At 67.7% G+C, this 57,030-nt stretch carries 52 protein-coding genes, 1 tRNA gene and 1 pseudogene (1 of these 54 only partly in view); 23 read left to right on the top strand and 31 right to left on the bottom strand.

Going from position 1 to position 57,030, the window contains the following annotated elements:
* From argC to AU187_RS09160, 4 genes are all read right to left on the bottom strand, one after another.
* Nucleotides 1-58, bottom strand: the beginning of a protein-coding gene (gene argC, locus AU187_RS09175; protein ID WP_059099346.1) for an N-acetyl-gamma-glutamyl-phosphate reductase. The gene continues 977 nt to the left of window position 1, outside the view; only the first 58 of its 1,035 coding nucleotides appear in the window; the start codon lies at nt 56-58; its stop codon lies beyond the left edge, outside the window.
* A gap of 124 nt (nt 59-182) precedes the next feature.
* Nucleotides 183-2,681: a phenylalanine--tRNA ligase subunit beta gene (pheT, locus tag AU187_RS09170; RefSeq protein ID WP_059099347.1), complete on the bottom strand. Its 2,499-nt coding sequence runs from the start codon at nt 2,679-2,681 to the stop codon at nt 183-185.
* Complete coding sequence (gene pheS, locus AU187_RS09165) at nt 2,681-3,724, bottom strand: phenylalanine--tRNA ligase subunit alpha (protein WP_059099348.1); 1,044 nt, start codon at nt 3,722-3,724, stop codon at nt 2,681-2,683. Before pheS ends, pheT begins: the two co-directional genes overlap by 1 nt.
* A 27-nt stretch (nt 3,725-3,751) precedes the next feature.
* Nucleotides 3,752-4,666: an adenylate/guanylate cyclase domain-containing protein gene (locus AU187_RS09160; RefSeq protein WP_059099349.1), complete on the bottom strand. Its 915-nt coding sequence runs from the start codon at nt 4,664-4,666 to the stop codon at nt 3,752-3,754.
* A 248-nt stretch (nt 4,667-4,914) separates the two neighbouring features.
* Between AU187_RS09160 and AU187_RS09155 the strand changes: the two genes are divergently transcribed.
* Together AU187_RS09155 and AU187_RS09150 are read left to right on the top strand one after the other, a co-directional pair.
* The gene (locus tag AU187_RS09155; RefSeq protein ID WP_059099350.1) at nt 4,915-5,961 is read left to right on the top strand and encodes an oxygenase MpaB family protein; all 1,047 of its coding nucleotides are present in this window, start codon (nt 4,915-4,917) and stop codon (nt 5,959-5,961) included.
* 5 nt (nt 5,962-5,966) lie between these two features.
* Nucleotides 5,967-7,193 (top strand): acyl-CoA dehydrogenase family protein, encoded by a 1,227-nt coding sequence (locus AU187_RS09150; RefSeq protein ID WP_059166654.1) that lies wholly within the window; start codon nt 5,967-5,969, stop codon nt 7,191-7,193.
* On the opposite strand, the gene AU187_RS09145 is transcribed toward AU187_RS09150, so the two are convergent.
* From AU187_RS09145 to infC, 4 genes are all read right to left on the bottom strand, one after another.
* Nucleotides 7,190-7,966, bottom strand: a complete 777-nt coding sequence (locus AU187_RS09145; RefSeq protein ID WP_172800200.1) for a TrmH family RNA methyltransferase — start codon at nt 7,964-7,966, stop codon at nt 7,190-7,192. The two genes, AU187_RS09150 and AU187_RS09145, sit on opposite strands and share 4 nt — an antisense overlap.
* Entirely contained in the window at nt 7,963-8,352 is a 390-nt protein-coding gene (gene rplT, locus AU187_RS09140) for a 50S ribosomal protein L20 (RefSeq protein ID WP_059099353.1), read from the bottom strand. The genes AU187_RS09145 and rplT overlap by 4 nt, the downstream gene beginning before the upstream one ends.
* Nucleotides 8,353-8,415: 63 nt before the next feature.
* On the bottom strand, nt 8,416-8,610 hold the full coding sequence (rpmI, locus tag AU187_RS09135) for a 50S ribosomal protein L35 (protein ID WP_059099354.1): 195 nt from the start codon (nt 8,608-8,610) through the stop codon (nt 8,416-8,418).
* A gap of 20 nt (nt 8,611-8,630) precedes the next feature.
* On the bottom strand, nt 8,631-9,218 hold the full coding sequence (gene infC / locus AU187_RS09130; RefSeq protein WP_082683722.1) for a translation initiation factor IF-3: 588 nt from the start codon (nt 9,216-9,218) through the stop codon (nt 8,631-8,633).
* A 228-nt stretch (nt 9,219-9,446) separates the two neighbouring features.
* On the opposite strand from infC, the gene AU187_RS09125 reads away from it, so the two are divergent.
* From AU187_RS09125 to AU187_RS09115, 3 genes are read left to right on the top strand one after another with little or no spacing between them, the layout of a single operon-like run.
* Complete coding sequence (locus AU187_RS09125; RefSeq protein ID WP_059099356.1) at nt 9,447-9,809, top strand: DUF1844 domain-containing protein; 363 nt, start codon at nt 9,447-9,449, stop codon at nt 9,807-9,809.
* 43 nt (nt 9,810-9,852) lie between these two features.
* The gene (lysX, locus tag AU187_RS09120; protein ID WP_059099357.1) at nt 9,853-13,161 is read left to right on the top strand and encodes a bifunctional lysylphosphatidylglycerol synthetase/lysine--tRNA ligase LysX; all 3,309 of its coding nucleotides are present in this window, start codon (nt 9,853-9,855) and stop codon (nt 13,159-13,161) included.
* Nucleotides 13,162-13,178: 17 nt separating this feature from the next.
* Nucleotides 13,179-13,490 carry a hypothetical protein gene (locus tag AU187_RS09115; RefSeq protein WP_059099358.1) on the top strand — a complete coding sequence of 104 codons (312 nt, stop codon included), beginning with the start codon at nt 13,179-13,181 and terminating at the stop codon, nt 13,488-13,490.
* Here the strand turns inward: AU187_RS09115 and AU187_RS09110 are convergent.
* Both AU187_RS09110 and AU187_RS09105 read right to left on the bottom strand, forming a co-directional pair.
* A complete protein-coding gene (locus AU187_RS09110) occupies nt 13,484-14,563 on the bottom strand; it encodes a hypothetical protein (protein WP_059099359.1) in 1,080 nt (359 codons plus the stop codon). The two genes, AU187_RS09115 and AU187_RS09110, sit on opposite strands and share 7 nt — an antisense overlap.
* Complete coding sequence (locus AU187_RS09105; RefSeq protein WP_059099393.1) at nt 14,560-15,858, bottom strand: hypothetical protein; 1,299 nt, start codon at nt 15,856-15,858, stop codon at nt 14,560-14,562. Before AU187_RS09105 ends, AU187_RS09110 begins: the two co-directional genes overlap by 4 nt.
* An 83-nt stretch (nt 15,859-15,941) precedes the next feature.
* On the opposite strand from AU187_RS09105, the gene AU187_RS09100 reads away from it, so the two are divergent.
* Nucleotides 15,942-16,352, top strand: a complete 411-nt coding sequence (locus AU187_RS09100) for a hypothetical protein (protein WP_197413437.1) — start codon at nt 15,942-15,944, stop codon at nt 16,350-16,352.
* Here the strand turns inward: AU187_RS09100 and AU187_RS09095 are convergent, their stop codons facing one another.
* The 3 genes from AU187_RS09095 to AU187_RS09085 form a co-directional block, all read right to left on the bottom strand.
* The gene (locus AU187_RS09095) at nt 16,353-17,561 is read right to left on the bottom strand and encodes a CHAT domain-containing protein (protein ID WP_059166653.1); all 1,209 of its coding nucleotides are present in this window, start codon (nt 17,559-17,561) and stop codon (nt 16,353-16,355) included. It abuts the gene before it with no gap.
* Complete coding sequence (locus AU187_RS09090) at nt 17,543-19,117, bottom strand: NACHT domain-containing protein (RefSeq protein ID WP_059099394.1); 1,575 nt, start codon at nt 19,115-19,117, stop codon at nt 17,543-17,545. The genes AU187_RS09095 and AU187_RS09090 overlap by 19 nt, the downstream gene beginning before the upstream one ends.
* A gap of 62 nt (nt 19,118-19,179) precedes the next feature.
* A complete protein-coding gene (locus tag AU187_RS09085; RefSeq protein ID WP_059099361.1) occupies nt 19,180-19,662 on the bottom strand; it encodes a lipoprotein LpqH in 483 nt (160 codons plus the stop codon).
* Between the two features lie 118 nt (nt 19,663-19,780).
* Here AU187_RS09085 and AU187_RS09080 point away from each other — a divergent pair, with 118 nt between their 5' ends.
* Nucleotides 19,781-20,962: a winged helix DNA-binding domain-containing protein gene (locus AU187_RS09080; protein ID WP_059099362.1), complete on the top strand. Its 1,182-nt coding sequence runs from the start codon at nt 19,781-19,783 to the stop codon at nt 20,960-20,962.
* A gap of 58 nt (nt 20,963-21,020) precedes the next feature.
* Nucleotides 21,021-21,881, top strand: coding sequence for a GNAT family N-acetyltransferase (locus tag AU187_RS09075; protein ID WP_059099395.1), 861 nt, complete (start codon nt 21,021-21,023; stop codon nt 21,879-21,881).
* A 9-nt stretch (nt 21,882-21,890) separates the two neighbouring features.
* Here AU187_RS09075 and uvrA read toward each other — a convergent pair whose 3' ends face one another.
* Nucleotides 21,891-24,794 (bottom strand): excinuclease ABC subunit UvrA, encoded by a 2,904-nt coding sequence (gene uvrA, locus AU187_RS09070; protein WP_059099363.1) that lies wholly within the window; start codon nt 24,792-24,794, stop codon nt 21,891-21,893.
* Between the two features lie 86 nt (nt 24,795-24,880).
* Between uvrA and AU187_RS09065 the strand changes: the two genes are divergently transcribed.
* The 4 genes and pseudogenes from AU187_RS09065 to lnt all read left to right on the top strand — a co-directional run.
* Nucleotides 24,881-25,552 (top strand): MBL fold metallo-hydrolase, encoded by a 672-nt coding sequence (locus AU187_RS09065; RefSeq protein ID WP_059099396.1) that lies wholly within the window; start codon nt 24,881-24,883, stop codon nt 25,550-25,552.
* A 36-nt stretch (nt 25,553-25,588) separates the two neighbouring features.
* Entirely contained in the window at nt 25,589-25,942 is a 354-nt protein-coding gene (locus tag AU187_RS09060) for a DoxX family protein (protein ID WP_059099364.1), read from the top strand.
* A gap of 62 nt (nt 25,943-26,004) precedes the next feature.
* Nucleotides 26,005-26,886, top strand: coding sequence for a fructose bisphosphate aldolase (locus AU187_RS09055; protein ID WP_059099365.1), 882 nt, complete (start codon nt 26,005-26,007; stop codon nt 26,884-26,886).
* A 14-nt stretch (nt 26,887-26,900) separates the two neighbouring features.
* Nucleotides 26,901-28,343, top strand: a pseudogene (lnt, locus tag AU187_RS09050) (apolipoprotein N-acyltransferase); the annotation flags it as partial.
* Here the strand turns inward: lnt and AU187_RS25905 are convergent.
* A complete protein-coding gene (locus AU187_RS25905; protein ID WP_059156942.1) occupies nt 28,309-28,749 on the bottom strand; it encodes a universal stress protein in 441 nt (146 codons plus the stop codon). The pseudogene lnt and the gene AU187_RS25905 overlap by 35 nt on opposite strands.
* Before the next feature lie 351 nt (nt 28,750-29,100).
* On the opposite strand from AU187_RS25905, the gene AU187_RS09040 reads away from it, so the two are divergent.
* Together AU187_RS09040 and AU187_RS09035 are read left to right on the top strand one after the other, a co-directional pair.
* The gene (locus AU187_RS09040; protein WP_231740307.1) at nt 29,101-30,645 is read left to right on the top strand and encodes a glycosyltransferase family 39 protein; all 1,545 of its coding nucleotides are present in this window, start codon (nt 29,101-29,103) and stop codon (nt 30,643-30,645) included.
* Nucleotides 30,646-30,680: 35 nt separating this feature from the next.
* The gene (locus AU187_RS09035; protein WP_059099366.1) at nt 30,681-31,352 is read left to right on the top strand and encodes a UdgX family uracil-DNA binding protein; all 672 of its coding nucleotides are present in this window, start codon (nt 30,681-30,683) and stop codon (nt 31,350-31,352) included.
* Nucleotides 31,353-31,362: 10 nt separating this feature from the next.
* Here AU187_RS09035 and AU187_RS09030 read toward each other — a convergent pair whose 3' ends face one another.
* The 3 genes from AU187_RS09030 to uvrB form a co-directional block, all read right to left on the bottom strand.
* Nucleotides 31,363-31,638 (bottom strand): hypothetical protein, encoded by a 276-nt coding sequence (locus AU187_RS09030; protein ID WP_059099367.1) that lies wholly within the window; start codon nt 31,636-31,638, stop codon nt 31,363-31,365.
* Nucleotides 31,639-31,714: 76 nt separating this feature from the next.
* Nucleotides 31,715-33,142 carry an MFS transporter gene (locus AU187_RS09025; RefSeq protein WP_059099368.1) on the bottom strand — a complete coding sequence of 476 codons (1,428 nt, stop codon included), beginning with the start codon at nt 33,140-33,142 and terminating at the stop codon, nt 31,715-31,717.
* A gap of 48 nt (nt 33,143-33,190) precedes the next feature.
* Complete coding sequence (uvrB, locus tag AU187_RS09020; protein ID WP_059099369.1) at nt 33,191-35,341, bottom strand: excinuclease ABC subunit UvrB; 2,151 nt, start codon at nt 35,339-35,341, stop codon at nt 33,191-33,193.
* Nucleotides 35,342-35,497: 156 nt separating this feature from the next.
* Between uvrB and AU187_RS09015 the strand changes: the two genes are divergently transcribed.
* Together AU187_RS09015 and AU187_RS09010 are read left to right on the top strand one after the other, a co-directional pair.
* Nucleotides 35,498-35,932 (top strand): ribonuclease FAU-1 family protein, encoded by a 435-nt coding sequence (locus AU187_RS09015; protein WP_059099370.1) that lies wholly within the window; start codon nt 35,498-35,500, stop codon nt 35,930-35,932.
* 2 nt (nt 35,933-35,934) lie between these two features.
* On the top strand, nt 35,935-36,498 hold the full coding sequence (locus AU187_RS09010; protein ID WP_502687745.1) for a hypothetical protein: 564 nt from the start codon (nt 35,935-35,937) through the stop codon (nt 36,496-36,498).
* A gap of 13 nt (nt 36,499-36,511) precedes the next feature.
* Here AU187_RS09010 and coaE read toward each other — a convergent pair whose 3' ends face one another.
* Nucleotides 36,512-37,735 (bottom strand): dephospho-CoA kinase, encoded by a 1,224-nt coding sequence (gene coaE / locus AU187_RS09005; RefSeq protein WP_059099371.1) that lies wholly within the window; start codon nt 37,733-37,735, stop codon nt 36,512-36,514.
* A 29-nt stretch (nt 37,736-37,764) separates the two neighbouring features.
* On the bottom strand, nt 37,765-39,210 hold the full coding sequence (rpsA, locus tag AU187_RS09000) for a 30S ribosomal protein S1 (RefSeq protein WP_059099372.1): 1,446 nt from the start codon (nt 39,208-39,210) through the stop codon (nt 37,765-37,767).
* A 171-nt stretch (nt 39,211-39,381) separates the two neighbouring features.
* Here rpsA and AU187_RS08995 point away from each other — a divergent pair, with 171 nt between their 5' ends.
* Nucleotides 39,382-40,545, top strand: coding sequence for a PrsW family intramembrane metalloprotease (locus AU187_RS08995; protein ID WP_059099373.1), 1,164 nt, complete (start codon nt 39,382-39,384; stop codon nt 40,543-40,545).
* Nucleotide 40,546: 1 nt separating this feature from the next.
* Here AU187_RS08995 and polA read toward each other — a convergent pair whose 3' ends face one another.
* The gene (polA, locus tag AU187_RS08990) at nt 40,547-43,207 is read right to left on the bottom strand and encodes a DNA polymerase I (protein ID WP_082683731.1); all 2,661 of its coding nucleotides are present in this window, start codon (nt 43,205-43,207) and stop codon (nt 40,547-40,549) included.
* A gap of 189 nt (nt 43,208-43,396) precedes the next feature.
* On the opposite strand from polA, the gene AU187_RS08985 reads away from it, so the two are divergent.
* Genes AU187_RS08985 through AU187_RS08975 form a run of 3 tightly spaced genes read left to right on the top strand, consistent with a single transcriptional unit; the run spans nt 43,397 to nt 45,715 of the window.
* Nucleotides 43,397-43,834 carry a Zn-ribbon domain-containing OB-fold protein gene (locus AU187_RS08985; RefSeq protein WP_059099375.1) on the top strand — a complete coding sequence of 146 codons (438 nt, stop codon included), beginning with the start codon at nt 43,397-43,399 and terminating at the stop codon, nt 43,832-43,834.
* Entirely contained in the window at nt 43,831-45,039 is a 1,209-nt protein-coding gene (locus AU187_RS08980) for a lipid-transfer protein (RefSeq protein WP_059099399.1), read from the top strand. The genes AU187_RS08985 and AU187_RS08980 overlap by 4 nt, the downstream gene beginning before the upstream one ends.
* A complete protein-coding gene (locus AU187_RS08975) occupies nt 45,029-45,715 on the top strand; it encodes a YwaF family protein (RefSeq protein ID WP_059099400.1) in 687 nt (228 codons plus the stop codon). Before AU187_RS08980 ends, AU187_RS08975 begins: the two co-directional genes overlap by 11 nt.
* A 1-nt stretch (nt 45,716) precedes the next feature.
* Here the strand turns inward: AU187_RS08975 and AU187_RS08970 are convergent, their stop codons facing one another.
* From AU187_RS08970 to AU187_RS08945, 6 genes are all read right to left on the bottom strand, one after another.
* Nucleotides 45,717-46,472 (bottom strand): ABC transporter ATP-binding protein, encoded by a 756-nt coding sequence (locus tag AU187_RS08970; protein WP_059099376.1) that lies wholly within the window; start codon nt 46,470-46,472, stop codon nt 45,717-45,719.
* The gene (locus tag AU187_RS08965) at nt 46,456-47,283 is read right to left on the bottom strand and encodes an ABC transporter ATP-binding protein (protein WP_059099377.1); all 828 of its coding nucleotides are present in this window, start codon (nt 47,281-47,283) and stop codon (nt 46,456-46,458) included. Before AU187_RS08965 ends, AU187_RS08970 begins: the two co-directional genes overlap by 17 nt.
* On the bottom strand, nt 47,280-48,449 hold the full coding sequence (locus AU187_RS08960; protein ID WP_059099378.1) for a branched-chain amino acid ABC transporter permease: 1,170 nt from the start codon (nt 48,447-48,449) through the stop codon (nt 47,280-47,282). The genes AU187_RS08965 and AU187_RS08960 overlap by 4 nt, the downstream gene beginning before the upstream one ends.
* Entirely contained in the window at nt 48,446-49,483 is a 1,038-nt protein-coding gene (locus AU187_RS08955) for a branched-chain amino acid ABC transporter permease (protein ID WP_059163911.1), read from the bottom strand. The genes AU187_RS08960 and AU187_RS08955 overlap by 4 nt, the downstream gene beginning before the upstream one ends.
* Before the next feature lie 21 nt (nt 49,484-49,504).
* Nucleotides 49,505-50,731: a branched-chain amino acid ABC transporter substrate-binding protein gene (locus tag AU187_RS08950; RefSeq protein WP_059099380.1), complete on the bottom strand. Its 1,227-nt coding sequence runs from the start codon at nt 50,729-50,731 to the stop codon at nt 49,505-49,507.
* Nucleotides 50,732-50,886: 155 nt separating this feature from the next.
* Nucleotides 50,887-51,519, bottom strand: coding sequence for an ANTAR domain-containing response regulator (locus tag AU187_RS08945; RefSeq protein WP_059099381.1), 633 nt, complete (start codon nt 51,517-51,519; stop codon nt 50,887-50,889).
* Between the two features lie 95 nt (nt 51,520-51,614).
* Here AU187_RS08945 and AU187_RS08940 point away from each other — a divergent pair.
* Together AU187_RS08940 and AU187_RS08935 are read left to right on the top strand one after the other, a co-directional pair.
* Nucleotides 51,615-51,691, top strand: a tRNA-Leu gene (locus AU187_RS08940).
* Between the two features lie 28 nt (nt 51,692-51,719).
* Nucleotides 51,720-53,024 carry an adenylate/guanylate cyclase domain-containing protein gene (locus AU187_RS08935; protein WP_059099382.1) on the top strand — a complete coding sequence of 435 codons (1,305 nt, stop codon included), beginning with the start codon at nt 51,720-51,722 and terminating at the stop codon, nt 53,022-53,024.
* Here AU187_RS08935 and AU187_RS08930 read toward each other — a convergent pair.
* Both AU187_RS08930 and AU187_RS08925 read right to left on the bottom strand, forming a co-directional pair.
* Complete coding sequence (locus tag AU187_RS08930) at nt 52,996-53,448, bottom strand: SRPBCC family protein (protein WP_059099383.1); 453 nt, start codon at nt 53,446-53,448, stop codon at nt 52,996-52,998. The two genes, AU187_RS08935 and AU187_RS08930, sit on opposite strands and share 29 nt — an antisense overlap.
* Nucleotides 53,445-54,275 (bottom strand): alpha/beta fold hydrolase, encoded by an 831-nt coding sequence (locus AU187_RS08925; RefSeq protein ID WP_059099384.1) that lies wholly within the window; start codon nt 54,273-54,275, stop codon nt 53,445-53,447. The genes AU187_RS08930 and AU187_RS08925 overlap by 4 nt, the downstream gene beginning before the upstream one ends.
* A gap of 29 nt (nt 54,276-54,304) precedes the next feature.
* Between AU187_RS08925 and AU187_RS08920 the strand changes: the two genes are divergently transcribed.
* A complete protein-coding gene (locus tag AU187_RS08920; protein WP_059099385.1) occupies nt 54,305-54,931 on the top strand; it encodes a TetR/AcrR family transcriptional regulator in 627 nt (208 codons plus the stop codon).
* Here AU187_RS08920 and AU187_RS08915 read toward each other — a convergent pair.
* Nucleotides 54,928-55,416: a Dps family protein gene (locus AU187_RS08915; RefSeq protein ID WP_059099386.1), complete on the bottom strand. Its 489-nt coding sequence runs from the start codon at nt 55,414-55,416 to the stop codon at nt 54,928-54,930. The genes AU187_RS08920 and AU187_RS08915 overlap by 4 nt on opposite strands.
* Before the next feature lie 38 nt (nt 55,417-55,454).
* A partial coding sequence (locus tag AU187_RS08910) for a DUF2339 domain-containing protein (protein ID WP_059166652.1) occupies nt 55,455-57,030 on the bottom strand: 1,576 nt, incomplete at its 5' end.

Genomic DNA, 57,030 nt, shown 5'->3' with positions numbered 1-57,030 from the left:
GTCGAAGAATCTCGCCGCCGGCATACCCGCTGGCGCCGGCCACCGCCACTGAAACCATACAGGCGATTCTGCATGGTTATGCAACCTATTGCAAGTTCATTAGAATAGGCCCGCCGAGCAGACGTAAACTGCGCCCGCACGGCCGTGAAGAGGGGCACTTTGCGCCTGCTCGCGGGAAGAGGTTATCGGCGCTGCTCGGCGCCGACCCGGTCCGCCGCGGCCTCCACGGCCGCTTCGCGGGCGGCGCTGGCCTCATCTTCGGTGAGCGTGCGATCCGTGGCACGGAACCGCAGCGCGAACGTGAGCGACTTGCGGCCCTCGCCGATTTGCGGGCCGGTATAGACGTCGAACAACCGCACGTCCTCGAGCAGCGGTCCCGCGCCCGCGCGGACGGCGTCGACCACGCTGGCCGCCGCGACGTCCTCCTCGACGACGAGGCTGATGTCCTGGAACACGGCGGGAAACGGCGACACCGACGGGGCGGGCAGCCTCTCGACGATCGGAACGGCGTCCAGATCCAGTTCGACGGCGCAGGTCCGCTTCGGCAGCCCCGAGCGCTCGACGACCGCGGGGTGCATTTCACCGGCGTGCCCGACGATGATCCCGGTCTCCGGCTCGCCCAGCACCACCTCGGCGCAGCGACCCGGGTGCCACGGCAGGTGCTGCGCCGGCCGCAGGCGCAGATCGACACCGGCGGCGCGGGCGATGATCTGAACCGCCTCGAAGGCATCACTGGCGTCCACCTGACGGCCGGGCCCCCAGGGTCCGGCGGGCTCACGCTGCCCCGCCAGCACGACCCCGACGTGCTGAGGCTGTCTGGGCAGCGACGCGTCGAGCATCGCGATCTCGTCGTCGCTGGGCCGCCGGTCGGTCGGGATCCGGTCGACGGCGCGGTTCTCCGGCGTGGGCTCGACGACCTGCTGGATCGCGTACAGCGCCACGTCATGAGTACCGCGAGACACGTTGCGGTTCAGGGCTTCCAACAGCCCGGGTAGAAGCGTGGTGGCCAGTTGCGGCCGGTCGGACTCCAGCGGGTTGAGCACATCGGTCGTCGCCCTACGCGGATCGTCGGCCGGCAGGTTCCAGTCGTCGAAAACGCCCACGGGCAGGAACGGCGTGGGCAGGATCTCCACATAGCCGTTGAGTCCCAACGATTTCCCGATCGCGCGGCGGCGCTTCTGCAGCGGAGTCAGGCCGCGTCCGGCCGGCGCCTTCGGCAATACCGAGGGGATGACCTCCAGGTCTTCCAGGCGCAGCACCTCTTCGACGAGGTCGGCGGGCTGACGCAGGTCGGGCCGCCAACTCGGTGGGGTCGCGGCCAGTTGTCCATTGGTGACAGTGACGTGTGCGCCGATCTGGGTGAGCCGCCGTTCGGCGGTGCCCGCGGGGTAACCGACGCCGGCGGTACGGTCGGGCAGGTCGATCGCCATGCTCACCGACGGGAGTGACCAGTCTTCCCGCGGCGGCTCGCCGCGCCAGTCCGTCAATGTGGGCTCGACTGTGCCACCGGCGATTTCGGCCAGCAGCGCCGCGCAGCGGTCCAGCGCGGGGACCGAGATCGCCGGGTCGACGGCGCGTTCGTATCGCCGACCCGCCTCGCTGTAGAGGTGCAGCCGCCGTTGGGTGCGCGACACCGCGGCCGGGTCCCAGACCGCGGCCTCGAGCAACACATCGGTGGTGCTGTCCCGCACCTCGGTGGTGCCTGCACCCATCACGCCGCCGATCGCGGCGGTGGCGAAGTCGTCGACGATCAGCACATCGGCGGGGTCGAGACGGCGTTCGACGTCGTCGAGGGTGACCACCGTCTCCCCCGCTTCGGCGAACCGCACCCGGAAGCCGCCCGAGACAAGCGCGCGGTCGTGGGCGTGCATCGGGTGGCCGAGTTCGAGCATCACGTAGTTGGTGACGTCCACCGCGGGCGAAATGGCCCGGATGCCGGACAGCAGCAGCCGTCGTTGCAGCCACCACGGCGACACCGCGGCCGGATCGACACCGGTCACGGGTCGCAGCCCGAAGCGCAGCACGCCGGTGCCCGGTTCGACGGCGAGCGGCAGCGCCTCCCCCTCGGCCGGCAGGGGCGCGACGTCGGCGGGGTCGACGAAGTCGAGATCGTAGGCGGCGGCGATCTCGCGGGCCATGCCGCGCACCGACAGGCAGTAGCCGCGGTCCGGTGTGATCGCCAGGTGGAACACGACGTCGTCGAGACCGAGCAGGTCGGCGGCCGGTGTGCCCGGTTCGGCGGTACCCGGCGGCAGCACCAGGATGCCGGAATGGTCGGTGCCCAAATTCATCTCGGCCGTCGAGCAGATCATGCCGTCCGAGGTCCGGCCGTAGGTCTTGCGGCTGGCGATCCTGAAGTCGCCCGGGAGCACCGCGCCGGGCAGCGCCACCACGACCAGATCGCCGACGACGAAATTGGTTGCGCCGCAGACAATGTCGCGCAGTTCCGCCTCACCGACATCCACCTTGACCGCGCGGATCGGCTTCTTGAACTCGGTCAGCTCCTCGATCTCGGCGACCCGGCCGACGGTCAGCGGACCGGTGATCGGCCCGACCGGGATGACCTCCTCGACCTCGTGGCCGATGCGGATCAACGTCTGCTCGAGTTCGTCGGGCGCCACGTCCCAATCCGGAGCACCGGCCCGAACGACCTCACGCAGCCAGCTGTACGGCAGCCGCATCAGGCGCCGACCCCGAACGGCAACGAGAACCGGACGTCGCCTTCGACCATGTCCCGCATGTCCGGAATGCCGTTGCGGAACTGAAGCGTGCGCTCCAAGCCCATGCCGAACGCGAAACCGGAGTACACGTCCGGATCGATTCCGCAGGCGCGCAACACGTTCGGATGGACCATGCCGCAGCCGCCCCATTCCACCCAGCCGGGACCGCCCTTCTTGTTCTCGAACCAGATGTCGACCTCGGCCGACGGCTCGGTGAACGGGAAGAAGTGCGGCCGGAACCGGGTGCGGCCCTGCGGGCCGAACTCCGAGCGGGCGAACGCGTCCAGCGTGCCGCGCAGGTGCGCCATCGTCAGACCTTTGTCCACCGCCAAGCCCTCGACCTGGTGGAACACCGGCGTGTGCGTGGCGTCGAGTTCGTCGGTCCGGAACGTGCGTCCGATCGAGATGATGTACACCGGCGGTTCGCGCTCCAGCAGCGTGCGGATCTGCACCGGTGAGGTATGCGTGCGCAGCACCTGCCGCGAGCCCTCAGGGGCGATGTGGAACGTGTCCTGCTCGCTGCGCGCGGGGTGGTCGGGCGCGAAGTTCAGCGCATCGAAGTTGAACTGTTCGGTCTCGACCTCCGGACCTTCGGCCAGTTCCCACCCCATCGCGATGAACGTGTCGGCGATGCGCTCGGCGAGGATCGTGATCGGGTGGCGGGCGCCGATCGGTTGGCGCGTCGACGGCAGGGTCACGTCGATGCGCTCGGCCACCAGCACCGCGGCGTCTCGCTCTGCCCGCAGCGTCGCCAACCGCTCGTCGTAGGCGCGCTGCGCCTCCGCGCGGGCGACGTTCACCCGCTTGCCCGCATCGGCCCGGTCCGCCTTGGCCAGCGCGCCGAGCGACTGGCGCGCCAAGGCGATCGGCGACCGGTCACCGAGATGCTCGGTCTTCGCCCGTGCGAGCGCATCCAGATCGTTCGCCAACTCGAACGCATGCCGAGCCGCGCTGACGGCCTTGGTCAGCGCTTCTTCGGACAGGTCTACGGGCTGGTCAGCCACCCGGCGATCATAGCGATGCTTCGAACGCTATTCCCCTGCGGTGTCTTCGGACTCGTCGCCGCCCGCTGGCGTCTGACGGCGGGTTTTCAGTCGGTACATGACGAAGTCGGCGGGCACACCGTCCTGCTTGGGTCCGAACACCTGCTTGCGGAGGCGTTTGGCGACCACGCCGAGTGAGTCGAACTCCTCGGCGGGAATGCGCTTGAGGGTGTCCTGCGAGACCACCAGCTCACCTCGGGTGGCGCGTTCCATGACCCGTGCCGCGATGTTGACGTCGACGCCCAGCCAGTCCGATCCGATCCGTTGCGGATGACCGGTGTGCACGCCGACCCGCATCCGCGGGGTGTAGCCGTCGACGTCGACGGCCTTCACCGCCTCGCGCGCGGCGAGCACGGCGCGCACCGCCGTCGCCGGGTCGGAGAAGACCGCCATCAGCCCGTCGCCCATGCGCTTGACGATGTGTCCACCGGCTTCGAGCAGCGGGGGCTCCACGGCCTGAGAGACTCGGCGCAGTAGCCGCAGCGTGGCCTCGTCGCCGGCGTTCAGCGACCACGTCGAGAACCCGACGAGATCGGTGAAGACCAACGTCGCCTCGCGGTTGGCGGGCTTACCGGACACGCGCTCGGTGAGGGCCTGCCACACCTGCAGCGCGCCGAGGCTCACCTCACGCGACGCGGCATCCCGCTCCAAGATCCGGTCGGCGGCCCTGGCCGCCGCGCTGGGACCGCCGACGCCGGACACCGACAAGGGGTCGCCGAACTCGGGATCACCGGGAAGGGCTCGTCGCGCGCGGCGCAAAAGCGCGATGACAGACGGGCTGTGGTTGGTGTCCTTCAGCCACGCCATCGGTGCCAGCGACCGTCCCGACCGCTGGGCGCGATCCGGTCCCTGTTCGATTTCGCCGACGCCGCCGGATCGTTCATCGAACGACTCGACTTCCACAGGGCGAGCCTACGCGGACGCCGAGTCGCGAAGTCACATCCGGGCCGGCCACGCCGGCCGACTCCTCGTGCGCTGTGCACCTATGCGCGGGTTCCGAACGGAAGTTGCTGGTTACGACGCTGTGGCTGGTCGATGGAGCGTCGATAACACTGCGGCGCCACACCCTCCCAGATCGTAGACAACATACGTTGTCAACATTATCGTGGTCATCGTCCGGTGGACACCAAAAGCCAGACAGCGAGGATCCGATGACGGTCGAATCGACATCCAGTGAGGCAGGCGATCCGGGTTCCGATTGCCCCTATCCCCTCGGTCCGGACTCGCTGACGTGGAAGTACTTCGGGGATCTACGCACCGGCCTGCTCGGCGTCTGGATCGGCGCGGTCCAGAACATGTACCCGCAGTTGGGCGCGGGTGTGGAGGACCACTCGATCCTGCTGCGCGAGCCGCTGCAGCGCGTCGCCCGCTCGGTGTACCCGATCATGGGCGTGGTCTACGACGGCGAGCGTGCCATGACGACCGGCGAGCAGATCAGGAGCTACCACACCACGATCACGGGCGTCGACTCCGAAGGCCGGCGCTACCACGCGCTCAACCCCGAGACGTTCTACTGGGCGCACGCCACCTTCTTCATGCTGATCATCAAGACCGCCGAATACTTCTGCGGCGGGCTGACCGAAGCCGAGAAGCGCCAACTGTTCGACGAGCACGTGCAGTGGTACCGGATGTACGGCATGAGCATGCGGCCGGTCCCCGACAGCTGGGAGGAGTTCTGCGAGTACTGGGATCGCAAGTGCCGCGAGGAACTCGAGATCAATCGCGCCACGCTCGACATCTTCTCCATTCGCATCCCCAAGCCCTGGTTCGTGTTGATGCCCACCGGTGTGTGGGACCAGATCTTCAAGCCGATGGTCGGCGCGCAACGCTGGATTGCCGCGGGGTTGTTCGACGAAGCCTTGCGCGAGAAGGCGAACATGCGGTGGACGCCCGGCGACGAGGTCCTGCTGCGCCTGTTCGGGAAGCTGGTCGAGTTCGCGTTCGTCGCGGTTCCGGACGAAATCCGTTTGCACCCAAGGGCTTTGACTGCCTACCGCCGTGCAGAGGGTCGGCTCCCCGCCGACGCTCCGCTGGTCGAGGCGCCCGCGTTCATGGCGCCGCCGAGCGACCGCCGCGACCTGCCGATGCACTACGTCCCGCCTCGACGGTCGCTGCTCGACCGGGCCGGCTCTCTGGTGCACACCACGTTCTCTTTGGCGGGCCTGCGTCCGGCCCGCGGACGTCATAAGGCAGCCTGAGGGGCATGCTCGAATGGTCTGATGTCGATCTCGCCGTGCGCGACGCCGTACGCGAGTTCGTCGACAAGGAAATCCGCCCGCACGTCGACGCGCTGGAAAGCGGCGAGATGGAGCCCTACCCCATCGTCCGCAAGCTGTTCGCGACGTTCGGCATCACCGAGATGGCCCGCGAGTCGCTGAACAAGCGGCTGGCCCGGTTGCGCGACGGCGGCGAGTCGTCGGACAAACCGTCGAGCGGCGGCATGTTCGGAGACGGAGCCGGTGGCATGGGCTTCGTCGTCGTCAGCGAATTGTGCCGGGTAGCGATGGGCGTCGTCACCGGGATGGGTGTCAGCCTCGGCCTGACGGTGCCGACGATCATGAGCCGTGGCACGCTGGCTCAGCAGGAGCGCTGGCTGCCCGACCTGGTCACCTACGACAAGGTGGGCGCATGGGCGATCACCGAACCGGATTCGGGCTCGGACGCGTTCGGCGGGATGAAGTCCTACGTCGTGCGCGACGGTGAGGACTACATCCTCAACGGCCAGAAGACGTTCATCACCAACGGGCCCGACGCCGACGTCGTGGTCGTGTACGCCAAGCTCGACGAACCCGGTGTCGAGAAGCGCGATCGCAAAGTGCTGACCTTCGTGCTGGACCGCGGCATGGAGGGCTTCGTGCAGTCGAAGCCGTTCCGCAAGATGGGGATTCACAGTTCGCGCACCGGGGAGTTGTTCTTCAACAACGTCCGGCTGGGTCGCGATCGGCTGCTCGGCGAAACGGAGGACGCCGCCGGCGACGGACGCGCCAGCGCACGGTCGAACTTCTCCGCCGAGCGCATCGGGGTCGCCGCGATGTCGCTGGGCGTCATCGAGGAGTGCCTGCGCTTGTCGGTCGACTATGCGAAGAGCCGAACGCTGTGGGGCCAGGAGATCGCCCAGTTCCAGTTGATCCAGCTCAAGCTGGCCAACATGGAAGTTGCTCGAATGAACGTGCGCAACATCCTGTTCCGGGTCATCGAGGCGGCACAGACGGGCACCGCGATCTCGCTGCCGGAGGCTTCGGCGATCAAGTGGTACTGCTCGCAGGCCGCCACGGACGTCGCGATGGAGGCCGTGCAGTTGTTCGGCGGCAACGGTTACATGACCGAGTACCGCGTCGAGCAGTTAGCCCGCGACGCCAAGTCGCTGATGATCTACGCCGGCAGCAACGAGGTGCAGATCACCCACGTGGCACGGGGATTGCTGAGTTAGGGCCGGGCCTGCGCGCTCTGGTACAGGCAGATCGCCGCGGCCGAGGCCACGTTGAGGCTCTCGGCGCGACCCGGCATCGGGATGTGCACCCGGTGGTCGGCCGTGATGGCCAATTCGGTTGACAGGCCGTGCGCTTCGGGCCCGAACAACCACGCCGTCGGCGCGGTGAGGTCCACGTCTTCCAACGACACCTCGCCGTCGACGGTGGTGGCCAGCACCTGCAGCCCGGCCTCGCCCAACGCGGCGACGACCCCGCCGGCATCGGCGGCCTCACCCCCGTCGACCACCGGGATCGAGAAGATGCTGCCCGCCGACGCTCTCAGGCACTTGCCGTTGTACGGGTCGACACTGTGGCCGGCGAGCACGACGGCGTCGGCGCCCATCGCGTCGGCGATGCGGATCAGCGTGCCGGCGTTGCCCGGTTCGGAAATGTCCACCGCGACCGCCACCAGCCGCGGAGAACCGGCCAGCACGTCAGGCAGCGATGTCTCCGGTGTCGAACACACCGCGACCAGACCGACTGGAGTCACGGTTTCCGACAACGCTTTTGCCGCCCGTTCGGTGACCAGGTGCACGGGCGCGTCGGCCAGCATCGGACCGAACCGGTCCAGCGCGGCTTCGGTGACGAACACCTCGGATACGAGTCCGCGCCGCAGCGCCGCCTCGACGAGGTTGGGCCCCTCGGCGAGGAAGCGGGCGGCGCGGCGTCGTCCGACGTGGCGGTGCAGCTTGACCGCTGCGACCACCCGGGCGGAGCGTTCAGTGAGCGTCAGGCAGCCTCGCCCGAGGGCGCGTTCACATCACTGGGCAGCGCACCCTTGGCGACCTCCACCAACGCGGTGAACGCGCCCGGATCACTGACGGCGATCTCGGCGAGGTTCTTGCGGTCCACCTCGACCCCGGCGGCCTTCAGGCCCTGGATCAGCCGGTTGTAGGTGATGTCGTTGGCCCGGGCCGCGGCGTTGATGCGAGAGATCCACAGTTTGCGGAACTCACCCTTGCGGGCGCGGCGGTCGCGGTAGGCGTAGTTGAGCGAATGCAGCTGCTGCTCTTTGGCCTTGCGGTACAGCCGCGACCGCTGGCCCCGATAGCCCTTGGATGCCTTGAGTATGGTGCGCCGCTTCTTTTGGGCGTTGACTGCGCGCTTGACGCGTGCCATGGGAGTGTTCCTTCGTTCAGGTCGTACGAGACGTCATACGAGATGACTACGAGACAAATACGGTCAGCCGTTGAGCATCTTCTTGACGCGGGCGGTGTCGTTGGCCGACACGCCGGTGCGGCCTTCGAGACGCCGGGTCCTGGTGCTCGGCTTGTGCTCGAGCAAGTGGCGACGGTTGGCCTTCTGGCGCACGATCTTGCCGGTCCCGGTGCGCCGGAACCGCTTGGAAGCGCCGCTGTGGGTCTTCGCCTTGGGCATATGTCCTCTGCTCTGTCGTTCTAACTGGTTCTGTCGGGTGCTGGGGCCGGCTCTGCGGAGCCTTCGGCCTGCTGGGCCGCCTTGGCGCGAGTCTTCGCGCCGCGGTGCGGTGCCAGCACCATCGTCATGTTGCGGCCGTCCTGCTTGGCGGACGTCTCGACGAAGCCGTAGTCGGCGACGTCGGCGCCCAGTCGCTGCAGGAGGCGGAAGCCCAACTCGGGCCGCGACTGCTCGCGCCCGCGGAACATGATCGTCACCTTGACCTTCGACCCCGCCTCGAGGAAGCGGATCACGTGACCCTTTTTGGTCTCGTAGTCGTGCGGGTCGATCTTGGGACGGAGCTTCTGTTCCTTGACGACGGTCTGCTGCTGGTTCTTGCGAGACTCGCGTGCCTTCTGAGCCGTCTCGTATTTGAACTTTCCGTAGTCCATGATCTTGCAGACCGGCGGTTTCGCATCCGGTGCTACTTCGACGAGATCGAGATCGGCATCCGCGGCGACGCGGAGTGCATCTTCGATGCGCACAATGCCTACCTGCTCACCGCCCGGTCCGATCAGACGGACTTCAGGTACGCGGATGCGCTCGTTGACGCGGGTCTCAGTGCTGATGGGGCCTCCTACTGTTGTCCTCTAGGAGTCCACTTCCGTCAGCACTCTGCTCAACCGAACAGAAAAGCCCTGCTCACAGCAGGGCCCACAGCCGACCAGGACAGGCATAAATGCCTGTGACCGGACCGCTGAGCCTTCGGAAGGTTCCTGTGGCCAGCGGTGGGAGAGGGACTCCACTTGCTGTCCCTGGCGTTTGCCGGGACGGTCGCGCATGCCAGTCTAACAGGCGTGACCGATGACTCGAACCCACGCGACCTGGACGGCTCGGCCGTGCGCGACCTGGCCGACATCCCCGCCGTCGAGGTGATCACCCGGTCAGCGGTCATGCTGATGAGCGCCGCCGCGGAGAAGCTGGGCTTGTCGGCCGAGAACCCCGACGACAGTCCGCACCGCGATCTCGACGAGGCGCGCCGGCTGATCACCGCGCTGGCCGGATTGGTCACCGCGTCCGCCGAGTATCTCGGACCGCACGCCGGACCGGTCCGCGACGGGCTGAAGACGCTGCAGTTGGCGTTCCGCGAAGCCAGCGCTTCGCCGGATGAGCCCGGGCACGGTCCCGGCGAGAAATACACCGGTCCCGTGTGGTCGTGAGTCACCGCCCATTTCGCGTCACAACCGAATAATGTCGCGGCGTATGACCGTCGCCAGCCTGCCCAGCACCCGCCGCAGGTCCGGGTATTGGTGGGTGCCCGCGGCGGCCGGCTGGACCGTCGGCGTCATCGCCACGCTGTCGTTGTTGGCGAGCGTCTCGCCGTTCGTGCGATCGGTCATCAAAGTGCCGCGCGAGTTCGTCAACGACTACATCTTCAACTTCCCCGACACGAGCTTCGCGTGGGCGTTCGTGCTGGCGCTGCTGGCCGCCGCCCTGGCGGCGCGCAAGAGCATCGCGTGGTGGCTTTTGCTCGGCTACATGGTGGCCGCGATCGGTTGGAACATCGCGGACCTGATCACCGGCGACGAATCGGCGATGCAGGAGATCGGCGAGGTGATCGGGCTGATCTTCCATGTCGCCGCGATCCTTTTACTGCTCTTGGCCCGGCGCGAGTTCTGGGCGAAAGTGCGCCGCGGCGCGCTGCTCAAGGCGGCGGCCGTGCTGGTCGCGGGTTTGGCGATCGGTACGGCGATCGGGTGGGGGCTGCTCGAATTGTTCCCCGGCTCGCTGGCTCGCGATGACCGATTCTGGTACGCGCTGAACCGGGTCGGCGCGTTCGCGGGGGCGGACTCGTCCAACTTCTCCGGACATCCGCATGTACTCGTCAACGCGCTGCTCGGGCTGTTCGGCGCGGTGGCCCTGATGGTCGCGGCAGTCGTGCTGTTTCAGTCCCAGCGGGCCGACAATGCCCTCACCGGCGAGGACGAATCAGCGCTGCGCGGGCTGCTGGAGTTGTTCGGTAAGAACGACTCGCTCGGCTATTTCGCGACGCGCCGCGACAAGGCGGTGGTGTTCGCCCCGACCGGGCGGGCCGCCATCACCTACCGCGTCGAGGTCGGTGTCTGCCTGGCCAGCGGGGACCCCGTCGGCGACCCGAAAGCATGGCCCGCGGCAATCGATGCGTGGTTGGCGCTGTGTCAGACCTACGGCTGGGCGCCCGGTGTGATGGGCGCAAGCTCCGCCGGCGCGGAGGCGTTTCGCGCGGCGGGCCTCAACGCGTTGCAGCTCGGCGACGAAGCCATCCTCCATCCCGACACATTCCGACTCTCCGGACCGGACATGCGCGCCGTCCGGCAGGCGGTGACACGCGCCCGTCGCGCGGGCGTCAGCGTGCGCATTCGCAGGCACCGCGATCTGGGCTCCGAGGAGATGGCCGAGGTCATCGCCCGGGCGGACGCCTGGCGCGACACCGACGACGAGCGGGGTTTCTCGATGGCACTGGGCAGGCTCGGTGACCCCGCCGACGGTGACTGCCTGCTGGTGGAGGCCGTGCAGCATGATGACGTTGTCGCGATGCTCTCGCTGGTGCCATGGGGCGCCACCGGCGTCTCGCTGGATTTGATGCGCCGTTCACCCCAATCCCCCAACGGCACCATCGAGCTGATGGTCAGCGAACTGTGTATGCAGGCCGAAGACATTGGCGTCACGAGGGTTTCGCTGAACTTCGCGATGTTCCGCTCGGCTTTCGAGCAGGGCGCGCAGCTGGGCGCCGGGCCGGTCGCACGGCTGTGGCGCGGGCTTCTGGTGTTCTTCTCGCGGTGGTGGCAACTCGAGACGCTGTACCGGTCGAACATGAAATATCAACCGGAATGGGTGCCGCGCTACGCCTGTTACGAAGACGCCCGGCTGGTGCCGCGGGTCGGGGTGGCATCGGTGATCGCCGAAGGTTTTCTCGTCCTGCCGTTCTCGCGGCGCCATGAGCAGCCGCACACCGGACACCACACCGCGGTGCCGAGGAATCTGATGGCGACGGGACTGCTGCACCACGACGGCACGGCCCCGGACGTCAGCGGCCTGGCGGTGGACCTGCCCGACGGCGACGAGCCACGGCTGCCCGAACAGGTCCGGGTACGGATGGCCAAGCTCAAAGCGTTGCAGGACAACGGGATCGATGCCTACCCCGTCGGCAGGGAGCCGTCACACACCGTCGCGGCGGCCTTGGGAACCGAAGCCGCCGATGGCGAAATGATCTCGGTCGCGGGCCGGGTGCTGCGCAGCCGCGACTACGGCGGCGTGCTGTTCGCCCAGCTGCGCGACTGGTCCGGCGAAATTCAACTGCTGCTGGACAATTCGTTGCTCGAGTCGGGGGCGACCGCCGACTTCACCCACGCCATCGACCTGGGCGACCTGATCGAGGTCTCCGGCACGATGGGCTACAGCAAGAAGGGCACCCGCTCGTTGCTGGTGCACGACTGGCGGCTGATCGGCAAGTGCCTGCGTCCATTGCCCGACAAGTGGAAAGGGTTGACCGATCAGGAGGCTCGGGTCCGCGCCCGCTACGTCGACCTGGCGATCAACACCGATGCCCGCGACCTGATCCGCGCGCGAAGTGGTGTGCTGCACGCGATCCGGGAGACGTTGGTCGGCAAGGGATTCCTCGAGGTCGAGACACCGATCCTGCAGCAGGTCCACGGAGGCGCGAACGCCCGCCCGTTTTTGACCCACATCAACGCCTACGACCTCGACCTCTACCTGCGCATCGCCCCCGAGCTCTACCTCAAGCGGCTGTGCGTCGGCGGGGTGGAGCGGGTCTTCGAGCTGGGCCGAGCGTTCCGCAACGAGGGCGTGGACTTCAGCCACAATCCCGAATTCACGCTGCTGGAGGCCTATCAGGCCCACGCGGACTACAACGTGTGGATCGAAGGTTGCCGCGAGTTGATCCAGAACGCGGCCGAGGCCGCCAACGGCTCACAGGTGTTCTACCGAGCGCGTGACGACGGCACGCCCGAACCCGTCGACATCTCGGGGCAGTGGAGGGTCAAGACCGTGCACGGCGCGGTGTCGGAGGCGCTCGGCGAGCAGATCTGCCCCGACACCGACCTGGCGACGCTGCGCAAGCTGTGCGACGCCGCCGACATCCCTTACCTGACGCACTGGGACGCCGGCGCGGTGGTGCTGGAACTCTACGAGCGACTCGTCGAGGACCGCACCGAAGAGCCGACCTTCTACAAGGACTTCCCGACGTCGGTGTCACCGCTGACCCGGCCGCACCGCAGCATTCCCGGTGTCGCCGAACGCTGGGACCTTGTCGCGTGGGGCGTCGAACTCGGCACCGCCTACAGCGAACTCACCGATCCGGTCGAGCAGCGAAGGCGGTTGCAGGAGCAGTCGCTGCTGGCCGCGGGCGGCGATCCCGAGGCGATGGAACTCGACGAGGATTTCCTGCAGGCCATGGAGTACGCGATGCCACCGACGGGTGGACTCGGCATGGGCGTGGACCGCGTCGTCATGCTGATCACCGGCCGCAGCATCCGAGAGACGCTCCCGTTCCCGTTGGCCAAGCCGCGCTGACGGGTACCGTGAGCGATATGCCGGACGAACCGCCTCCCGACCCGGAACCCGCGGTCGACGCCGAGATCGTCGAGCCCAAACCCGAGGCCACCACCCCCGTCGAACCGGTCGACAGCGGATACACCCCGGGCGGCGTCCCGACGTACGAATCCGTGCGAGAGAAGATCGAAACCCGGTACGGCACCGCGATCGGCGCGTCTGAACTCGCCGCGGAGACACCGGAGGGCCGCAGCGTCGCCGAGCAGTACGAGGAGCGACAGCGAGCGGCCGCCGAGCGGCTCGATCGAATCCGCGAGCAGATGAACAAGCAGTCCGACGACTCTCAGTAATCCGATTCGGCGGCCAGGATCTCGGCCAGAAACGCGTCGGCGACCGGTTGCCGCAACCGAAACCGGGCGAACGCCCGCACCCTCTCGCGCGTCTGCACCGACTCGGCGACATCGACACCGACAATCACCGTGGTGTCCCGCCAATCGTGGTTCCAGGCAGCGGGTTCGGTGATCGGCCGCCGCTGCGGATCGACAAGCGGGACCGCGGCACGCCCGTCCGCCCCGAGCGCGCCCGCTCCGCCGACAGTGCCCGACTGCAACCGCACCGCGATGCCATGCGGTGAGCCCAGACCCGTCAACTCCGCGCCGATCATCCCGTTGACCACGTCGCCGTCCAACTCGACGGTCCAGTCGACGGCGCCCTCCGCAGCATCGAAGATGCCCGGCGGTACGGCGCCCCAGTTGATCGAGGCGGTGCCGCCGGCGATGACGCCCGCACCTCGACCGCCCGCCTCCGCCCCGGCCGCGAGCGCGTAATCGTCACGCCGCTTTGTCACCGGTTCCGCGTCCAACGCGACGCCGATGTCGTCGGCGACGTTTCGGCACCTCTCGACGAGCGCACCGATCCGCGGATCACCTTCCAGCACAGCAGCATTCAACGCCGCCGCGTGCGGGGCCAGCAGATGGGTGAGCTCCGAATCGAAGGTGTCGTCGCCGAAGTAGTCCTGCGCGGCGGCGGTCAGCAGCGCGACTTCGGCATCCAGGATCGCGCTGTCGAGCACCGGGATCGCATCGCGCTGGCTGGCCGGCCACCAACGTCGCAGCCAATGCCCGAGCGCCAGCCTGCGCAGCGGCTCCAGCGCCCCCGGCAGTAGGTTCACGTCCACCACCTCGACGCTGTCGACGGCGCTGCGGCCGGTCAGCATGGACGCCACGGCGGAATGACCGGACTCGCCGACCACCCGCCACAGCCAGTCGGCGCGCGCGACATCGGTGAACGTGATCTGCGACTCGGTGACATCGTCGACCGTCCACGACAGCACCGCACCGCTGACCTCCAGCACCGCCAGAAGGGGGCTCGGCGTCGTGAGCGGCCCCGTGGTCCAGAGCCCCGAATCTGCCACCAGTCTCATCCCGCCACCTGCAGCTCCAGCATCGACTTGATCCGCTGCCGGTGGTCGAGGCTCACCGATCTCGCCACCCCTTCCAACACCGAGCGGACCTCGTCGACGTCGTCGCACGGTTCCTGCCACACGTCGCGTCCGTGCAGCCGCGCCCACAGCCGACTCAGGTACGGCCGCGCGAACGCCGCGAGGTCGTCGATCACCTGCTGTTGACGCGGATGGATCGGCCCGCCCTCGGCGAGGTAGCGGCGGGCGTGCATCACGTAGGCCTCCTTGCGCAGCCGGGCCTGGATCTGGCGGGCCAACTCGTAGCGCGGCGAGCAGTCCACCAGCGGCGCCAGCTCTACCGCGACCTCGATACCGGCGACCAGGGTGGCCTGCTTGTCCTCGGCGAGCAGGCCCCACGGCGCGCAGGCGCGGTCGACCTCTTCGGCGCACAGCGTCGGCACGTCGGGTAGTTCGTCGCGGTCCATGGCTCGCCGCAGCGTCGCACGCACCCGGTCGACCACACAGCGGTTCAGCGGACGGTCGCTGTCCGAACCACCGGTGATGGCCGGCGGTTGCTGCGGCTCAACAGAACTGAGGCCGAGGTCGACGATCGACCACGGCAGCTCCGTGCCGTTACGCGCCTTGGCTCCCAAGTTGTAAGGTGCCGCGTCGGCGATCAGCGCGTGCCAAACCCGTTGCCTGGCGGCGGTTGCGGCGTGGCTGTCGGCGGGTCCGAGCACCGTGGTCAGCCCCGCCATGAACGGGCCGGTGATCTCGCCACCGGCGTGCACGTCGTGCCAACTGCGGCGGAGTTGCCTCGACAGTTCGGCGATCACCTTCTCGTCGGAGACGAACCGGTTGAGCACCTCGATGGCGGTGCGGTCGCGATCGGCGTGGATCTGCCGCAGCACTTCCTCGGCACCGCAGTCCTGTTGAGCCGGCATGCCTTTGGTGACGGCCAGCTCGAAGCAGACCGGAAAGTACAGTTCCTGGGCATTGCCGGTGGTGATCCGCAGTCGGCGCCGCTCGCGCTTGAGTACCTCGAACCACGCTGCGGCGGCACGTAATTGGTCGCGATGTCCGACGATGACGTGATGCATCGCGTCGGCCACCTCGGGCGCCACGAACGGCGCCGAATACTGGGTGTTCGATCGGAGCCGCAGCACCAGCGGGTCGATGATCCGCTTCACGGTTCGCCGCAGTGGACCACCGTCGTCGCCGCTGAGCACCTCGACGCCGGGACCGAGCGCGCGCCACGCCCGGTCGATCACCGCCCTGCGCGGATGCGCGACGGCCACGGCCGTCTCGGTGCTCATCAGGACAGGATAGAAGTTGTGTCCGCCGGTTGACAGCCGCAAAGTTGGGTTCGGTAGCGCTGCGGCCGCCGGACCCTGAAGACATGTTCACTGCGCTGTTCGCGTTCTTCAGGCGTATCCCGCGGTTGGTGTCCGACGAGGCAGACGAGCGGCTGGCCACGGCGCACGACATTCTGGCCGCGCGCGCCGAATTCGACCGGATGATGGTCCGCAAGGGGCTGCTCACCAGCCACCGACTCGAGTTGATCCGCCACGGCATCCGATCCCGCGCGGTCGTGACTGCGATCCGCCCGACCGGGCAGACGCTCGAGGACTACCGCGAGGTCGAACTCGATGTGATGGTCAAAAAGCCTGAGGGCGGACAGTTTCCCGTCCGCGAGACGGCGCTGGTGCCCGCGTCGGCGCTGCCGAAAATCTTCCCCGGCAGCGTCATCGACACGTACTACCGGTCCGGCGACGAGTCCGCCGTCGCGATATGTGTATCCCCGACATGATCAACGTGCGCCGTCGACTGCGAAGCTGACCAGCGCCGCCCAGTACAGCGGGCTGGCGGTCGGATCGCCGGCACTCCAATCCCGCATCCGTTGCCGCTGCCAGCGGTTCACCGCGCAGCCCGCATCGTCGGCTTCGTGGGCGCGGTCGACGGCGACGATCGCTTCGCTCATCGGGTCGGCGTCCGGCTCGGCGAACCGGCGGTACCCCGCCGTTGTCGGCAATGACCACAGCGTCGCGGTGACGAGTTGCGCCCCACCGAGAATCGTCGCCGCCACCAGCCCACTGGCCTCGTCGAACTGGTAATCACCGCCGGATGCACACGCCAGCAGCGCGACCCGCGGCGGGAACGGCAACCGCGATGACATCAGTTCACCCGCGGTGAGCGGGCGGTCTTCGGCAAGGTGCAGCGCGGCTCGGTCCGCGTGACCGACGTCGCCGGCGGCGGCGGTGGCGTGGCCGACGTACAACATCCGGCTGGGTTGTCGGGCGAGCAGGCCGGCGAGCCACCGCCGGTCGGCGTCGGTGCGCCGGAACAAGTCGACAGGGGCCGGCGCGTGCGGCAGCAGCGGGCGACGCGTCGCGAGGTCGGCGAAGTGGCGGGACAGCACCGTATCCGGCGCCGGGCGACCGAGGACGGAACCCAGCGCCGAGTCGGGTCGCTGTCCGGGCACCCGCGGGTCGAGAACCAGCAAGGCCGGGTTGTCGCGCCGGCTGGCCCACCCCGCGGGGGTACGCGGGGCGTTCACGATGTTCGGCGGCGGGGCCAGCAGCACCTCGACGAGCTCCATCAGCCGGTGGCCCTCGTCGGAGGGCATTGCCAACAGGCCCCACGGCATCCTTGCCAGTCGCGCGCTTGGCGACACGAACAGAGTGGCGCGCGGCGACGACGCATGGTCGAGGAGCAGCTGCCAGGCCGCAGGTGCGATCAACTGCGTGCCCAGTGTGCGTGCAAGCTCGAATTCGCTTGTCGGCGAGGAAAATGCACCCTCGTTGATCGCACGATCGAGCGCGTCGAGACGGCTTTCCGCGTCGACCGGGTCGGGCAGGGCGCCGCCCAGACGGTCTTCCGCGGCGACGACGCCAGATTGCTCGACCACCCAGGTGACCGTCTTCGCCGGGTCGCCGACGACCCGCAGGCTGGCATAGGTCGCGACGCCGACATCGGCGAACCGCAGTACGAGTGTGCCGGTCACGGCCACGTGGACCATGCCGGCTCGTCCGCGGTGACGTCGCGACCGTACCGCTCGGCGGCGAGCGCGCGGTAACGACCGATGATCGGCGTGCCGGTCGGATCCATCACCAGCGGCGGTAGCGGTCCGAGCCTGGTCAGCGACGCGCCACCGACGACCGCCGGACCGGCGGCGACGAGGGCATACTCCTCGACGGACTCCACCGGTACCGCCGCGGTGGCCGTGTCGGCCCACGCCAGAGTGTCGGCGGACACGGGTTCGGAGCTGAACGTGCCACGCGCGCTGTGATATTCGATGAGTTCGCTGACGAGCCCGGTGTCACCCCACTCCCATGCGACGGCGAAGGCGCCCGCGAGAATCGGTGCGGAGACGTATGTCGCCCAGCGCATCCGGGCGTCGGCATCGGGTATCGCGTGCCGGACCGAGTCGACGGCCAGCGCCGCGGGCAGTTTGAGTTCGGCGGCCTGCTCCAGCTTCTGTGCGGCGTTGGCCGGGTCGGCTTGCGCGTCGGCGCGCCAGATGTTGCCGAGCTGGTCGTCCAGCCGCGCGTACTGGAGCCAGCTGTGTCGGGGCCAGGAGTCGAGTAGTTCGCGCGCCTCGGCCACGCGCTCGATTGCCGCCGCGAAATCGCCGCGGAAGATGTCGACCCAACTGCGCTGCAACAGGATCCGGTGGATGTGCAGCGGCTTCTCGATCTCCCGCCAGTGCCGCTCGGCGTGGCCCAGCCGCTCGTCGGCGTCGTCGAGCGCCTGCACCGAGATGCTGATCAGCCCGAAGTACAGCCAGCACCGCGAGACGTCGTGTGCACGCGCGTGTTCGGCGATCGCTGGGTACGCCTCGTGGACCAGCGTTTGCGCCAGCGCCCGGTCCCCCGCGGACCACGCCGCCGTGGCACGTTCGAGCTGCGTTCGCGACACGGCGAGCTTCCATTCCCGCGCCGCCGCACGGGCTCCCGCTCGCCGCAGCCAGGGTTCCGCCTCCGACAGCCGACCGGTCTCGACGCAGAACCGTCCGTAGCCGGTGGCCCCGAGGACGAGCAGGTGGTCGTGATACACACTGCCGTCACCGGGGCGTTCGATGACGTCGATCACCCGCTGCCACAGCGGAATCGACTTCACATGCAGATCGTCGTCGCAGAGTGCGACCGCGCACAGGATCTCTGCGTAGGTGATCAGGAACCGGTGTTCGTCGGCGAGTCCGGGGACGGGCTCGTCGTCGGCCAGCGCGACGAGCGCGACCTCGGCGGTTTCGTGGTCGCCGTGCGCGGCGGCCAGCCCGATCTGCAGGAACTGCGCCCGCTGCGAGTACCGGCGCGCAATTCGCTCGATCTCGGGGGTCGACATCGTCAGCCGGGCCAGGCAGTCGTGGATGCGGTGCAGGCACTCCTCGGTCCCGTTGTATGCCGTGCGGACGAGATAGATCTCGCCGAGCAGTGCGTAGACCTCCAGCATCCAGTCGTCGCGGCCGGCCTGTTCGATCTGCGGGGTCAACGACAACAGCAGGTCCTTGGCCGCCTCTTCGTTGGCGGCGAACGCCAGGTGACGGGCGCGCTCGAGGTCCGCGGGGATCGCCACCGCTGAATCATAGAAAGCGGCGGGCGTGCCAGGCACGCCCGCCGCTTCGGGAGGTGGATCGCTCAACTGCAGTCGACCGTGACGGTGAACGGCTTGGTGATCGATCCTGCCATCGGGTTCGAGATGTCGGCGCCCGTGGCTTCACCGGTGATGGTGTACGTGCTGCCGTCGACCTTCACCTCGGCGGAGCCGACCTTGGCGCCCATGGTGTTGGTCACCGCGAGCGCATTGCCGTCGACGACCATGCCCAGCGACTCGACCGTCGGCGTGGCCTCGTCGGTCATCACGATGCCCAGACCCTGCTGGCCGCCGATCGCGCCGCTGGCGACGTTGATCTTGCCGCCCTGTTTGACGCACGTGACCGAGTTCAGATCCAGGCCTTCGAGGTCCTTGCCGTCGACCTTGACCGCGGTGCTGCCGCCGCTGCTCACCTCGGCGTTTCCCGCGGCCGCGGCCGAGGGAGCGCCGCCCTTGTCGTCCGAGCACCCCACCAGCACGGCGGCGCCGGCGACCAGTCCGATCACACCTGCGACAACTCGATTCATCGATCTTCCCTTCGTTCGGACGTCGCCCCGATGGCGCCCGTCATGGGGCAAGTCAAAGCCGCGCGGGTGGCTACCGATCCCAAACTTTGTCGGCGGCCGAAGGTACGGTTCGCAGGCGATGCGCAGATTCACTGTCGAGGAACGACGTGCCCGGCTCGCCCGTCGGCACTTCCTGTGCGAGCCGGCGGATTCGGTTCGCGACGTCGCGGGCAGCGTCGTGGGGCTGCACACGACCGATCCGGCGACGCCCTACCTGTCGCTGTGGGCGCGGGTGCCGGGCTTCACCGTGGCCGACCTCGACGTGCTGCTCTACGAGCGGCGCACGCTGGTCAAACACCTCGCCATGCGCAGGACGCTGTGGACGGTGCGCTCCGAAGACCTGCCGCTGATTCAGGCCGCGGCGAGCGACCGGGTCGCCGACAACGAGCGGCGCCGCCTCATCGCCGATGCCCAGAAGGCCGGGGTCTGCGCCGACGGCGACGCGTGGCTCGACACGGCGGGCGCGGCGGTGCTACGCCACCTCGCCGCCAACGGGCCGACGAGCGCGAAGGACCTGAGGGCGGCGCTGCCCGAACTGGCCGGCAGCTTCGACCCCGCGCCGGGTAAGCGTTGGGGTGGTGAAACACCGCTGGCTCCAAGGGTTTTGACGGTGCTGGCGGTGCGCGGCGATATTGTGCGCGGACCGAACGACGGCAGGTGGACCACGTCGCGGCCGCAGTGGGTTTCGGCGGCCGACTGGCTGGCGCCGGCCGATGCGGTCACCCCGGAGACGGCCCGCGCTGAGATGGTGCGCCGGTGGTTGGCCGCGTTCGGCCCGGCGACTCTGACAGACGTCAAGTGGTGGTTCGGCAACACGTTGACGTGGGCGCGGCAGGCGTTGCGCGACATCGGCGCCGTGGAAGTGGATCTCGACGGCGCACCGGGCTTCGCACTACCCGACGACCTCGATGTCGAACCCGAGCCAGAGCCCTGGTGCGCGTTGTTGCCCAGTCTCGACGTCACCACGATGGGCTGGTTCGATCGGGACTGGTATCTGGGGCCGCACCGCAGCCAGTTGTTCGACAGGAACGGCAACGGCGGTCCGACCGCCTGGTCCGACGGCAGGATCGTCGGGGCCTGGGGGCAGGACGACGACGGCCGCGTCGAGGTGCGGCTGCTCGAGGACATCGGTCGTCCGGCGCAGAAGGAGCTGCGGAAGCGCGCCGACGAACTCACCGAATGGCTGGACGGGGTGCGGGTCAGCCCGCGGTTCCCGTCGCCCCTGACGAAATCCCCAGCTGCGCGTGGGCCCAGCGGGTGAGATCGCGGAATCGCGAAAAATCGCGATCGGTGTGCAGTCTCGGCGCGACGATTGGGCGATGACCGAAGTACACCTGCGCGTGGCCGCCGTCGAGGACGCCGCCGCGTGCGCACGCGTCATGTGGAATGCCTTCGAGTCGCTTGCCACCGCGCACAATTTTCCGGTCGAGCCGGCCAGCCCCGAGTTCACGGCCGTGCTGATGCAGGGGATGCTGTCGACCGAGGGCACGTTCGGTTTGGTGGCCGAATGCGGCAATGAGATCGTCGGCAGCGCGTTACAGGACGAGCGCGCCGCCATCGTCGGGGTCGGACCCGTCAGCGTCAGCCCGACGCAGCAGCAGGGTCGTGTCGGCCACGCCTTGATGGAGGCGCTGCTGCAACGATCGCGAGACCGTGACGTTGCGGGTGTCCGGCTGGTGCAGACCGCCTACAACTACCGGTCGCTGTCGCTGTACGCGAAACTCGGGTTCGCGGTGCGCGAGCCGCTGTCGGTCTTTCAGCGGCCGCTCGACGCCGTCGTGGTGCCGTCGACCATGGTGCGACCGGCGACGCTCGACGACGTCGACGAGTGCGACCACCTCTGCCGTCGAATACACGGTCACGACCGTCATCCTGAGCTGCGGAGTTCAATCGAACGCGGTATGGCGAGCGTGGTGCAGCGCCGAGACGGAATCACCGCGTACACAACGGGATTGGGCTATATCGGTCACACAGTCGGCGAGACGGATGACGATATCATCGCTCTACTCGGCGCCGCCGAGGAGTTCGTCGGCCTCGGCGTCCTCGTGCCGTCGCGCAATCCGCGGCTGATGACGTGGTGCCTGCACAGCGGCCTGCGCCTCGTCCAACAATCGACGCTCATGACGATCGGACTCTACAACGAACCACAGGGCGCCTGGCTGCCGTCGATCGGCTACTAGGACGCTGGATCAGGCGCTGACCTTGCGGCCGTTGCGGCGCTTGGGGGTTGGGCGGGCGACACCGAGAGCCTCGGCGAGGAAATGGCCGGTGTAGCTGTCGGGATTGACCGCGACGTCTTCCGGTGTTCCGGTCGCGACGAGCGTGCCACCGCCGGCCCCACCTTCGGGACCCATGTCGACGATCCAGTCCGACGTCTTGATCACGTCGAGATTGTGCTCGATGACGATCACCGTATTGCCTTTGTCCACAAGGCCGTTGATCACTTTGAGCAGCTTGCGGATGTCCTCGAAGTGCAGACCGGTGGTCGGCTCGTCGAGGATGTACACGGTGCGGCCCGTCGACCGCTTCTGCAGTTCCGATGCGAGCTTGACGCGCTGCGCCTCGCCACCGGACAGCGTCGGCGCCGGTTGCCCGAGCCGCACGTAGCCCAGGCCCACGTCGACGAGCGTCTTCAGATACCGGTGGATCGAGGTGATCGGCGCGAAGAACTCGGCGGCCTCCTCGATCGACATGTCGAGGACCTCGGCGATGGTCTTGCCCTTGTAGTGCACCTCCAGCGTCTCGCGGTTGTACCGGGCGCCCTGGCACACCTCGCACGGCACGTACACGTCGGGCAGGAAGTTCATCTCGATCTTGATGGTGCCGTCGCCCGAACACGCCTCGCAGCGACCGCCCTTGACGTTGAACGAGAACCGACCCGGTTGATAGCCGCGGACCTTCGCTTCGGTGGTGGCCGCGAACAACGTGCGAATCTTGTCGAACACCCCGGTATACGTCGCCGGGTTGGAGCGCGGCGTCCGGCCGATCGGCGACTGGTCGACCCGGACCAACTTGTCGAGCTTGTCCAGACCCGTCACCCGGGTGTGCCGGCCCGGCACCTGGCGCGCACCGTTGAGCTTGTTGGCCAGCACCGACGCCAGAATGTCGTTCACGAGTGTGGACTTACCCGACCCCGACACCCCGGTGACCGCCGTCAGCACCCCCAGCGGGAACGTCACGTCGATCTCGCGCAGGTTGTGCTCGCGGGCGCCGACGACCGTCAGCTGCCGCTTCTTGTCGACGGGCCGCCGGATCGCCGGCACCTCGATTTCTTCTTTGCCCGAAAGATAGGCTCCGGTAAGCGATTCGGGGTTCTTCAGCAGATCCTCGTAGGGTCCGCTGTGCACGATCTGGCCGCCGTGTTCACCGGCCGCGGGCCCGATGTCGACGACCCAGTCGGCATGGGCGATGGTGTCGAGATCATGCTCGACGACGATCAGTGTGTTGCCCAGGTCCCGTAGCCGGACCAGCGTGTCGATCAGCCGGCGGTTGTCGCGCTGGTGCAGCCCGATCGACGGTTCGTCGAGCACGTACAGCACCCCGACCAGTCCGGAGCCGATCTGCGTGGCCAGCCGGATCCGTTGTGCCTCACCGCCGGACAGCGTGGCGGCGGCGCGTGACAGCGACAGATAGTCCAGGCCGACGTCAAGCAGGAAGCCCAGCCGCGACTGGATCTCCTTGAGCACCTGCCCGGCGATCGCCTGTTCGCGTGCACCGAGCGTCAACGCGTTGAGGAACTCCGAGCAGTCCGCGATCGACAGTTCGGCGACCTCGGCGATCGACTTCGCGCCGAAGTCCCCCGCCGTCAGCGTTACCGCCAGGATCTCGGGCTTCAGCCGCGTGCCCTCGCACTCGGGGCACGGCACATCGCGCATGAAGCCCTCGTAGCGCTCCTTCATCTGTTCGGAGTCGGTCTGCTCCATGCGGCGCTGCAGGAACGCCATCACACCTTCGAAATCGGCGTAATACGAACGGGTTCGGCCGTAGCGGTTCTTGTACCGCACGTGCACCTGCTCGTCGCACCCCTCGAGGATCGCCTTGCGCGCCTTGGCGGGAAGCTTCTTCCACGGCGTGTCGACGTCGAACCCGAGCGCGTCGCCCAGCCCGGACAGCATCCGGGTGAAGTAGTCGGCGGTCTGGCCCATCGACCACGGCGCGATCGCGCCCTCGGCCAGCGTGAGGTCCGGGTCCGGGACGACGAGTTCGGGGTCGACCTCCTTGCGAATGCCCAGGCCCAGACACTCGGGGCAGGCACCGTAGGGCGAGTTGAACGAGAACGACCGCGGCTCGAGGTCATCGACGGCCAACGGATGGCCGTTGGGACAGGCCAGCTTCTCCGAGAAGCGCTGCTCGCGGTGCGGATGATCGTCCTCGCGATCGACGAACTCGAGCACCACGATGCCGTCGGCAAGGTTCAGCGCCGTCTCCACCGAGTCGGTCAGCCGCTGCTTGGCGGTGGCCTTCACGGTGAGCCGGTCGACGACGACCTCGATGTCGTGCTTCTCCTGCTTCTTGAGCTTGGGCGGATCGGTGAGCGGATACACGACTCCGTCGACGCGCACGCGGCTGTAGCCCTGGCTGTTGAGCTTGTCGAACAGGTCGGCGAACTCCCCCTTGCGGGTGCGCACCACCGGTGCGAGCACCTGGAACCGCAGGCCCTCGTCCATTGCGAGCACCTGGTCGACGATCTGCTGGGGCGTCTGGCGGGCGATGCGTTCACCGCAGACCGGGCAGTGCGGGGTCCCGGCGCGCGCGTACAGCAGGCGCAGGTAGTCGTAGACCTCGGTGATGGTGCCGACGGTCGAGCGGGGGTTGCGGTTGGTCGACTTCTGGTCGATGGACACCGCAGGCGACAGGCCCTCGATGAAGTCGACGTCGGGTTTGTCCATCTGCCCGAGGAACTGACGCGCATATGCCGACAGCGACTCGACGTAGCGGCGCTGACCCTCGGCGAAGATCGTGTCGAACGCCAGCGACGACTTGCCCGACCCCGACAAACCGGTGAAGACGATCAGTGCGTCGCGGGGCAGATCAAGATCAACACTGCGCAGGTTGTGCTCGCGCGCACCCTTCACAACAAGGCGGTCAGCCAACTGAGTCCTTCCGCATCCGCTCCCGCACGACAGAGTTGATGCCCATGCTATGTGTCGGCACCGACAAGCCCGATACCGTGAGGACCATGACCGTCGTCGACGACAACTACACCGGCCACGTCGAGCCCGGAACGGCCGCTCGGCGAACCCTCCCCGGGGCATCGATCGTCAAGGTTTCGGTGGGCCCGATGGACAACAACGTTTACCTGGTCACCTGTTCCCGAACCGGCGAGACGCTACTCATCGACGCCGCCAACGACGCGCCGGTCCTGCTCGAACTGATCGAGAAGCACGCGCCGCGGCTGTCGCTGATCGTCACGAGCCATCAGCACTTCGACCACGTGCAGGCATTGGCCGATGTGGCGAAGGCGACCGGAGCACCGACCGCCGCGCACCAGCTCGACGCCGACGCCCTTCCGGTCAAGCCGGATCGCCTGCTGGCCCATGGTGACACCGTCGAGGTCGGCGATCTGTCGTTCGACGTCATCCACCTGCAGGGCCACACCCCCGGCTCGGTGGCCCTCGCGCTTGACGGGGCCGACGAGGCGACCCACCTGTTCACCGGCGACTGCCTGTTCCCGGGCGGCGTCGGCAAGACATGGGAGGACGGTGCGTTCGACCAGCTGCTCGGCGACGTGACCCGCCGGGTCTTCGACGTGTACGGCGATTCGACGGTGATCTATCCCGGTCACGGCGACGACACCACGCTCGGTACCGAGCGTCCGCACCTGGCCGAGTGGAAAGAACGCGGCTGGTAGTTCCGCCTACCGGTGCGCCGCTCCTACGCTGGGGGCATGAGCAACAACTCCCCGAAACTGCTGGCGCTGCTGGCGGCCGCCCAGGCTGCCGACGCCGCGATCTGCGTGCAACCCGTCCCGTATGTCGCGAAATGCCTCGACGACGTCAAGTACCCGCAGCAGAATCGCTGGGTCTTCCCCGTTGTCAAGGCCGCCTCGGCGGTGGGACTGCTCGCCGGCACCCGCATGCCGTGGCTGGCCAGGCTGACATTGGTGATGTTGACCGTCTACTTCTCACTCGCGGTGGGTGCGCACATTCGCGCACGAGATTTCGGCCTCAACGCCGCGGCGGCGTCCTCGCTGCTGGCCCTCTACGGTGCGCTCGCCGCGAGGGAAGTCGCCCAACGCTGATCCGGTGGTCTCCGAACAGCATTCGGCGGTGACGTACCATGCGTTCGTCTGAGGAGGCACGGATGAATGACGACCAGCTAAAGAAGGCGCAGAGCGGCGCAGGCTTCATCGCAGCGCTCGACCAGAGCGGCGGGAGCACGCCCAAGGCGCTGAAGCTCTACGGGATCGCCGAAGATCAGTACTCCGGCGATGAGCAGATGTTCGACCTGGTGCACGAGATGCGGACCCGCATCATCACCAGCCCGGCCTTCGACGGCGACCGCATCATGGGCGCGATCCTGTTCGAGATGACGATGGACCGCGAGATCGAGGGCCGCCCCACCGCCGACTACCTGTGGAACGTCAAGAACGTCGTGCCGTTCCTCAAGATCGACAAGGGACTGGCCGAGGAGAAGGACGGCGCTCAGACGATGAAGCCGATGCCCGGCCTCGACGACCTGCTCGACCGCGCAGTCGCCAAGGGCATCTTCGGCACCAAGGAACGCTCGGTCATCAAGCTGCCCGGCGCGGGCCTGGACGCCGTCGTGACGCAGCAGTTCGAGGTCGCGCAGCAGGTGCTGGCCAAGGGCCTGGTGCCGATCATCGAGCCCGAGGTCGACATCAAGAGTCCGAAGAAGGCCGAGGCGGAGGATCAGCTCAAGGCCGCCCTGCTCGAGGGGGTCAACAACCTCGGCGATCAGAAGGTCATGCTGAAGCTGACGCTGCCCGACACCGACAACCTGTACAAGGAGCTGGTCGATCATCCGAACGTGCTGCGCGTCGTGGCGCTTTCGGGCGGCTATAGCCGCGACGAGGCCAACGAGAAGCTGTCGCGCAACACCGGTGTCATCGCCAGCTTCTCGCGCGCGCTGACCGAGGGCCTCACCGCCCAGCAGAGCGATGAGGAGTTCAACTCCACGCTCGACCAGGCGATCGCGAGCATCGCCAAAGCTTCTGCCACCTGAGGCCACCTGATCTAGTGCTCGGCTACGCGTCGGCGGTGTTCGCCGGCGCGTTGCCTGCGCTCGCCTTCCCGGCGCCCGCGTGGTGGTGGGTGGCCTGGGCCGGGCTGGTTCCGCTGCTGTTCGTCGTTCGAGCCGCGCCGACGGCCGGGCGCGGCGCCGTTCGGGCCTGGTTCGGGATGGCGACGTTCATCTGCGTCACCCAGTACTGGCTGTGGCCGAGCGCCGGTCCCCTGCTGTTGTTGCTCGGGGCCGGTCTGGGCGCGTTGTGGTTGCCGTTCGGTTGGGCGGCGCACCGCCTGCTCGCCGGTGAGCTCACCGGTCGCGGTTTGCTTGCGGCCGTGACCGTACTCCCGTCGCTGTGGATCCTCGCCGAAGCGGTGCGGTCGTGGGACCGGCTCGGCGGTCCGTGGGCCCTGCTCGGCGCGTCGCAGTGGAACCAACCGGCGACGCTGGCGTCGGCGACGCTGGGCGGCGTCTGGCTCGTCAGCTTCCTCGTGGTGGCGGTCAACACCGCCGCCGTCGGCGCCGTTCTGCTGCGCAGGCCCTGGAGTATCGCGCTTCCGGTCGTGCTGCTCGCGATCGGTCCTGCGTGGTTTTGGCTTTCACCGCCGCCCGTGCCCGGCCCGTCGATGCGCGTGGCGCTGGTGCAGCCGGGCGACATCGACGACGCGACCGCCCGCCAAGCCGCCAGTGAGCGGCTGACCGACGGCCTGCGCGGTCAGCGGGTCGACCTGGTGGTGTGGGGTGAGAGCAGCGTCGCGGTGGACCTGACCGCACACCCCGACGTCGCCGCCCGGCTGGCCGACCTGTCTCGGCACGTGGGCGCCGACCTGCTGGTCAACGTCGACGCCCGTGCCCCTTCCGGCGGCATCTACAAGACGTCGGTGCTCATCGGGCCGGACGGGGTGCGCGGCTCATATGCGAAGACCCGCCTCGTGCCGTTCGGCGAGTACGTGCCGCTACGCGGGCTGCTCGACTGGGCCACCTCCGGGACGGGCGCCGCGGGCGAGGATCGTCGCCGCGGCGACGGGCCGGTCGTGCTGCACACCGACCTGCACTCCAACAGCGTCGCGGTGGGGCCGCTGATCAGCTTCGAGACGCTGTTCTCGGACCTGGCCCGGCGCGAGGTGGAGCTCGGCGCTGATCTACTCGCCTACCAGAGCGCGACCTCGTCGTACCAGGGCAGTTGGGCGCAACCGCAGCTGGCGAGCATGCCCGCCGTCCACGCCGTCGAAACAGGTCGTCCCGCTGTGCATGCCGCGCTGTCGGGGGTGAGCTCGGCGTTCGATGCGCAGGGCCGACGGCTGGCGTGGTCACCCGCTTCGGAGCGCGGCACCACCGTGGTCGACGTCCCGCTCGGGGCGCGCTCCACCGCCTACGTCGGCTGGGGCGGCTGGGTGATCGGTGTGGCGCTGGTGGTGGTTACGGCGTGGTGTGCACGATCAGCACGTCGGTCTTGGACCGGCGCGCGACGTTGGCAGGCACCGAACCGAGGAGGCGGCCCGCGATGGTGGACAACCCGACGTTGCCGACCACCAGAAGGTCGGCCTTGATCTCCTCGGCCAACTCCACCAGGGCGTCGACGGGCGCACCGACGATGGCCTTCTCCTCGACGTTCTGAGCGCCGGCCTGATGGGCCCGCTCCTTGGCCTCGCGCAGGATCGCGTAGATCGGTGCGTTGCCGGCCATCTTGTAGCCCTCGTCCTTGAGCACGTCGGCTGCGCGCTGGTCCTCGGCCTGGGGGAAGTACGCCGTCGCGATGACCAGCTTGGCGTCACCGGCGATCTGACCAGCCTTCTCCACCGCGCGCAGCGACGAGTCCGATCCGTCCGTGCCAACCAAGACGGTCTGATAGGCGCTCATCCATGTCCTCCCGGGGTCGATTCCAACGCCATTCGGAACAGTAGCCCTTCCAGTGGCGTTTGCCTGCTATTTCGTCCTACTTGGCAGGCAACGTCACCCCGCGCGGGGCGCCGTGACGTCGCCTACACCGGTTGCGCCAGGCGACGTCCGGCGACATCCGGGCCACGTCGACGTCAATTTGCGGCGGGCACCGGCAATTCCGCGATCGCCTGGCGAATCAACCAGTGCGGCAACGAAAGTCGCCAGCCGACTGGGGTTCGATGCCGCGTTCGATGCCTATTCGACGCGCGCGCCGGGTTCGCGCACGCTAGCGTTTTCCCGTTCACCGGACGGGTACGGAGCCGAGCAGACGTGGAACTTTCCCTGGGAGCGCAGCGTCTCGCGCGCCTCGAGCGGTCGGAATCCGTGCGGACCGGCCGGGTCGATGCCGCGCTGGTGGCGGTGTTCGCCGTGGCGGTATCGGCGGCCGGCGCCGCACGGCCGTCGCTGTGGTTCGACGAGGCGGCGACGATCTCGGCCTCGACTCGGTCCATCCCCGAGCTGTGGCGACTGCTGCACAACATCGACGCCGTACACGGCCTGTACTACCTGCTCATGCACGGGTGGTTCACGGTGTTCCCGGTCACCGAGTTCTACTCCCGGCTGTCGAGTTGTCTGGCCGTCGGTGTCGCGGCGGCCGGCGTCGTCGTCCTGGCGCGCCAGTTCTCGTCTCGCATGCTCGCCGCGTGTGCGGGGATCATGTTCGCGATCCTTCCCCGCATCACGTGGGCCGGCATCGAGGCCCGGTCGTATGCGCTGACCGCCGCGGCAGCCGTCTGGGTGACCGTGCTGCTGGTGGTCGCCGTTCGCCGCAACTCGACGCGGCTGTGGGCCTGCTACGGGCTTGCCCTGGTGGCTTCCTCGCTGCTCAACGTGTTCGCAGTGCTGCTTGTGCTCGTTCACGCCGTCGCGCTGGTGGCCGTGTCGGCCAGTCGGGCGGTGGTGCACCGGTGGATCGCGACGGTGGCCGTGGCGATCACCGCCGTTGTGCCGTTTCTCGTGTTCAGCAGGACGCAGATCGCGCAGGTGCGGTGGATCTCGGCGCCGGGGTGGGACACCGTCGCGGAGGTGGTGCACGAGCAGTATTTCGACCACAGCGTGGCGTTCGCCGTCGTCGCTGCGGTGGTGCTGATCCTGCCCCTGGTGCGGCGCCGATTCCGGCCCACCGATGCCGGCGTCCGATCACTGGTGCTCATCAGCCTGGGCTGGATCGCGGTCCCGACCGCGGTGCTGCTGCTCTATTCGGTGTGGCTGGAACCGGTGTACTACCCGCGCTACCTCAGCTACACCTCACCCGCCATGGCGCTGCTCCTGGCGGTCGGCATCACGGCGATCGCCAGGACACGCGAGACCGTCGCGGCGGCGCTGACGGTTTTCGCGGTGGCGGCCACGCCGAATTATCTGCTCGAACAGCGGGGCCCGTACGCGAAGGAAGGCATGGACTTCAGCCAGGTCGCCGACGTCCTCACCGCGCACGCCTCCCCCGGCGACTGTCTGGTCCTGGACAACACCACCAATTGGGCGCCCGGCCCGATTCGTCCGCTCACCGCCGCGCGTCCACAGGCCTATGCGCACCTCTTCGACCCCGGCCGCGGCCCGCGTGCGGCGGACCGAAACCGCTTGTGGGACGCGCATCTCGGCATCTGGGGGGTCGCCGACCAGCTTCGGCGCTGCACCGTGCTGTGGACCATCTCCCAACGCGACACCAGCGTCGCTGATCGCGAGAGCGGGACCGCGCTGGACCCGGGGCCGCGCCTTCGCCGTGCGCCCGCATATCGGGTGCCGCAGGCAATGGGTTTCCGTGTCGTGGAGCGCTGGCAGTTCAGCTTCGCCCAGGTGGTCAAGTCGACGCGGTAGCGCGTGATCGTGGCGGAACCGGGTAATCGCTGTGCATGCCCGCACGGCCCACGCACACCGCCGCGGAGTTCGTTCCGGACAGCCGCGATCTCGACGACCTCGCCGACGCAGCGAACAGCTGCAAGGGGTGCGACCTCTATCTCGACGCCACGCAGACCGTGTTCGGCGGCGGCTCCGCGGACGCCCAGATGATGTTGGTCGGGGAACAGCCCGGCGATCAGGAGGACAGGGCGGGCGCACCGTTCGTCGGCCCCGCGGGCAAGCTGTTGGACAAGGCGCTGGTGCAAGCCGGGATCGACCGCGAACGGGTCTACGTGACCAATGCGGTCAAGCATTTCAAGTTCACGCTGCCCGAACGTGGCAAGCGCCGTATCCACAAGACACCGGGCCGCACCGAGGTGGTGGCCTGCCGGCCATGGCTGCTCGCCGAACTGGACGCGATTCGACCCGAAGTGCTGGTGCTGATGGGCGCGACCGCCGCTCAGTCGATGATGGGCAGCTCGTTCCGGCTGACCGCACACCGCGGCGAGGCCCTACGGCTCCCCGAGATCGACGAGATCACTGACCTCGACGTCGACCCCGCCGTGGCGGTCACCGTGCACCCGTCGTCGGTGCTTCGGGGCCGGCCCGAAGACCGCGAAGAGGCGTTTGGAGCCCTGGTGGCCGATCTGCGGTTCGCCGCCGGCCTGTGTTCGGCCAAGACCTGATCAGCGTTGGCTAACAGGCAGCGGGCGGTACCCACATCGACACGGCGGGCGGTACCCACGCGCACGGTCCGCCGTAATGCGGGCCGTTCCAGTAACGCGGCTCCTCCCAGCGCGGCCCACGCCAACCCCGGTCGTCCCAGTCGTCCCATTTGTCGAGCTTCCACGTCATACCCGGTGTATTCGGTACCGGTTGCTCGGCGTTGGCCACACCCGAACCGACACCCAAGGCGGTGACGGCCAGCGCGCCGATGAGCGCAGCATGCATCCCGATCCTCTTCACAACCACAACGAAACTCCTACTACTGCAGCAAATTCATCGATTCCGACCCGGGGACATTCTATCCTCTCGCGCGGGGGAGCGTTCAATGCCGTTGGGGTGTCGCGGTATTGGCGAGTTGTGGCAAACGCCCACTCCTCGTCGACGCCACCAACCCGAACGCGGCCAAGACCGCGAAGCCCGCCAATAACCACCGAGCGGGCGTCGCGGTACCCGTCTCGGTCAGGTTCACGACGACACCGGCCAGCCCGGCGCCGAACGCACCGCAAATCAACTGGACGGTGTTGATAGCGGCGGCCGCCGTCGGCCCCTCCGCCGGGTCGTCGACCCGGCTCATCGCCCATGCCGACAGGTGCGGCCACGCGATGCCGACCCCGGCGCCCGTCACGACCAGCGCCAGCGCCCAGACCGCAACCACGGCGGGTGGGGCGTCGTCGCGCATGGTCGCCGCCGCGAGGGCGAGACCAGCGGCCATCACGGCCGGTGCGACCGCGACCGTCCTCCTGATCATCCGTTCGTTGCCCATCGAGGCGCTGCCGATCTCGCCGACGGTCCAACCCAGCGCCAACCCGGCGCCGAGGAAGCCGGCTGCCACGGGCGTCAAGCCGGCCAGGCGCTGCCCGAACAGCGGCACGTACATGTCCGCCATCGTCGCGGCCATCAGTACGCCGAGGGTCAGGTAGATCCATTTCAGCGGCCCGCGGCCAAACGTGCTGGGCGGCAACACCGCCGCGGGTAGCCGCCGGTCGACGAACAGAAACGCCGCCACCAGAGCGGCACCAAAGCCGAGCAGCGCAGCGGTGACCCGCGCATCCCGCGGCACGCCGGCCGCGCTGACCGCCAGCGCCGCGGCACCCAACAGGATCAGCGACGGCACGGGGATCGGCGTGATCGGGACGTCGGCGGCGGCGACACGCCGCGCGGGTAAGGCCAACGGCACCAGCACGCCGATCGCCGCGGTCAGGATCGCGAGGACTCCGAACGCCCAACGCCACGAACCGAATTGGGAGAAGATGCCGCCGGCGGCCGGACCGAGCAGGGTGCCCACGCCCCACATCGCCGACACCAGCGCCGACGCCTTGGTCCACAACCGTTGGGGCAGTGCGGTGTTGATCACTGCATAGCCCAACCCGGCCAACAGCCCGCCGGCCAGCCCTTGCACCGTGCGGCCGACCAGCAGGGCCGACATGGTGGGCGCCGCAGCGCAGGCCACGCTGCCGGCGCCGAACACGCTGAGTGCCAGCAGATACGAGGACCGAGGCCCGAGGCGCATCAGCGTCGCGTGCACGGTGGTCGCCGCGACCACGGAGGCGACCAGGTACACCGTCGTCACCCAGGCATACAACCGGTGCCCACCGATGTCGGCGACCGCGCTGGGCATCAGGCTGATGGTCAGGAACTCGTTGGTGGCGTACAGCGCGACCCCGCCGGCGAGCACGGTGCTGGCGCCGAGGTACTTCGGCCCCAGCAGGTCACGCCACCGGCCCGTGGTGGTCGTCGCTGTCTCGGTCACCCGCTCACGCTATGAGCTGAACCGCACTTGAGGTCAAGCCGCCTGGGATCACTTCAGGCCCGCGGCGTCCATGCCGCGCAGTTCCTTCTTCAGATCGGCGATTTCGTCACGAATCCGCGCGGCCAACTCGAACTGCAGGTCGCGGGCCGCGGACATCATCTGTTCGGTGAGATCCCTGATGAGGTCGGCCAATTCGGCGCGCGGCATGTTCGACGTGTCGCGTCCCTCGATGATCCCGGCGCTGACGGCGCGGCCTGGCTCGCCCTGTGCGCGGCGCCCGCGGGAGGCGTTGCGACCGGAGCCGCCGACCTCAACGTCGTCGGCCTCGCGGTACACCTGATCGAGGATGTCGGCGATCTTCTTGCGCAACGGCTTCGGGTCGATGCCATGCTCGGTGTTGTAGGCGATCTGCTTGGCACGACGCCGCTCGGTCTCGTCGATGGCTTCCTTCATCGAATCGGTGATCTTGTCCGCGTACATGTGCACCTCACCGGACACATTGCGTGCGGCGCGGCCGATGGTCTGGATCAAGCTGCGCGGAGACCGCAGGAAGCCTTCCTTGTCGGCGTCGAGGATCGCGACCAGCGACACCTCGGGCAGGTCCAACCCCTCGCGCAGCAGGTTGATCCCGACCAGCACGTCGTACTCACCGAGGCGCAACTGCCGGAGCAACTCGACACGGCGCAGCGTGTCCACCTCGGAGTGCAGGTACCGCACCCGGATGCCCATCTCGAGCAGGTAGTCGGTGAGGTCTTCGGCCATCTTCTTGGTCAACGTGGTGACCAGGACGCGCTCGTCGCGCTCCGTACGCTTGCGGATCTCCCCGATCAGGTCGTCGATCTGGCCCTTCGTCGGCTTGACCAACACCTGGGGATCGACCAGGCCGGTAGGACGGATGACCTGCTCGACGAATTCACCGCCGGTCTGACTCATCTCATAGGGCCCGGGCGTCGCCGACAGGTACACCGTCTGACCGATCCGGTCGGCGAACTCCTCCCAGGTCAGCGGGCGGTTGTCCACTGCCGAAGGCAGCCGGAAACCGAAGTCGACGAGGTTGCGCTTGCGGGACATGTCCCCCTCATACATCCCGCCGATCTGCGGCACCGTCACGTGCGACTCGTCGATGACGAGCAGGAAGTCCTCGGGGAAGTAGTCCAGGAGCGTCGCGGGCGCGGATCCGGCCGGCCTGCCGTCGATGTGACGCGAGTAGTTCTCGATGCCCGAGCAGAAGCCGACCTGGCGCATCATCTCGACGTCGTAATTCGTTCGCATCCGCAGCCGCTGGGCCTCCAACAGCTTGCCCTGGCCCTCCAACTCGGCCAGCCGCTCCTCGAGTTCCTGCTCGATGGTCGAGATCGCGTGAGCCATCCGCTCCGGCCCCGCGACGTAGTGCGTCGCCGGAAAGATCCGCAGCGAGTCGACCTTGCGCACCACGTCACCGGTCAGCGGATGCAGGTAGTACAGCTCCTCGATCTCGTCCCCGAAGAACTCGATGCGGACGGCCAACTCCTCATACGATGGAATGATCTCCACGGTGTCCCCGCGCACCCGGAACGACCCGCGGGTGAACGCCATGTCGTTGCGGGTGTACTGGACGTCGACCAGCAGGCGCAGCAGCGCGTCGCGCGGCACCTCCTGGCCGACCCGCAGCTCCACCGACCGGTCCAGGTAGGACTGTGGGGTGCCCAGACCGTAGATGCACGACACCGACGCGACCACGACCACGTCGCGGCGCGATAACAGGCTCGACGTCGCGGAGTGCCGCAACCGCTCGACGTCGTCGTTGATCGAGCTGTCCTTCTCGATGTAGGTGTCGGTCTGGGCGATGTAGGCCTCGGGCTGGTAGTAGTCGTAGTACGACACGAAGTACTCGACTGCGTTGTGCGGCAACATCTCCCGCAACTCGTTGGCCATCTGCGCGGCGAGCGTCTTGTTGGGCTCCATCACCAGAGTCGGCCGCTGAACCCGCTCGATGAGCCACGCTGTCGTGGCGGATTTGCCGGTGCCGGTGGCGCCCAGCAGCACCACATCGTGCTCGGCCGCCTTGATCCGGCGCTCCAACTCGTCGATTGCGGCGGGCTGGTCCCCAGCGGGCGCATACGGGCTGACCACCTCGAAGCGGCCGCCGGTGCGCACAATCGAGTCGACGGGGCGGTACTCCGAGTGCGCGAGCACGGGGTGTTCAGTAGCGAAGGCCATAATGCACCAGGTTAAGCGTGCGGACCGACAACTTCATGCCCCGCGGCGGCGGCCGCCCCACCGACGGCCCGGTGGCCCTATCCTTGACCCATCCACGCTCCCAAGCACGAGACGTTCGACCTGCGCGCCCACACCAACACCGACCCGAAGGGCATCGTGCGGGCCGTCGAGATCTACACGGTCCGGCCCTGGGGCCTCTACATGGCTCGCCCGGCTCCTGGCCGTGCCCAGTTCCACTACCTCGAATCGTGGCTGCTGCCGTCGCTGCGGCTCCGTGCGACGGTGTTCCACTTCAACCCGGGCCACGAACTGGACCAGGACTACTACCTCGACGTCGGGCGTTACACGCCCGGGCGGGACGTCTGGCATTCCGAGGACCACTACCTCGACCTGGTGGTCCGCACCGGTGAGGGGGCCGAGCTCTGCGACGTGGACGAACTGCTCACCGCGGTGCGGCACAACCTGCTGACCCCGGAAACCGGCGAGCAGGCGGTACAGGCCGCGGTGTCAGCGATCGACGGGCTGTCGCGGCACGGCTACGACCTGAACCGGTGGCTGGCCAGTCAAGGCATGCCGCTGACGTGGAAATGATCATGAATTTGTCCGCACCGCGACGAACGGTAGTCTCTGATCACGTGAATCTCATCGAACGCACGTCTTTCGCCGCCTCGCTCGCTGCGGGAGCCGTGCTGGTGGGCGCCCTGGTGGCCCCCGCGGTCGCCTCGGGTCAGCCGGTCGGTTCCGGCACCGAGGTGGCGCCGCCCGGCCAGCCCAAAATCCTGCACAACGTCATATACCGCGCGCGGGCCGACGGCACCTCCCGCGGCGCGGTCGTCGCGTACAAGATGGACGACCAGAACGTCAACAGTGCGCAGCCCACGCTGCTGCCCGGTCAGACCTTCGAGGTCAACGCGGTGCTGGCGGACCCCAAGCTGGCCGGCATGGAGATTTCCATCGAATGGCCGTACGGGTCGAACCTGCACTGCGAGATCCTCGTCGACGACCAGATCGTCGCCAAGGCCGATCAGTTCATCGCGCCGCGGTTGCTCCGGCCGAAGGACGATCCGATGTACGGAGTGCTGCAATGCGGTGCGCCGCTGAATCTTCCGGTGGACGGCGCGCCGGACACCGATGTGAGCGCGCCGCCGCAGGCATAAGCTCCGGCGACCGTCAGGGCCGCCACCCGGTGGCGTCGGCCCACTCCCATGCCCGTCGATATGCGTCGAGGAACCACGGCTCTTTCGCGTCGGCGTAGGCACCGGTCTGGGTGTGCCCCTTCGCGGCGACCTGCCGCTTCAACGTGAGGTAGTCGGCCTGGACACCCGGATTGGCGCGTAACCAGTCGACGAAGAGCAGCGCGAACTGCTGGCCCGGCCAGCCGTCGACCCGCAGATGGACGTTCGTCGGTCGACCGGGATCGGCCGAACAGTGAAATCGCTTGCGCCACAGCGCTTCGTCGTCGGTGTGGTCGAACTCGGTGGCCGTGCTGCGGGCGTCCGGCTTGCCGACGTCGGCGGTGATCGGCCTGCAGACATACCCGGCCGTCGTCAACGCCTCGCGCAGTTCGTCGGCGACCTCGAGCGAGCCGACCGTCACCTGCACGTCGATCACGTCCTTGGCGTCCAGTCCGGGTACCGCCGTGGAACCGATGTGGTCGATGCGCGCGGCGCGGTGCCCGCAGGCCGTGTCGAGCCGAGCCAGGATGCGCCGTGCCTGCTCAGGCCATGTCGGATCGTAGGGCACCAGAACCGGTTCCGCGTGTGCGGGCCGATTCTCGTGCACGTTGTGCGCGAACGGCAGGATCCGTTCCTGCCACAGCGCTCGCGCCGCGCCGACCAGCTGTGCTGTGGTGCCCGAGTTGTCCAGCCACACGTCGGCAACGGCACGGCGCTGTTCCTCGGTGGCTTGCGCGGCGATCCGGGCCCGGGCGTCCTCTTCGGTGAACCCTCGGTGCTCGATCAACCGTTTCACCCGCAGATCCTCGTCCGCGTGCACGATCACCACCAACGGAAACATCGGTGCCATACCGGATTCGACGAGCAGCGGGATGTCCTCGACGATCACGGCGTCTTCGGCGGCGGCCGCGATCAACTTCGATCGGCGGTGCGCTATCAGCGGATGGACGATCCCGTTGAGGGTCTTGCGCTTCTCCTCGTCGCTGAACGCGATGGCGGCGAGGGCCGGGCGGTTCAACGCCCCGGCCGACGGTCCGTCGCCGTACAGGATCTGCTCGCCGAACGCGTCGACCAGCTTGGCCAGCCCCTCAGTCCCGGGCTCGACGACCTCGCGGGCGATCACGTCGCCGTCGACGACGACTCCCCCGAGTTCACTGAACGTCGCGGACACGGTCGATTTCCCGGCGCCGATACCGCCGGAGAGCCCAATGCGCAGCACCGCCCCAGTCTGTCAGGGTGCCGAACGCGTTATGCGTTGCCTGCGAGCTTCTCCCGCAGCGCCGCGAGTTGGGCGTCGCTGGCCAGCGATCCACCCGACGACTGCTCCTCGCCACGCGACGTGCCGTTCGACGATGAGGACGCCTCCGCTGCGTCTGCTTCAGCAGCGGCGAACTTCTCCATCTGCGCGGTGTGCATCTTGTGCCGGCGCTCGGCCTCCGCGTAGCGGGACTCCCACTCCTCACGCTGCTTCTCGAAACCCTCGAGCCACTCGTTGGTCTCGGAGTCGAAGCCCTCCGGGAAGATGTAGTTGCCCTGCTCGTCGTAGCTGTCGGCCATGCCGTACTTCGACGGGTCGAACTCCTCGGTGTAGTCCTCGTTGGCCTGCTTGAGGCTCAGCGAGATGCGGCGCCGCTCCAAATCGATGTCGATGACCTTGACCATCGCGTCGTCGCCGACCTGCACCACCTGGTCCGGGACCTCGACGTGGCGCTCGGAGAGCTCGGAAATGTGGACCAGGCCCTCGATGCCCTCCTCGACGCGGACGAACGCGCCGAACGGCACCAGCTTGGTGACCTTGCCCGGCACGATCTGGCCGATCGCGTGGGTGCGGGCGAAGTGCCGCCACGGGTCTTCCTGGGTCGCCTTGAGCGACAACGAAACCCGCTCGCGGTCCATGTCGACGTCGAGCACCTCGACGGTGACCTCGTCGCCCACCTGGACCACCTCGGACGGGTGGTCGATGTGCTTCCAGGACAGCTCGGAGACGTGCACCAGGCCGTCGACACCGCCGAGGTCGACGAACGCGCCGAAGTTGACGATGCTGCTGACCACGCCCTTGCGGATGGCGCCCTTCTGCAGCTGGTTGAGGAACTCGCTGCGCACCTCGGACTGGGTCTGCTCCAGCCAGGCGCGGCGGGAGAGCACCACGTTGTTGCGGTTCTTGTCCAGCTCGATGATCTTCGCCTCGATCTCCTTGCCGATGTACGGCTGCAGATCGCGGACGCGGCGCATCTCGACCAGCGACGCGGGCAGGAAGCCGCGTAGGCCGATGTCGAGGATCAGGCCGCCCTTTACGACCTCGATGACGGTGCCCTTGACGGCCTCGTCCTTCTCTTTGAGCTCCTCGATGGTGCCCCAGGCGCGCTCGTACTGGGCGCGCTTCTTGGACAGGATCAGGCGGCCTTCCTTGTCCTCCTTGGTGAGGACCAGAGCCTCGACCTCATCGCCCACGGAAACGACCTCGTTGGGGTCGACGTCGTGCTTGATGGAGAGCTCACGGGACGGGATGACGCCTTCGGTCTTGTAACCGATGTCGAGCAGGACTTCGTCACGGTCAACCTTGACGATCGTCCCTTCGACGATGTCGCCATCGTTGAAGTACTTGATGGTCTTGTCGATGGCGGCGAGAAAGTCCTCGCTCGAGCCGATGTCGTTGACGGCTACTTGCGGCGAGGTGACGGAGGGACTTGGCATGTGGTGGGTTGCTCCGGACAGGTTTGATCGTAGGGACAGTTGTTTATTGGTGTTACCCGCCGCAGAAGAATGCAAAAACCACAGACAGGTACCGGTAGAGGTTACTCGACTGGGCACATGCTGGACAAACCCGGTCCCCCGCCTGTTGCGCGCTCGCTACCCTGACTTCTCGTGTCCTACGCCGGTGCGCCCCAGCCCTGGCCGATCCAGCCGCCGTTCGAGCGCAAGGTGCGAAAGGTCGGGGCGCCGCTGGCCGTCCTCATCCTGCTCGGCACCGTGGCCGGGCTGATCGTCGTCGGGCTGACCGCCCTGAACCCGGTCGGCGCCGGTATCGGGCTGGTGCTGTCGAGCCTGACCATGGTGGTCGTGCTGCTGGCCTACGTGTGGCTGGACCGCTTCGAGCCGGAGCCGCCGAGGCTGCTGATCTTCGCGTTCTTGTGGGGCGCCTCGGTTGCCGTGGTGCTGTCGGTGCTTCTCGGGCTCTTCTTCGAGTCTCTGATCGTGACCGGCGAGACCGACGACGTCAGTTGGGTGTCGGTGGCCGTCATCGCGCCGGTGATCGAGGAAGCGGCGAAGGGCACCTTTCTGCTGTTCATGATGACCGGCCGGCGCCGCAACGAACTCAACTCGCTGACCGACTGCCTGGTCTATGCCGGGCTGGTCGGCGCCGGTTTCGCCTGGTTGGAGGACATCCTCTACATCGCCAGCGGCGAATCGCTCGGCGATTCGCTGCTCACCGCGGCATTGCGACTGGTCATGGCGCCGTTCGCGCATTCGCTGTTCACCACGTTCATCGGCATCGGCGTGTATTTCGCGCTGCACCACCGCAACGCGCTGACCCGCGCGGGCTACATCGGTTTGGGGTACCTGGCCGCGGTCGTCATGCACGGGCTGTGGAACGGCTCGTCGCTGCTGGGCATCGGGTGGTATTTCGCGGTCTACCTGTTCTGGATGGTCCCGATCTTCGCGTTGGTGATCGTGCTCGGCGTGCAGGGCCGCCGCCGCGAGCAGACCATTGTCGCGGCCAAGCTGCCCGGCATGGTGGCCGCGGGCCTGGTGACGCCGAACGAGGCCACCTGGCTGGGGTCGTTGCGGCACCGCAAGCAGGCTGTCGCGCTGGCCACCCGCCAAGGCGGACGACCCGCGGGCAAGGCGGTCAAGCGGTTCGCCGCCCAGGTCGTCGAGCTGGCGTTCGTCCGGGACAGAATTGACCGCGGCTTCGGCGACCAGCGCGTCTATACCCTGCAGGCCGAGGAGGCCTACGCAGTACACGCGGCACGAGCGGCCGCTCCGATGCTGCAGTGGCTGACCGCTTACCGCGCCCCGAGCCGCTGACTCAGTGTGCGGCCGCGTCCCAGCTGCGGCCGTAGCCGACCGACACCTCCAGCGGCACATCCAGCGGGTAGGCGTTGCCCATCTGCTCGCGTACCAGCTTCTCCACGGCGTCGCGCTCGCCCTCGGCGACCTCGAAGAGCAGTTCGTCGTGCACCTGCAGCAGCATCCGCGACGCCAGACCGGAGTCCTTCAGCGCCTTGTCGACATTGATCATCGCCACCTTGATGATGTCGGCGGCGCTGCCCTGAATCGGTGCGTTGAGCGCGGCCCGCTCGGCGGCCTCGCGCACGTTGCGGTTGCTGCTGTCCAGTTCGGGTAGGTAGCGCCGCCTGCCGAACACCGTCGAGGTGTATCCGTCCTTGCGGGCCTGGTCGACGACGTTGTGCAGGTAATCGCGCACCCCGCCGAACCGGTCGAAGTACTGCTCCATCTGCACTTTGGCTTCCTCGGTGGAGATCTTGAGCTGCGCCGCGAGCCCGTAGGCGCTCAGCCCGTACGCCAATCCGTAGGACATCGCCTTGACGCGGCGCCGCAGCTCCGCGGTGACCTCGTCGATCGGCACCGAGAACGCCCGCGACGCGACGAACGAGTGCAGATCTTCACCGGTGTTGAACGCTTCGATCAGCCCCTCATCCTTCGACAGATGCGCCATGATGCGCATTTCGATCTGGCTGTAGTCGGCCGTCATCAGCTCCGTATAGCCCTTGCCCACGACGAATGCGTCGCGGATGCGCCGGCCCGCGTCGGTGCGGATGGGGATGTTCTGCAGGTTCGGCTCGGTCGACGACAGGCGCCCCGTCGCGGCGATGGTCTGGTTGAACGTGGTGTGGATGCGGCCATCGGAGGCCACGGAGGCCAGCAGCCCGTCGACGGTCACCTTCAACCGCGTCGCGTCGCGGTGGGTGAGCAGATGCTGCAGAAACGGATGGCCGGTCTTGTCGAACAGGGACTGCAGCGCGTCGGCGTCCGTGGTGTAGCCGGTCTTGGTGCGCTTGGTCTTGGGCATCTCCAGTTCGTCGAACAGCACCACCTGCAGCTGCTTCGGTGAACCGAGGTTGATCTGCTTGCCGATCACCGCGTAGGCCGCCTCGGCGGCGTCGCGAATCTGGTCGGCGAACTCGCTCTGCAACTGGCCGAGTTGCTCGAGGTCGACAGCGATGCCCGCGGTCTCCATCTCGGCCAGCACCCGCTGCACCGGCAACTCCATGTTGTTCAGCAGCGCCAGGGAGTCGATACGGGCGAGCTCCTCGTCGAGCGCGTCGGCGAGATCCATTACCGCGCTGGCCCGCAGGATCACGGTCTGCACGGCCTGGCCGTCGACGCCATCATTGTCATCTAACAGCGAAAGCTGTTGCTGCTCAGGTGTTTCCGCACGAAGTTCGCGCTTCAGGTAGCGCAGCGAGAGATCGTCGAGCGCAAAGCTGCGCTGCCCAGGACGGACGAGGTACGCGGCGAGTGCGGTGTCCGAGGTGACGCCGGCGAGCTTCCAGCCGCGGCCTTGCAGATCGTGCATCGCCAGCTTGGCTTCGTGTAGCGCCTTCGGCGGTCCGGGGTCGGCCAGCCAGGACGCCAGCGCGGCCTCGTCATCGGCGCTCAGCGTGGCGGTGTCGATGTAGCGCCCGTCGCCGTCCGCGGCGACGATGGCCAGTGCGGTCGCGTCGGCGTCGAAGGCCAGGTGCGTGCCCACCACCGCCATCCCGAACCTCTTACCCGAGCTGTGTTCGGCCAGCCACGCCGCGAGCTCTCCCGGCTCCAGCGCCCGCCCTCGCACGTCGAAACCCTGGTCCACCTCGGGGTCCGCCGACGCCAGCGTCTCGAACAGCCGGTCGCGCAGTACCCGGAACTCCAGGTCGTCGAAGAGCCGGTGGATCTGGTCGCGGTCCCACGGCTGCATCCGCAGGGTGTCCGGGGTCTGCGGGAGCGCCACGTCGCGCACCAGGTCGGTCAGTTCCCGGTTGAGCACGACGCTCGACAGGTTCGCCCGCAACGCATCGCCCACCTTGCCCTTCACGGAGTCGACGTTGTCGACCAGCGCCTGCAGCGAGCCGAATTCGGCGATCCACTTCGTCGCCGTCTTCTCCCCGACGCCGGGGATACCCGGCAGGTTGTCGCTGGGGTCTCCGCGCAGGGCCGCGAAGTCCGGATACTGCTGCGGGGTCAGGCCGTACTTCTCCAGCACCGCCTCCGGGGTGAACCGGGTCAGCTCGCTGACGCCCTTGCGCGGATACAGCACCGTGACGTCGTCGCTGACCAGTTGCAGCGAGTCGCGGTCGCCGCTGACCACCAGTACGCGATAGCCGCCCAGCTCGGCCTGGGTGGCCAGCGTGGCGATGATGTCGTCGGCCTCGAAGCCCGGTTCGGCGAGCACGGTGATTCCCAGCGCACCGAGCACCTCTTTGGTGATGTCGATCTGGCCGCGGAACTCGTCGGGGGTCGTGGACCGGCCGGCCTTGTACTCGGGGTACTTGTCGACGCGGAACGTCTGGCGCGACACGTCGAACGCGGCCGCAATGTGGCTGGGCTGCTCGTCACGCAACAGATTGATCAGCATCGCCGTGAAGCCGTACACAGCGTTGGTGGTGAGCCCGCCCTGCGTCTTGAAGTTCTCGGCAGGCAGCGCGTAGAACGCCCGGTACGCCAGCGAATTGCCGTCGAGCAACATCAGTGTCGGCTTCTGTTCCGTGTGCTCGGACGCCGTCTTCTTGCCGGTGGCGGTGCTGGCTGGGCTCACGGCCCTACTCTATGCATCGGCGGTGACAACGGAGCCACCGTGGCGCTCGCACCTGCCGCCGCGTCCCACTCAACTGGAACACGTTTCAGTTTCGCCGGGCGACTCGGTACGCTGACCCGCGTGTCAGCTTCCACTCAACCCGCGATCGAAGGTTGGTTCGCCACCGATGGATCCGGTGAGGCCTATCTGATCGGCGGCAAGTGCCATCAGTGCGGCACCTACGTGTTTCCGCCCCGTGCCAACAACTGTCCGAACCCGGGGTGTGACGGCGACGAGCTGGCCCAGGTGCCACTGTCGCGGCGCGGAACGCTGTGGAGCTACACCGAGAACCGGTACGCTCCCCCGCCGCCTTATCCGACCCCGGATCCCTTCGAGCCCTTCGCCGTTGCCGCGGTGGAACTGGCCGAGGAGGGGCTCATCGTGCTGGGCAAGGTCGTCGAGGGAACGTTGGCCGCGGACCTGAAGGTCGGCATGGAGATGGAGCTGACCACGATGCCGTTGTTCGTCGACGACGACGGCGTCGAGCGCGTCGTTCACGCATGGAAGGTGGCGGAATGAGTACTGAAACTCCGGCACCGCTGTACATCCTGGGCGCCGGCATGCACCCGTGGGGCAAGTGGGGGCGCGACTTCACCGAATACGGCGTCGTCGCGGCGCGGGCCGCGTTGGCCGAGGCGGGTTTGGACTGGCGCCAGATCCAGCTGGTCGCGGGCGCCGACACGATCCGCAACGGCTATCCGGGCTTCGTGGCGGGTGCGACGTTCGCGCAGAAACTGGGCTGGAATGGCGTACCCGTGTCGTCGAGTTACGCGGCGTGCGCCAGCGGTTCACAGGCGTTGCAGAGCGCACGCGCTCAGATCCTCGCGGGCTTCTGCGATGTGGCGCTGGTGATCGGTGCGGATACCACCCCGAAGGGGTTCTTCGCTCCGGTCGGCGGCGAGCGTCGCAACGATCCCGACTGGCAGCGCTTCCACCTCATCGGCGCCACCAACACGGTGTACTTCGCGCTGCTGGCGCGCCGCCGCATGGACCTCTACGGCGCCACTCTCGAAGACTTCGCCGCGGTGAAGGTCAAGAACGCCAAGCACGGGTTGGACAACCCGAACGCGCGCTACCGCAAGGAAGCCACGATCGACGACGTGCTGGCCAGCCCCGTGGTGTCCGATCCGCTTCGGCTGCTTGACATCTGCGCGACGTCGGACGGCGCGGCCGCGCTGGTGGTGGCGAGCAAGTCGTTCGCGGAAAAGCATCTCGGCTCGCTCGACGGCGTCCCGTCGGTGCGAGCGATCAGCACCGTGACGCCGCAGTACCCGCAGCATCTACCCGAACTGCCCGACATCGCAACGGATTCCACCGCGGTGGTGAATGCGCCGGAGCGTGTGTTCAAAGACCAGATTCTCGACGCCGCCTACTCCGAAGCCGGCATCGGTCCCGAGGACCTGAGCCTGGCCGAGGTCTATGACCTGTCCACGGCGCTGGAACTCGACTGGTATGAGCATCTCGGCCTGTGCGCCAAAGGCGAGGCGGAGCAACTGCTGCGCAGCGGTGCGACGGCGATCGGCGGAAAGATCCCGGTCAACCCGTCCGGCGGACTGGCCTGCTTCGGCGAAGCCATTCCGGCACAGGCGATCGCGCAGGTCTGCGAGCTGACCTGGCAGCTCAAGGGCCAGGCGACCGGTCGGCAGGTCGAGGGTGCCAAGGTGGGGGTCACCGCCAACCAGGGGCTGTTCGGCCACGGCTCCTCGGTGATTGTTGCTCGCTAGGCAGTTCGAGCCGTACGGCCCCTCCTACTGGGGCGCCATCGCGGTGTTCGTCATCGGCGCCGTGCTGCTGGTGTGGTCGGGCCGCCGCCAGACCGAACGGCGGGCAAGACACCTGGGCCGCATCCTCGGTGGGGTCACCGCCGCGATCTACGCCGCGATCCTGGTCTACAACTTGACCCCGCCGACGCTCGCGGGTTCGGTGCCGCTGCAACTCACCGACCTGGCAACCGTCGTCGCCGCGTATGCGCTGTGGACGCAACGGCATTGGGCGTACGCCCTGACCTACTACTGGGGACTGGTGCTGAGCGTGCAGGCGCTGATCTCCCCCGTGCTGCGTGGACCCGACTTTCCGCACTATCGGTTTCTGGCGTTCTACGCGATTCATCTGCTGGTGGTGTGGGCCGCCATCTACCTCACATGGGGCCGCGGCATGCGACCCGATTGGCGAAGCCTGCGATTCGCGATTCTGGTCACGCTCGTCTGGGCGGCGGTCACCATGGTCTTCAACGCCGTCGCCGGCACCAATTACGGCTTCCTGAACGCCAAACCGGACACCGCATCGCTGTTGGATGTCCTGGGTCCGTGGCCGGTGTACGTCCTCGTCGGGGCGACCCTGGTGGCCGCGGTTTGGGCGTTGATGACGTGGCCGTGGGTGGCACGCCGGTCGCAGACCTGAGTCACGCCACCCCGAGATAGGCGGCGCGAATGCTGTCATCGGCCAACAACTCTCGGGCATTGCCTTCGCGCGTGACTTCACCGGTCTCCAGAATGTAGGCGCGGTCCGAACGGCTCAGCGCCTGTTGGGCATTCTGCTCGACCAGCAGCACGGTGGTGCCCTGGGCGTTGATCTCGCCGATGATCCGGAAGATCTGGGAGATCACCATCGGCGCCAGGCCCATGGACGGCTCGTCGAGCAGCAGCACCCGCGGCCGGGCCATCAGCGCCCGCCCGATGGCCAGCATCTGCTGCTCGCCACCCGAGAGCGTGCCGCCCACCTGACTGCGGCGTTCGGCGAGCCGCGGAAACGTATCCAGGACCCAGTCCAAACGCTTCCGATGTTCGGACCGTGAGGCGAACTTGCGTCCGTAACAACCCATCTCGAGGTTCTCCACGACCGACATCCCGGGGAAGACACCGCGTCCCTCGGGCGCCTGCACCAGCCCCTGGATCACCCGCTGGTGGGCTTTGACCTTGGTGATGTCGGCGCCCTCGAACCAGATCGAACCCGAGGTCAGCGGCAGCAGCCCCGAGATCGCCCGCATGGTGGTCGTCTTGCCGGCTCCGTTGGAGCCGAGCAGGGTCACCAGTTCACCTTCGCGAACCGTGAGCGAGATCCCGTGCAGTGCACGGATTCTCCCGTACTGCACGACGATGTCGCGTAATTCGAGGATGACGGGCCGCTCGGTCCCTGGCGATTCATTCGACTGCGTCATCGGGCACCCCCAAGTACGCCGCGATCACCTTCGGGTCCTCGCGGATCTCCCCGGGCAGGCCGTCGGCGATCTTGCGACCGAACTCCAGGACCACGATGCGATCGGTCACGCCCATCACCAGCCTCATGTCGTGTTCGATCAGCAACACGGTGTAGCCGTCGTCGCGGATCTTCTGGATCAGCTCGATGAGCGCGGCCTTCTCCCGCGGGTTGAATCCGGCCGCCGGCTCGTCCAGACACAGCAGTTTCGGTTCGGTGGCCAGCGCGCGGGCGATCTCCAGCCGTCGTTGGTCCCCGTAGGACAGGTTCTTCGCCTTCTCCTCGCCGCGGTCCGCGATGCCTACGAAATGCAGTAGTGCAGCCGATCTCTCGATCGCAGTCCTCTCCTCGCGCCTGTGGCGCGGGGTTCTGACCAGCGCACCGGGCACCGAGGTGAAGTGCCTTGCGTCGGTGCCAACCATGACGTTCTCCAGGGCGGTCATCTCGCCCCACAACCGGATGTTCTGGAAGGTCCGCGCTATTCCGCGGCGGGTGATCTGGTGCCTTTTGACGCGGCCCAGTGGTGCGCCGTCGAAGGTGACCGATCCCGATGTCGGGCGGTACACCCCGGTGATCGCGTTGAAGCAGGTGGTCTTACCGGCGCCGTTCGGGCCGATCATGCCGAGGATCTCGCCGCGACGAATGTCGAACGACACCGAGTCGAGCGCCGTCAACCCGCCGAACTTCACGGTGAGATCGGTTGTCCTCAAGAGGATCTCGCCCTCGGCGGCATGGATCTCGCGGTGGACGCCCGCCAATTCCTCGATCGTCATCGCGCCGATTCCTTTTCCGGCGAGCGCAGCAGGTCGCGCGCGGCCCTGCCGTAGGCGAGAAGTTGCTGGCGGGCCGGGAACAGGCCCTGCGGCCGGAAGATCATCAGAACCACCAGCGCCAGCCCGAAGAACAGGTACTTCAGGTCGCCGAGGTTGATACCGAGGAACTCCACGCCGAGCAGTCGGTTCGGCAGGTAGACGATGATGAACGCACCCACCACCACGCCGAGCTTGTTGCCCTGACCGCCGAGCACCACGGCGCACAGGAACAGCATCGAGTTGATGATGTTGAACGTCGGCGGCGCGACGAACTGCACCTGGCCCGCGTACAGCGCGCCGGACAGACCGCCGATCGCCGCGCCGATCACGAATGCCCACAACTTGAATCGGAAAGTGTTGACGCCCATGACTTCCGCGGCGTCCTCGTCTTCCCGGATCGCGATCCAGGCGCGACCGACGCGGCTGCGTTCGAGGTTGCCGACAAGCAGCAGGATCCCGACCATCAGCACGATGCCCAGCCAGAACCACCATGTGCCGTAATTGGCGTCGCCTGCGGAGTTACCGCTGGAGAACACGCCTTCCGGGACGCGTTCGCTCTCACCGAACCGCGGGTAGGCCACCTCGTTGAGGCCGCGCGGGCCGTTGGTCACCTCCGAAAGGTTGTCCGCCAGCAGCCGGATGATCTCGCCGAAACCCAGCGTGACGATCGCGAGGTAGTCGCCGCGGAGCCGTAGCGTCGGCGTTCCGAGGATGAGTCCGGTCAGCGCGGTGATGGCCATCGCCAGCGGCACGCAGGCCAGCCACGCCCAGTCCTCGTTGAACCATCCCGTCGCGCCCATCTTGTTCCACGGACTGTTGGGACTGGTGAGCAGCGCGACGGTGTACGCACCCACGGCGTAGAAGCCGACGTAGCCGAGGTCGAGCAGGCCGGCCTGACCCACCACGACGTTGAGGCCGATCGCGATGATGGCGACCATGGCGAATTGCGCCATGGTGCCGCCGAAGCTGATGTTCGGCGTGTTCAAAAACGGCGGCGGGAAGAGCGGCAACAGTGCGAGCAGGCCGAAGGCGAGCACGCCGAAGCCCCACTTCTGCACCCGCGAAAGGCCGTCCCACCAGCGCCGCACCGCGTCGCCGGGCGCCAACACCTTCTCGCTGGCCCTCATGCCCGTGCCTTTCCGAGGCTCTCGCCGAGTATTCCGGTCGGCCGGAAGAACAGCACCAGAACTAGCAACACGAAGGCCACGACGTCACGCCATTGCGTCCCGAACACCGCCTGCCCGTAGTTTTCCATGATGCCCAGCAGCAGCCCGCCCAGCAGCGCACCGCGCAGGTTGCCGATGCCGCCGAGGACCGCGGCCGAGAACGCCTTGATGCCGAGCAGGAAGCCGCCGGAGTAGATGATGCCCTGCGGCACCTTCAGCGTGTACAGCAGCGCCGCCGCACCCGCCAGGAGGCCGCCGATCAAGAACGTCAGCATGATGATGCGTTCCCGGGAGACGCCCATCAGCGTCGCGGTGTCGGGATCCTGGGCCACGGCCCGGATTCCGCGTCCGAACTTCGTCCGGTTGATGGTGATGTCCGTCATCAGGGCGAGGACCAGCGCCCCGCCCACGATGATCAGCGTGATGTTGGAGACGGCGGCGCCGAACACCGTGAACTGAGTTTCGGGCGAGACGAGCCGGATCGGTTGCTGCGCATTGGATCCGCCGTACCCGTCGATGATCTTCGGCAGGATGAAGTGCACGAACTCCTGCAACACGAATGACATTCCGATCGCGGTGATCAGAAATGACAGCCGTTCGGCCTTGCGTCTGCGCAACGGTCGGTATGCGACCGCCTCCAGTCCGATCGCGGTGGCGCCGGACACCATCATTGCGAACAGCATCGCGATGCCCAGATACAGCACCGTCAGCGCGATGCCCTTGTCGTAGGTGTTACCGCTCGGGGTGAAACCGAGGATCATGTCGAGGCAGAAATACGCGCCGAACATGCCGAACATGAAGACTTCGGAGTGGGCGAAGTTGATCAACTTCAACACGCCGTAGACCAACGTGTAGCCGACCGCCACCAAGGCATAGATGGCGCCCCACGACAGGCCGTCGATTGTCAACTGCCAGAAGCCGTCTCGCAACCCGTCCAGGTTGAAGCTGATGTTGGCGGCCAGGCAGGTGTACTGGTCGACGCACTCGGGGGGCATCCCGGTCTCTCGATCGGTCTCCTACTGAACCTTGAAGATCCAGATGAGGGTGGACGTCAGTTCGCCGTTGGGATCCCACTGGTACTTGCGTCCGATCCCCTGACCGTTGTAGGTCCGGACGAATTCGAGGAGGTCGGGGCGGGTGGTTTTTCCGGAGTCGATGCCCTTCAGCATGATGGTGCCCAGGTCATAGCCCTCGACGCTGTAGGTACCCGGATCGGCGTTGAACGCCTTCTTGTACTCCTCGGCGAACTCAGCAGGCGCCGGCGTGCACGGGCACGACAGGATCGCGCCCTCTGCCGCGTTTCCGGCCTGCTTGACGAACTCCGGGTCTTTCGTGCCGTCGGCACTGACGAAGGTCCCGGTGTATCCGCCGTCTTTGAGCTGCTGGGCGAACGGCGCGGCCTCGGCGTAGTAGCCGCTGAAGAACACCGAGTCAGGGCTGGCGCCCTTGATCTGGGTCACCGCGGCCGAGAAGTCCTTGTCGCCCTTCTTCACCGAGATGTTGCACGCCGGGTCGGCGACTGCCCCGAGCGTGTTTCGGACCACGGTCGCCAGGCCCAAGCCGTAGTCGGTGCTGTCATCGACCACGCATACCTTCTTGTGGCCCAGCGAGTTCTTCAGATAATTTCCGACCGCTTGCCCCTGCTGGCCGTCATTTCCGAGGCCCCGGAAGAACGTCTTCCACCCCTTCTGCGACAGCGTGACATTGGTCGCCGACGCGGTGGCGGCAACCAGGCCGGCCTGGTTGTACACGTCTCCGGTGGCCATCGTTTCCCCTGAGAACGCGGGACCGATCAGGCCGATGATCGACGCATCGTTGATGATCTGCGGCGCCGTCTGGCTGGCCTTCTGCGGATCGCCCTCGGTGTCGAAGGCCTTCAGTTGCACCTTGCAGCCCGGGTTTGCGGCGTTGTGCTGGTCGACCGCCAACTGGATGCCGTTCTTGATGTTGATGCCCAGCGCGGCGTCGGGGCCGTTGAGCGCGCCCGCCATCGCGATCGACACGGGTGGGCACTGCGCCTTGCCGTCGCCAGCCGGGTCAGCCGCCGCGGCAGTGTCCGGCGGAGTGATCTCCGCGCCGTTCTCGTCGATCGGGACCTGCTCGACGATTTTCAGGTCGGTCTGCGCCGCACCGCCCTCGCTCGGCTGGGATTGCTGGCAGGCCGCCAATGTCATTGCGCTGCCGAGCACGACCAAACCAGCGCTGCTGATAGCAATTGCTTTCCGTGCTCCGCGACCGCGCACGCTTCACCTCCGGGTCAATGTTCTAGTCGGCTCCGCGCCTCCACCTGGCTCGGCAAGGGCGGCGACGTTCCGGGAAGACCATAGCCAACGCTCGACGCCGGTGCGTGGTCTGCGCGGCCGGAAACGAAGTTTTTACGAACCGCCGGGCCGGCCCGTCAGCCTGACTCCGGTGCGTCGCCGGGCGTGTCGAGGGTTTCGAGCACCACCTCGGCGACTCGTTTCATCGTGGTGCGCCGGTCCATCGCGGCCCGCTGAATCCACTTGAACGCCTCGGGCTCGGTCATGCCCTGCTTGGCCTGCAGCAAACCCTTGGCGCGCTCGACCAGCTTGCGGGTCTCCAACCGGTCGGACAGGGTCGCCACTTCCCGCTCCAGGGCGGAGATCTCCCCGAACCGGCTCACCGCCACCTCGATGGCCGGGATGAGATCGGTGATGGTGAATGGTTTGACGAGGTAGGCCATCGCGCCGGCATCCCTGGCTCGTTCGACCAGTTCCCGCTGGCTGAAGGCGGTCAGGATGACGATCGGCGCGATGCGCTTGCTGGCGATCTCCGATGCCGCGTCGATGCCGTCGCGACGCGGCATCTTGACGTCCATGATCACGAGGTCGGGTTTCAGGCTCTCGGCGAGATCGACCGCCTCCTGCCCGTCGCCGGCCTCACCGACGATCTCGTAGCCCTCCTCGCGGAGCATCTCGGCCAGGTCCATGCGGATGAGCGCTTCGTCTTCGGCGACGAGAACGCGGCGTGCCTTCACGGCGTCGGTCGCTGACCCAGGAGCGGATGCCATGGAACACATTGTGGCGGTAGCAGGCACGTCCAGCGACTGCGGGGCATCCTCTATGGTGGTAAGCCGCACAGCGACATGACACAGACCGACGTTCGGCCCTCGTAGCCCAATTGGCAGAGGCACACGACTCAAAATCGTGACAGTGTGAGTTCGAGTCTCACCGAGGGCACCACCGCCGCAGCTACGCTCTAAACGTGGAGATGAGACTGCGGCCGGTCTGTGTGCCGGAAGTCGCGCTGGAAAGCCGGATGCCGGCCCGCGTCCGCCACCACGCCGAGAGCGCCGCACGTCACCGCCGGGTGCTCGACGTGACCGCGATGATCAGCGCCGCGATCAGCGCGTTCTTCGGGCTGCAGGGGCTGCTCGTCGGCCTCGAGGTGTGGTGGATCCCCGTGATCAACCTCGTCAGCGCGGCGGCTTTCGCGTTGATCCCGTTGATGTGCCGGTTCGGGGAACTCGTTGCGCCGCTGGTGTTCTTCACGGTCGCGTACACGACGATCACCGTCCAGTGCATTCAGCTGGGCACCGGCTCGGGGCTGCAGTTCTATTACGTCGTGGCGGCCGCGATCATGGTGCTGGTCCTGGGCATCGACCACATCCTGCTCGCGTCGACGCTGTCGGCGGTGGGCGCGGTGACGGTGATCCTGCTGGAGTTCCTCGTCCCGAACGACACCGGCATCCAACCGCCGTGGGCATTCACGACCTCGTTCGTCCTCACCGTGGCGACCGCGTGGATTCTCGTCATCGCCACGCTGTGGTACGCCCTTCGTGAGATACGCCGGGCCCGGCTGGCGATGGAGGCCGAGTACGAACGCTCCGAGCGGCTGCTGGCCAATATCCTGCCCGTCCCGATTGCCGAGCGGCTGAAGGATCCGACCCGCGCCGTGATCGCCGACAAATACGACGACGCGTCGATCCTGTTCGCCGATATCGCCGGCTACACCAAGCGGGCCAGCGACACCACGCCCAGTGATCTGGTGCGCTTCCTGGACCGCCTCTACACCGACCTCGACGCGCTGGTCGACCGGCACGGCTTGGAAAAGGTCAAGACCAGCGGCGATTCCTACATGGTGGTCAGCGGAGTGCCCCAACCGAGACCGGATCACCTCGAGGCGCTGGCCTGTCTTGCGCTCGATATGGCCGACGCGGTGGCCGACCTGCGCGACCCGCGCGGCCGCGAGGTGCCGTTGCGCATCGGGCTGGCCGCCGGACCGGTGGTCGCCGGCGTCGTCGGCGCGCGCAAGTTCTTCTACGACGTGTGGGGCGACGCGGTCAACGTCGCATCCCGAATGGAGACCACCGACGTCGAGGGCCGCATCCAAGTGCCGCACGACGTCTACGAACGGCTGAGAAGCACATTCGTCCTGGAACCGCGCGGCGAAGTCGACGTCAAGGGCAAGGGCGTCATGAGGACCTGGTACCTCGTCGGTCGGCGCGACGATTCAGCGGTCCGCGACGCGGTGGAACTCGAACCGCTCAGTCGTCAGAGAGCTCAGTCGGCTTGAGCCGTTCGGCCAGCGCGCCGAGCCGCCACAAAGTTTCCCGGTTCCGCGGATAGACGGCGATATCGGACAACCGGTTCGGCATGAGCGCGGCGGGTCCGCTCACCGGGAACTCCTGCATCTCGACCCGGCAGCCGTCGGGAATATCGCTCAGCTGCAACACTATTCGCGCCCCGCCGAACGGCCGGCCCTTCGCGTGCAACACCAGCTCCTCCAGTGGCACGCTCTTCTCGACCACGGTCACGTCGTCGAGCAGCAGCGGCCACACCCCGATCGAATGGCGTATCTGCGAGCCGGGCGCCGGCCAGTCCGCGTCGACAGCGCGCATCCGGCTGTTGCCGACGACCCACTGTGAGTACGTCCATCCATCGGCCATCACGTCCCACACCTGCTGCCGCGAGGCGTGGATGTCTCGTGTCACGGTCACGCCGGTGATATACCCGCATCGCCGGAAACGACGCACGGGCGGGCCAGCAGCTCGAGGATCGCCGCAGTCACCTCGGCGGGGCGCTCCTCCATGACGTAGTGGTCGGCGCCGGTCAGCCGGGTCAGCGTGGCACCGGGAACGCGGTCCGCCAGCTGACGGGCGGTGCTGAACGGGATGTAGCGGTCGCGGTCGCCCCAGATCACCGCGGTCGGGCAGGTGATGTGGGCGAGGCCCGCCGCGAGTTCGGGGATCGCGGGCACGTGGTAGTGCCGGAAGAACTCGACGAATGTCTGGCGGCCGGCGGCGGTGTCCATCCAGCCCAGATACTCGGCTTCCAGCGCGTCGTCGAAACACCCCATGACGCGATACGGCCGCAACGCCGCGTGGTGCAGGCGGCGCAGCGGCAGCCGACGGACCAGCCCGGGAACGTGGACCGTCGCCCACCGCTGGCTCAGCGAGTAGCGGTAGAACCACGGCCGGAAGGTGTTGTGCGCCCTGGTGTTGAGCAACGCCAGCCGCAGGACCCGCTCCGGGCGGCGCAGCGTGTAGCCCAGGCCCAGGAACCCGCCGTAGTCATGCGCGACGAGGTTGAACCGGTCGAGACCGATCGCGTCGGCGACCGCGTCGATGCGATCGACCTCGTTGTCGTAGGTCGGCGGCGTGCCGGGCGGCTCGGAACGGCCGAAACCCGGCCAGTCGGGCGCAATGACCCGGTACTGCTGCGCGAGCGTGGGGATCTGATGCCGCCAGCACGAGGCGTTCTGCGGATAGCCGTGCAGTAGCAGCACGGGCTCGCCGGAACCCCGGTCGACGTGCGATAACCTCATTTTGTTCAAACTAGTATAAAATTCTCGTCGTGACCAGAGCAGCGGCCCGTCGCCGCGGTCGGCCCCGCGCATACGATCCCGAAGTCGCCTTGCGCCGGGCGCGCGAAACGTTCTGGCGCGCCGGCTACGCGGGCACCTCGTTGGACGATCTAGCGGCGGCCATGGGCATGAACCGGCCGAGCATCTATGCCGCGTTCGGTGACAAGCGGGCGCTCTACCGGCGCGCCGCCGCCGACTACGCCGACGCCAGCCGGGCCTGGCTGACAGCGGCGCTGGCCCGGCCACAGCCGTTGCGAGAGGCGCTCGGGGCGGTCTACCGCTACGCCCGCGATTTCTACCTGTCCGGAGACAGCGGGCCGCGCGGCTGCTTCCTGATCGGTACGGCGCTCACCGAGGCGACCGGCGACGCACAGGCGCGCGCGATCGTCGAGGAGACGATGGCGGCGTTCACCGCGACGTTCGCCGAACGATTCGAGCGCGCCGGCCGCGACGGCGACCTTTCACCGCACGCGCCGGACGCGCTCGCACAGATCGCGACGGCGACCCTCAACGCGCTGTCGGTTCGGGCCAGGTCGGGCGCGGGCAGGCTCGAGTTGGATGCGCTGATCGATGCCGCGATCGCGGTGATCTGCGCACCGGTTGACCGGCCCGGTTAGACCTTGCGGTTCTCCGACTTGATCAGCCAGGCCAGCTTCTCCAGGCCGTCGATCAGCTGATGCAGGATGTCGGCGGTGCTGGGGTCCTCGGCGTCGACCGCGTCGTGCACCGCGCGCATGGTCCCCACCGCGGCGTAGATCCGGCCCGCGATCAGGTCGACCGCCTCCTGCGTGCTCACCTCGTACGCCGGGAACTGCGGCAGCGTGGTGTCGGCGGTGACGGTGTTCGACCGGCCGTCGGGTACGGCATCGAGGGCGCGCATCCGTTCGGCGACCGTGTCGCTGGCCTCGCGGGCGAACTCGACGAGTTCGTCGAGCTGCAGATGCAGGTCGCGGAAGTTGGTGCCGACGACGTTCCAGTGCGCCTGCTTGCCCTGCAGGTGCAGCTCGATCAGGTCGACCAGAACCCGCTGCAGGCTCGCGCTGAGTTCGGGCGACGCTTGGAATCCCTGGACTTCTGTTTCTAGACGACGTGTGGTGTTCATGACTCCTTCAACGCCTCCTAATCTGGATTGAGTCCAGTTTAACGTGTGTCGGCTGTCACGGGCATGTTCTGCTGCTGGTCCTGCTTCTCCAGCAGCCGCGCGTAGCCGGCGCCCATGCCCAGCAGCACCAGGCCGACCACGATGAACACCACCACCCGGAAGATGCCGTCCAAGGTGCCCAGGTCGAAGAGGAACAGCTTGGCCGTCGCGGCGGCGACCAGCGCCAGCCCCCCGCCGATCGGCAGGGAGCGGTCGGCGCGCGGCAGCCGGGCGGCGTAGCCGAACAACGCGGCGGCCAGCCCGATCCAGCAGATCGTCGCCGCCATGTGGCCCGCGAAGAACCCGCCGTCGGTGCCGCCGACCAACACGCCGGCGGTCACCGCGAACATCGTGATCGCGTAACCCGCCACGGCCGCCGAGACCGCCCACGCCGCCGAACTCCGGCGGGGGAACGCCCACACGAGCACGGCCGCACACGCGGTGAGCAGAACGCTGGCGACCAACGTCGAAATGCCGACCGCGGCGCTGGTTGCGGTGCCCCGCATCAGTACTGACGGCGGGGCGTAGCTCAGATAGAACCCCGCGCCGATCAGCCCAAAGCCCACGGCGATCGCCCGGGCCGTGGCGTGGCGGCGACCAACCGTCGCCACCACGAGCGCCGTCGCCAGCAGCACGGGGCCGGCGATCCTGCCGTCGAACGCCACCAGCACGCCGATCAGCGCCGACACCGCCGACAGCACCGCCCAGATCCGGCGCACGCTGCGGTCCACCCCGGACAGCTGCTCGCCGACGAGCACGATCGCCAACAGCGCCGCGGCGAGCGCGGCCGCCATCAGTGCCGCGACGACACGGTCGACGGCCAGCCCGACCGACAGCACGGGCAGTACACCCGCGGCGGTGAGCACGGCCATCACCGGCTTGTTCGCGGTGTGGGGCAGCAGGATGAGCGCGCCGGCGATCGCGAGCAGTGCTGCGATACCGCACGCACCGGCCAGCCACCGATCGCGTCCGCCGTCGAAATAGACACCCACGAGTGCGGCCAGCAGCGGCAGCGTGCCCGCCGCGATACGGGCGGCGTGCAGCCAGAGCCAATCCCTGCCGAGCTGTACGGGCAGCGACGCCGCCGACAGCGCCAGCATGAACGCCACGAGCAGCAGCGTGACACCGCCGACCACCACCGGCGCCAACACCAGCAGCGGTACCAGCACCAGCAGCCCCAGATGCTCGGAGTTCCACCGACGCGCCAACGTGAGGCCGCCTCCCCCGATCACCGAGGCGATGATCAACGCCGCGGGTGCGGACAGCCAGGTATAGATCGTCGTCACCGCGATGACGTCCATGTACGCCGCGGCGGTACCAGTCGCGGCCAGCGCAATTGCGCCGACCCGACCCCCGGGACGGGTGTACAGCCACCGCGCGGCGATCACCAGTCCCGCGGCCAGAATCACACCGGCCGCGACCCGGACCTCGGGCCTGAGCACGCCCGCCTGCGCGGCCAGCACCAGTAGGAACACCACGCCGATCAGCGTCACGGCGACACCGGCGACGGCCAACAGCTTGCCGATCCATCCGTCGTCCCGCGGCGTTCGGGGCGACGGATGGATCGGCAAGCTG

The sequence above is a fragment of the Mycobacterium sp. IS-1556 genome (genome assembly GCF_001499985.1).
GTDB lineage: Bacteria > Actinomycetota > Actinomycetes > Mycobacteriales > Mycobacteriaceae > Mycobacterium.
The sequence above is the reverse complement of the archived record's forward strand: the minus strand, read 5'-3'. Positions and strand labels throughout refer to the sequence as shown.

What these genes read in the sequence shown, in the direction of transcription:
- pheT (WP_059099347.1), bottom strand. Translation starts at nt 2,681, where the DNA reads ATGCGGCTGCCGTACAGCTGGCTGCGTGAGGTCGTTCGGGCCGGTGCT.
- AU187_RS09155 (WP_059099350.1), top strand. Translation starts at nt 4,915, where the DNA reads ATGACGGTCGAATCGACATCCAGTGAGGCAGGCGATCCGGGTTCCGAT.
- AU187_RS09150 (WP_059166654.1), top strand. Translation starts at nt 5,967, where the DNA reads ATGCTCGAATGGTCTGATGTCGATCTCGCCGTGCGCGACGCCGTACGC.
- rplT (WP_059099353.1), bottom strand. Translation starts at nt 8,352, where the DNA reads ATGGCACGCGTCAAGCGCGCAGTCAACGCCCAAAAGAAGCGGCGCACC.
- rpmI (WP_059099354.1), bottom strand. Translation starts at nt 8,610, where the DNA reads ATGCCCAAGGCGAAGACCCACAGCGGCGCTTCCAAGCGGTTCCGGCGC.
- lysX (WP_059099357.1), top strand. Translation starts at nt 9,853, where the DNA reads ATGACCGTCGCCAGCCTGCCCAGCACCCGCCGCAGGTCCGGGTATTGG.
- AU187_RS09115 (WP_059099358.1), top strand. Translation starts at nt 13,179, where the DNA reads ATGCCGGACGAACCGCCTCCCGACCCGGAACCCGCGGTCGACGCCGAG.
- AU187_RS09110 (WP_059099359.1), bottom strand. Translation starts at nt 14,563, where the DNA reads ATGAGACTGGTGGCAGATTCGGGGCTCTGGACCACGGGGCCGCTCACG.
- AU187_RS09105 (WP_059099393.1), bottom strand. Translation starts at nt 15,858, where the DNA reads ATGAGCACCGAGACGGCCGTGGCCGTCGCGCATCCGCGCAGGGCGGTG.
- AU187_RS09100 (WP_197413437.1), top strand. Translation starts at nt 15,942, where the DNA reads ATGTTCACTGCGCTGTTCGCGTTCTTCAGGCGTATCCCGCGGTTGGTG.
- AU187_RS09095 (WP_059166653.1), bottom strand. Translation starts at nt 17,561, where the DNA reads ATGGTCCACGTGGCCGTGACCGGCACACTCGTACTGCGGTTCGCCGAT.
- AU187_RS09085 (WP_059099361.1), bottom strand. Translation starts at nt 19,662, where the DNA reads ATGAATCGAGTTGTCGCAGGTGTGATCGGACTGGTCGCCGGCGCCGCC.
- AU187_RS09080 (WP_059099362.1), top strand. Translation starts at nt 19,781, where the DNA reads ATGCGCAGATTCACTGTCGAGGAACGACGTGCCCGGCTCGCCCGTCGG.
- AU187_RS09075 (WP_059099395.1), top strand. Translation starts at nt 21,021, where the DNA reads ATGACCGAAGTACACCTGCGCGTGGCCGCCGTCGAGGACGCCGCCGCG.
- AU187_RS09065 (WP_059099396.1), top strand. Translation starts at nt 24,881, where the DNA reads ATGACCGTCGTCGACGACAACTACACCGGCCACGTCGAGCCCGGAACG.
- AU187_RS09060 (WP_059099364.1), top strand. Translation starts at nt 25,589, where the DNA reads ATGAGCAACAACTCCCCGAAACTGCTGGCGCTGCTGGCGGCCGCCCAG.
- AU187_RS09055 (WP_059099365.1), top strand. Translation starts at nt 26,005, where the DNA reads ATGAATGACGACCAGCTAAAGAAGGCGCAGAGCGGCGCAGGCTTCATC.
- AU187_RS25905 (WP_059156942.1), bottom strand. Translation starts at nt 28,749, where the DNA reads ATGAGCGCCTATCAGACCGTCTTGGTTGGCACGGACGGATCGGACTCG.
- AU187_RS09035 (WP_059099366.1), top strand. Translation starts at nt 30,681, where the DNA reads ATGCCCGCACGGCCCACGCACACCGCCGCGGAGTTCGTTCCGGACAGC.
- uvrB (WP_059099369.1), bottom strand. Translation starts at nt 35,341, where the DNA reads ATGGCCTTCGCTACTGAACACCCCGTGCTCGCGCACTCGGAGTACCGC.
- AU187_RS09010 (WP_502687745.1), top strand. Translation starts at nt 35,935, where the DNA reads ATGAATTTGTCCGCACCGCGACGAACGGTAGTCTCTGATCACGTGAAT.
- rpsA (WP_059099372.1), bottom strand. Translation starts at nt 39,210, where the DNA reads ATGCCAAGTCCCTCCGTCACCTCGCCGCAAGTAGCCGTCAACGACATC.
- polA (WP_082683731.1), bottom strand. Translation starts at nt 43,207, where the DNA reads ATGTTGCTCGACGGCAATTCGCTGGCGTACCGGGCGTTCTACGCGCTG.
- AU187_RS08980 (WP_059099399.1), top strand. Translation starts at nt 43,831, where the DNA reads ATGAGTACTGAAACTCCGGCACCGCTGTACATCCTGGGCGCCGGCATG.
- AU187_RS08970 (WP_059099376.1), bottom strand. Translation starts at nt 46,472, where the DNA reads ATGACGCAGTCGAATGAATCGCCAGGGACCGAGCGGCCCGTCATCCTC.
- AU187_RS08965 (WP_059099377.1), bottom strand. Translation starts at nt 47,283, where the DNA reads ATGACGATCGAGGAATTGGCGGGCGTCCACCGCGAGATCCATGCCGCC.
- AU187_RS08960 (WP_059099378.1), bottom strand. Translation starts at nt 48,449, where the DNA reads ATGAGGGCCAGCGAGAAGGTGTTGGCGCCCGGCGACGCGGTGCGGCGC.
- AU187_RS08955 (WP_059163911.1), bottom strand. Translation starts at nt 49,483, where the DNA reads ATGCCCCCCGAGTGCGTCGACCAGTACACCTGCCTGGCCGCCAACATC.
- AU187_RS08945 (WP_059099381.1), bottom strand. Translation starts at nt 51,519, where the DNA reads ATGGCATCCGCTCCTGGGTCAGCGACCGACGCCGTGAAGGCACGCCGC.
- AU187_RS08935 (WP_059099382.1), top strand. Translation starts at nt 51,720, where the DNA reads ATGAGACTGCGGCCGGTCTGTGTGCCGGAAGTCGCGCTGGAAAGCCGG.
- AU187_RS08925 (WP_059099384.1), bottom strand. Translation starts at nt 54,275, where the DNA reads ATGAGGTTATCGCACGTCGACCGGGGTTCCGGCGAGCCCGTGCTGCTA.
- AU187_RS08915 (WP_059099386.1), bottom strand. Translation starts at nt 55,416, where the DNA reads ATGAACACCACACGTCGTCTAGAAACAGAAGTCCAGGGATTCCAAGCG.